Annotated in this window: 51 protein-coding genes and 1 other RNA gene (2 of these 52 only partly in view); 34 read left to right on the top strand and 18 right to left on the bottom strand. The window is 39.1% G+C overall.

All coding sequences use genetic code 11. From position 1 onward, the window contains the following. The 3 genes from ftsA to lpxC all read left to right on the top strand — a co-directional run. Positions 1-1,213: the 3' portion of a cell division protein FtsA gene (gene ftsA / locus AAZR93_RS07140; RefSeq protein WP_294102643.1), read on the top strand. It extends 44 nt beyond the left edge of the window; only the last 1,213 of its 1,257 coding nucleotides appear in the window; its start codon lies off the left edge, out of view; it ends in the stop codon at positions 1,211-1,213. 56 nt (positions 1,214-1,269) lie between these two features. Continuing rightward, positions 1,270-2,427 carry a cell division protein FtsZ gene (ftsZ, locus tag AAZR93_RS07135; RefSeq protein ID WP_042845111.1) on the top strand — a complete coding sequence of 386 codons (1,158 nt, stop codon included), beginning with the start codon at positions 1,270-1,272 and terminating at the stop codon, positions 2,425-2,427. Positions 2,428-2,527: 100 nt separating this feature from the next. Continuing rightward, complete coding sequence (gene lpxC, locus AAZR93_RS07130; protein ID WP_294102701.1) at positions 2,528-3,445, top strand: UDP-3-O-acyl-N-acetylglucosamine deacetylase; 918 nt, start codon at positions 2,528-2,530, stop codon at positions 3,443-3,445. A 42-nt stretch (positions 3,446-3,487) separates the two neighbouring features. Here lpxC and AAZR93_RS07125 read toward each other — a convergent pair whose 3' ends face one another. Then, the gene (locus AAZR93_RS07125; protein ID WP_294102704.1) at positions 3,488-4,021 is read right to left on the bottom strand and encodes a DUF721 domain-containing protein; all 534 of its coding nucleotides are present in this window, start codon (positions 4,019-4,021) and stop codon (positions 3,488-3,490) included. A gap of 84 nt (positions 4,022-4,105) precedes the next feature. On the opposite strand from AAZR93_RS07125, the gene secM reads away from it, so the two are divergent. From secM to mutT, 3 genes are all read left to right on the top strand, one after another. After that, positions 4,106-4,633 carry a secA translation cis-regulator SecM gene (gene secM / locus AAZR93_RS07120; RefSeq protein WP_294102711.1) on the top strand — a complete coding sequence of 176 codons (528 nt, stop codon included), beginning with the start codon at positions 4,106-4,108 and terminating at the stop codon, positions 4,631-4,633. A gap of 94 nt (positions 4,634-4,727) precedes the next feature. Next, the gene (gene secA / locus AAZR93_RS07115; RefSeq protein WP_434719364.1) at positions 4,728-7,439 is read left to right on the top strand and encodes a preprotein translocase subunit SecA; all 2,712 of its coding nucleotides are present in this window, start codon (positions 4,728-4,730) and stop codon (positions 7,437-7,439) included. A gap of 98 nt (positions 7,440-7,537) precedes the next feature. Further along, a complete protein-coding gene (gene mutT, locus AAZR93_RS07110; RefSeq protein WP_434719363.1) occupies positions 7,538-7,930 on the top strand; it encodes an 8-oxo-dGTP diphosphatase MutT in 393 nt (130 codons plus the stop codon). Positions 7,931-8,035: 105 nt separating this feature from the next. Here mutT and yacG read toward each other — a convergent pair whose 3' ends face one another. The 7 genes from yacG to ampD form a co-directional block, all read right to left on the bottom strand. After that, positions 8,036-8,239, bottom strand: a complete 204-nt coding sequence (gene yacG / locus AAZR93_RS07105) for a DNA gyrase inhibitor YacG (RefSeq protein ID WP_294102718.1) — start codon at positions 8,237-8,239, stop codon at positions 8,036-8,038. A gap of 32 nt (positions 8,240-8,271) precedes the next feature. Then, positions 8,272-9,030 (bottom strand): cell division protein ZapD, encoded by a 759-nt coding sequence (gene zapD / locus AAZR93_RS07100; protein ID WP_434719362.1) that lies wholly within the window; start codon positions 9,028-9,030, stop codon positions 8,272-8,274. Between the two features lie 8 nt (positions 9,031-9,038). Next, a complete protein-coding gene (coaE, locus tag AAZR93_RS07095) occupies positions 9,039-9,644 on the bottom strand; it encodes a dephospho-CoA kinase (protein WP_434719361.1) in 606 nt (201 codons plus the stop codon). A gap of 180 nt (positions 9,645-9,824) precedes the next feature. Then, the gene (locus tag AAZR93_RS07090; RefSeq protein ID WP_434719360.1) at positions 9,825-11,012 is read right to left on the bottom strand and encodes a type II secretion system F family protein; all 1,188 of its coding nucleotides are present in this window, start codon (positions 11,010-11,012) and stop codon (positions 9,825-9,827) included. 2 nt (positions 11,013-11,014) lie between these two features. Then, positions 11,015-12,412, bottom strand: coding sequence for an ATPase, T2SS/T4P/T4SS family (locus AAZR93_RS07085; protein WP_434719359.1), 1,398 nt, complete (start codon positions 12,410-12,412; stop codon positions 11,015-11,017). A 12-nt stretch (positions 12,413-12,424) separates the two neighbouring features. Then, a complete protein-coding gene (gene ppdD, locus AAZR93_RS07080) occupies positions 12,425-12,850 on the bottom strand; it encodes a prepilin peptidase-dependent pilin (protein WP_294102732.1) in 426 nt (141 codons plus the stop codon). 259 nt (positions 12,851-13,109) lie between these two features. Further along, on the bottom strand, positions 13,110-13,658 hold the full coding sequence (ampD, locus tag AAZR93_RS07075) for a 1,6-anhydro-N-acetylmuramyl-L-alanine amidase AmpD (RefSeq protein ID WP_294102734.1): 549 nt from the start codon (positions 13,656-13,658) through the stop codon (positions 13,110-13,112). 106 nt (positions 13,659-13,764) lie between these two features. Between ampD and nadC the strand changes: the two genes are divergently transcribed. The 7 genes from nadC (at position 13,765) to AAZR93_RS07040 (ending at position 23,541) form a co-directional block, all read left to right on the top strand. Next, the gene (gene nadC, locus AAZR93_RS07070; RefSeq protein WP_294102737.1) at positions 13,765-14,664 is read left to right on the top strand and encodes a carboxylating nicotinate-nucleotide diphosphorylase; all 900 of its coding nucleotides are present in this window, start codon (positions 13,765-13,767) and stop codon (positions 14,662-14,664) included. Between the two features lie 553 nt (positions 14,665-15,217). Continuing rightward, positions 15,218-15,988, top strand: coding sequence for a pyruvate dehydrogenase complex transcriptional repressor PdhR (gene pdhR / locus AAZR93_RS07065; RefSeq protein ID WP_294102742.1), 771 nt, complete (start codon positions 15,218-15,220; stop codon positions 15,986-15,988). A gap of 173 nt (positions 15,989-16,161) precedes the next feature. After that, the gene (gene aceE, locus AAZR93_RS07060) at positions 16,162-18,828 is read left to right on the top strand and encodes a pyruvate dehydrogenase (acetyl-transferring), homodimeric type (RefSeq protein ID WP_434719358.1); all 2,667 of its coding nucleotides are present in this window, start codon (positions 16,162-16,164) and stop codon (positions 18,826-18,828) included. Between the two features lie 13 nt (positions 18,829-18,841). Further along, positions 18,842-20,704 (top strand): pyruvate dehydrogenase complex dihydrolipoyllysine-residue acetyltransferase, encoded by a 1,863-nt coding sequence (aceF, locus tag AAZR93_RS07055; protein WP_434719357.1) that lies wholly within the window; start codon positions 18,842-18,844, stop codon positions 20,702-20,704. 205 nt (positions 20,705-20,909) lie between these two features. Further along, positions 20,910-22,337: a dihydrolipoyl dehydrogenase gene (gene lpdA, locus AAZR93_RS07050; RefSeq protein ID WP_294102748.1), complete on the top strand. Its 1,428-nt coding sequence runs from the start codon at positions 20,910-20,912 to the stop codon at positions 22,335-22,337. Positions 22,338-22,614: 277 nt separating this feature from the next. Further along, positions 22,615-23,253, top strand: coding sequence for a hypothetical protein (locus tag AAZR93_RS07045; protein WP_434719356.1), 639 nt, complete (start codon positions 22,615-22,617; stop codon positions 23,251-23,253). A 3-nt stretch (positions 23,254-23,256) separates the two neighbouring features. After that, complete coding sequence (locus AAZR93_RS07040) at positions 23,257-23,541, top strand: hypothetical protein (RefSeq protein WP_434719355.1); 285 nt, start codon at positions 23,257-23,259, stop codon at positions 23,539-23,541. A 327-nt stretch (positions 23,542-23,868) separates the two neighbouring features. Here AAZR93_RS07040 and AAZR93_RS07035 read toward each other — a convergent pair whose 3' ends face one another. Genes AAZR93_RS07035 through AAZR93_RS07025 form a run of 3 tightly spaced genes read right to left on the bottom strand, consistent with a single transcriptional unit; the run spans position 23,869 to position 26,675 of the window. Then, positions 23,869-24,582, bottom strand: coding sequence for an MgtC/SapB family protein (locus AAZR93_RS07035; RefSeq protein ID WP_434719354.1), 714 nt, complete (start codon positions 24,580-24,582; stop codon positions 23,869-23,871). Positions 24,583-24,618: 36 nt separating this feature from the next. Further along, a complete protein-coding gene (locus tag AAZR93_RS07030; protein ID WP_294102759.1) occupies positions 24,619-25,842 on the bottom strand; it encodes an MFS transporter in 1,224 nt (407 codons plus the stop codon). A gap of 11 nt (positions 25,843-25,853) precedes the next feature. Further along, a complete protein-coding gene (locus AAZR93_RS07025) occupies positions 25,854-26,675 on the bottom strand; it encodes an MBL fold metallo-hydrolase (RefSeq protein WP_434719353.1) in 822 nt (273 codons plus the stop codon). Between the two features lie 468 nt (positions 26,676-27,143). Between AAZR93_RS07025 and AAZR93_RS07020 the strand changes: the two genes are divergently transcribed. From AAZR93_RS07020 to AAZR93_RS06990, 7 genes are all read left to right on the top strand, one after another. Continuing rightward, a complete protein-coding gene (locus AAZR93_RS07020; RefSeq protein WP_434719352.1) occupies positions 27,144-29,330 on the top strand; it encodes an extracellular solute-binding protein in 2,187 nt (728 codons plus the stop codon). Between the two features lie 105 nt (positions 29,331-29,435). Beyond that, positions 29,436-29,789, top strand: coding sequence for a glyoxalase/bleomycin resistance/dioxygenase family protein (locus tag AAZR93_RS07015; RefSeq protein WP_434719351.1), 354 nt, complete (start codon positions 29,436-29,438; stop codon positions 29,787-29,789). A 440-nt stretch (positions 29,790-30,229) separates the two neighbouring features. Then, on the top strand, positions 30,230-32,827 hold the full coding sequence (gene acnB, locus AAZR93_RS07010) for a bifunctional aconitate hydratase 2/2-methylisocitrate dehydratase (RefSeq protein WP_434719350.1): 2,598 nt from the start codon (positions 30,230-30,232) through the stop codon (positions 32,825-32,827). A gap of 240 nt (positions 32,828-33,067) precedes the next feature. Beyond that, on the top strand, positions 33,068-33,433 hold the full coding sequence (locus AAZR93_RS07005; RefSeq protein ID WP_294102774.1) for a YacL family protein: 366 nt from the start codon (positions 33,068-33,070) through the stop codon (positions 33,431-33,433). A 153-nt stretch (positions 33,434-33,586) separates the two neighbouring features. Beyond that, positions 33,587-34,459, top strand: coding sequence for a small-conductance mechanosensitive channel MscS (mscS, locus tag AAZR93_RS07000; protein WP_434719349.1), 873 nt, complete (start codon positions 33,587-33,589; stop codon positions 34,457-34,459). Positions 34,460-34,720: 261 nt separating this feature from the next. Then, on the top strand, positions 34,721-35,341 hold the full coding sequence (gene argO / locus AAZR93_RS06995; RefSeq protein ID WP_434719348.1) for an arginine exporter ArgO: 621 nt from the start codon (positions 34,721-34,723) through the stop codon (positions 35,339-35,341). 117 nt (positions 35,342-35,458) lie between these two features. Beyond that, the gene (locus AAZR93_RS06990) at positions 35,459-36,193 is read left to right on the top strand and encodes an oxidative stress defense protein (RefSeq protein ID WP_294102787.1); all 735 of its coding nucleotides are present in this window, start codon (positions 35,459-35,461) and stop codon (positions 36,191-36,193) included. Here AAZR93_RS06990 and AAZR93_RS06985 read toward each other — a convergent pair. After that, positions 36,190-37,104 carry a LysR family transcriptional regulator ArgP gene (locus AAZR93_RS06985; protein WP_434719347.1) on the bottom strand — a complete coding sequence of 305 codons (915 nt, stop codon included), beginning with the start codon at positions 37,102-37,104 and terminating at the stop codon, positions 36,190-36,192. The two genes, AAZR93_RS06990 and AAZR93_RS06985, sit on opposite strands and share 4 nt — an antisense overlap. Before the next feature lie 202 nt (positions 37,105-37,306). Between AAZR93_RS06985 and rpiA the strand changes: the two genes are divergently transcribed. Together rpiA and serA are read left to right on the top strand one after the other, a co-directional pair. After that, the gene (gene rpiA / locus AAZR93_RS06980) at positions 37,307-37,966 is read left to right on the top strand and encodes a ribose-5-phosphate isomerase RpiA (RefSeq protein WP_294102792.1); all 660 of its coding nucleotides are present in this window, start codon (positions 37,307-37,309) and stop codon (positions 37,964-37,966) included. A 379-nt stretch (positions 37,967-38,345) separates the two neighbouring features. Beyond that, a complete protein-coding gene (gene serA / locus AAZR93_RS06975) occupies positions 38,346-39,596 on the top strand; it encodes a phosphoglycerate dehydrogenase (RefSeq protein ID WP_294102795.1) in 1,251 nt (416 codons plus the stop codon). 55 nt (positions 39,597-39,651) lie between these two features. Here serA and AAZR93_RS06970 read toward each other — a convergent pair whose 3' ends face one another. The 3 genes from AAZR93_RS06970 to zapA all read right to left on the bottom strand — a co-directional run bounded on the left by AAZR93_RS06970 (position 39,652) and on the right by zapA (position 41,015). Further along, positions 39,652-40,242, bottom strand: a complete 591-nt coding sequence (locus AAZR93_RS06970; protein WP_434719346.1) for a 5-formyltetrahydrofolate cyclo-ligase — start codon at positions 40,240-40,242, stop codon at positions 39,652-39,654. Positions 40,243-40,391: 149 nt separating this feature from the next. Further along, a non-coding RNA gene (gene ssrS / locus AAZR93_RS06965) (6S RNA) lies at positions 40,392-40,573 on the bottom strand. A gap of 112 nt (positions 40,574-40,685) precedes the next feature. After that, positions 40,686-41,015, bottom strand: a complete 330-nt coding sequence (gene zapA / locus AAZR93_RS06960) for a cell division protein ZapA (RefSeq protein ID WP_294102801.1) — start codon at positions 41,013-41,015, stop codon at positions 40,686-40,688. A gap of 227 nt (positions 41,016-41,242) precedes the next feature. Between zapA and AAZR93_RS06955 the strand changes: the two genes are divergently transcribed. The 7 genes from AAZR93_RS06955 to gcvP all read left to right on the top strand — a co-directional run bounded on the left by AAZR93_RS06955 (position 41,243) and on the right by gcvP (position 51,237). After that, positions 41,243-41,821 carry a YecA family protein gene (locus AAZR93_RS06955; protein WP_294102804.1) on the top strand — a complete coding sequence of 193 codons (579 nt, stop codon included), beginning with the start codon at positions 41,243-41,245 and terminating at the stop codon, positions 41,819-41,821. 144 nt (positions 41,822-41,965) lie between these two features. Then, positions 41,966-43,282, top strand: a complete 1,317-nt coding sequence (gene pepP / locus AAZR93_RS06950; protein WP_434719345.1) for a Xaa-Pro aminopeptidase — start codon at positions 41,966-41,968, stop codon at positions 43,280-43,282. Between the two features lie 44 nt (positions 43,283-43,326). Further along, positions 43,327-44,505, top strand: coding sequence for a 2-octaprenyl-6-methoxyphenyl hydroxylase (gene ubiH, locus AAZR93_RS06945; RefSeq protein ID WP_294102812.1), 1,179 nt, complete (start codon positions 43,327-43,329; stop codon positions 44,503-44,505). Between the two features lie 26 nt (positions 44,506-44,531). Further along, on the top strand, positions 44,532-45,761 hold the full coding sequence (ubiI, locus tag AAZR93_RS06940; RefSeq protein WP_434719344.1) for an FAD-dependent 2-octaprenylphenol hydroxylase: 1,230 nt from the start codon (positions 44,532-44,534) through the stop codon (positions 45,759-45,761). A 526-nt stretch (positions 45,762-46,287) separates the two neighbouring features. Next, complete coding sequence (gene gcvT, locus AAZR93_RS06935; RefSeq protein WP_434719343.1) at positions 46,288-47,382, top strand: glycine cleavage system aminomethyltransferase GcvT; 1,095 nt, start codon at positions 46,288-46,290, stop codon at positions 47,380-47,382. A gap of 50 nt (positions 47,383-47,432) precedes the next feature. Then, positions 47,433-47,825, top strand: coding sequence for a glycine cleavage system protein GcvH (gcvH, locus tag AAZR93_RS06930; protein WP_294102823.1), 393 nt, complete (start codon positions 47,433-47,435; stop codon positions 47,823-47,825). A gap of 535 nt (positions 47,826-48,360) precedes the next feature. Next, complete coding sequence (gene gcvP / locus AAZR93_RS06925; RefSeq protein WP_434719342.1) at positions 48,361-51,237, top strand: aminomethyl-transferring glycine dehydrogenase; 2,877 nt, start codon at positions 48,361-48,363, stop codon at positions 51,235-51,237. Between the two features lie 62 nt (positions 51,238-51,299). Here the strand turns inward: gcvP and AAZR93_RS06920 are convergent, their stop codons facing one another. Both AAZR93_RS06920 and ygfZ read right to left on the bottom strand, forming a co-directional pair. Then, on the bottom strand, positions 51,300-51,920 hold the full coding sequence (locus AAZR93_RS06920; RefSeq protein ID WP_294102830.1) for an HD domain-containing protein: 621 nt from the start codon (positions 51,918-51,920) through the stop codon (positions 51,300-51,302). Positions 51,921-51,931: 11 nt separating this feature from the next. Then, entirely contained in the window at positions 51,932-52,918 is a 987-nt protein-coding gene (gene ygfZ / locus AAZR93_RS06915) for a tRNA-modifying protein YgfZ (RefSeq protein WP_434719341.1), read from the bottom strand. A 290-nt stretch (positions 52,919-53,208) separates the two neighbouring features. Between ygfZ and sdhE the strand changes: the two genes are divergently transcribed. Beyond that, positions 53,209-53,475 (top strand): FAD assembly factor SdhE, encoded by a 267-nt coding sequence (gene sdhE, locus AAZR93_RS06910; protein ID WP_294102836.1) that lies wholly within the window; start codon positions 53,209-53,211, stop codon positions 53,473-53,475. Continuing rightward, positions 53,456-53,866 (top strand): protein YgfX, encoded by a 411-nt coding sequence (locus AAZR93_RS06905; RefSeq protein ID WP_294102839.1) that lies wholly within the window; start codon positions 53,456-53,458, stop codon positions 53,864-53,866. The genes sdhE and AAZR93_RS06905 overlap by 20 nt, the downstream gene beginning before the upstream one ends. Positions 53,867-53,936: 70 nt before the next feature. Here the strand turns inward: AAZR93_RS06905 and fldB are convergent, their stop codons facing one another. After that, the gene (gene fldB / locus AAZR93_RS06900) at positions 53,937-54,455 is read right to left on the bottom strand and encodes a flavodoxin FldB (protein ID WP_434719340.1); all 519 of its coding nucleotides are present in this window, start codon (positions 54,453-54,455) and stop codon (positions 53,937-53,939) included. Positions 54,456-54,573: 118 nt separating this feature from the next. Between fldB and xerD the strand changes: the two genes are divergently transcribed. The 3 genes in view from xerD to recJ are tightly spaced (at most 20 nt apart) and all read left to right on the top strand, a layout consistent with a single transcriptional unit that may run on beyond the window. Continuing rightward, a complete protein-coding gene (xerD, locus tag AAZR93_RS06895; protein WP_434719339.1) occupies positions 54,574-55,476 on the top strand; it encodes a site-specific tyrosine recombinase XerD in 903 nt (300 codons plus the stop codon). A 20-nt stretch (positions 55,477-55,496) separates the two neighbouring features. After that, positions 55,497-56,198: a bifunctional protein-disulfide isomerase/oxidoreductase DsbC gene (gene dsbC / locus AAZR93_RS06890; protein WP_434719338.1), complete on the top strand. Its 702-nt coding sequence runs from the start codon at positions 55,497-55,499 to the stop codon at positions 56,196-56,198. Between the two features lie 8 nt (positions 56,199-56,206). Then, positions 56,207-57,671 carry the 5' portion of a single-stranded-DNA-specific exonuclease RecJ gene (gene recJ / locus AAZR93_RS06885; RefSeq protein ID WP_434719337.1) on the top strand. The gene runs 269 nt beyond the window's last position, so only the first 1,465 of its 1,734 coding nucleotides appear in the window; its start codon is at positions 56,207-56,209; its stop codon lies beyond the right edge, outside the window.

The following is a 57,671-nucleotide window of genomic DNA, read 5'->3' as shown; positions in this document are numbered from 1 at the left end:
TGGAACTTCCAAGGTATCGGCCCTTGTAGGCGAAATTCTGCCCGATGGTATGGTTAATATTATCGGGGTGGGAAGTTGCCCATCTCGTGGCATGGATAAAGGCGGCGTGAACGACCTTGAATCGGTTGTGAAATGCGTGCAAAGAGCAATTGATCAGGCTGAATTAATGGCCGATTGCCAAATATCCTCTGTCTACCTAGGGTTATCGGGTAAACATGTTAGCTGCCAGAATGAAATTGGAATGGTGCCAATTTCAGAAGAAGAAGTCACTCAAGAAGATGTTGATAGTGTCGTTCATACCGCAAAATCAGTTAGAGTACGCGATGAACATCGTATTTTGCATGTGATCCCGCAAGAGTTTGCGATTGACTATCAAGAAGGCATTAAAAATCCGGTTGGACTGTCCGGCGTTCGTATGCAAGCAAAAGTCCATTTAATCACCTGTCATAATGATATGGCAAAGAATATTGTTAAAGCGGTAGAGCGTTGTGGTTTAAAAGTTGATCAGCTTATATTTGCAGGTCTAGCCGCGAGTTACGCCGTTTTAACTGAAGATGAACGTGAATTAGGTGTTTGTGTTGTCGATATTGGTGGCGGCACAATGGATATGGCTGTTTATACTGGTGGTGCTTTACGTCATACTAAGGTTATTCCTTACGCAGGTAATGTGGTAACGAGTGACATCGCGTATGCTTTTGGTACACCACCGAGTGACGCAGAGGCCATCAAGGTTCGTCATGGTTGTGCGGTCGGCTCTATTGTGAGTAAAGATGAAACCGTTGAAGTACCGAGTGTGGGCGGACGTCCACCAAGAAGCTTACAGCGGCAAACCTTAGCGGAAGTTATTGAGCCGCGTTATACTGAGTTATTAAATCTAGTAAATGAAGAAATATTAAATTTACAGGAACAGTTACGCCAACAAGGTGTCAAACACCATCTGGCAGCGGGTATTGTTTTGACGGGCGGCGCGGCACAAATCGACGGATTAGTCGAATGTGCACAGAAAGTCTTCCATACACAAGTCAGAATTGGTGCTCCACTTAATATAACTGGATTAACAGATTATGCGCAGGAGCCATACTACTCAACAGCAGTAGGGCTTCTACATTACGGCAAAGAAAGCCATCTTGGCGATGATACCGAGACGGAAAAACGTGCTTCAGTTAGCAATTGGTTTAGTAAAATCACGAGCTGGTTGAGAAAAGAATTTTAATTTTTATTCAGAAGCATATTATTAGCTTCGAAGTAAGCACAAAACGGAGAGAAATTATGTTTGAACCAATGGAGCTAACCAATGATGCGGTGATTAAAGTCATCGGTGTTGGTGGCGGCGGCGGTAATGCCGTAGAACACATGGTGCGTGAGCGTATCGAAGGCGTTGAATTCTTCGCTGTGAACACTGACGCACAAGCCTTGCGCAAAACAGCAGTAGGGCAAACCATCCAGATAGGTACGGGTATTACTAAAGGTCTGGGCGCTGGCGCAAATCCTGAAGTTGGCCGCAATGCTGCTGAAGAAGACCGCGAAGCATTACGTAATGCCCTCGATGGTGCCGATATGGTATTCATCGCAGCTGGTATGGGTGGTGGTACTGGTACTGGTGCAGCGCCAGTGGTTGCTGAAGTTGCCAAAGAATTAGGTATTTTGACTGTTGCTGTCGTGACAAAGCCATTCAATTTTGAAGGCAAAAAACGTATGGCATTTGCAGAGGCTGGTATCACTGAGTTGTCAAAGCATGTTGACTCATTGATCACCATTCCTAATGATAAATTATTAAAAGTACTTGGTCGTGGTATCTCTTTACTTGATGCTTTCGGTGCGGCAAATGACGTACTTAAAGGTGCAGTTCAAGGTATCGCAGAACTAATTACTCGCCCAGGTTTAATGAACGTAGACTTTGCTGACGTGCGTACTGTTATGTCAGAAATGGGCTATGCGATGATGGGTTCCGGTGTCGCTCGTGGTGAAGATAGAGCTGAAGAAGCTGCTGAAATGGCAATTTCTAGCCCACTGCTAGAAGATATCGACTTGTCTGGTGCGCGTGGTGTGTTGGTTAACATTACGGCTGGTTTTGACCTGCGTTTGGATGAGTTTGAAACGGTAGGTAATACTATTCGTGCATTCGCATCTGATAATGCAACGGTTGTAATTGGTACTTCTCTAGACCCAGAAATGCACGAAGAGCTGCGTGTGACTGTTGTTGCTACAGGTATTGGCATGGACAAACGTCCAGAAATTACTTTAGTAAGCAATAAAATGTCTCAGCAAACATCAATGGAGCAACGCTATCAGCAAATGCAAAATAGCATGTCTTCATTAACAGAAGAGAAACCAGCGGCTAAAGCGGTCAATGACCAAAATACGCAAACAAATAAAGAACCGGATTATCTTGATATTCCTGCGTTCTTGCGTAAGCAAGCCGATTAATTTTTAATTATATTGGATTCTCCGCTTTTTGTGCTAAAATTTCCTACTGATTGTCCTGTATGATAATCAGTAGGACTTATAACATTGCGAGAAATATACGATGATCAAACAAAGGACACTTAAACGTATTATTAATGCGACTGGTGTTGGTTTACATACCGGCAAGAAAGTTACGCTTACTTTACGTCCAGCGCCGGCGAATACCGGGGTCATCTACCGTCGTACTGACCTTAATCCACCGGTTGATTTTCCGGCAGATGCGAAATCAGTTCGCGATACCATGTTATGTACTTGCTTAGTCAATGAAGATAACGTGCGTATCTCAACTGTTGAACATTTGAATGCTGCTTTAGCTGGATTAGGTATCGATAACATTGTTATTGAAGTCAATGCGCCTGAAATCCCTATCATGGATGGCAGTGCAGCACCTTTTGTTTTCTTGCTACTTGATGGTGGCATTGAAGAATTAAATTGTGCAAAGAAATTTTTGCGTATTAAAGAAACTGTACGTGTTGAAGATGGCGATAAATGGGCAGAAATGAAACCTTATAATGGTTTTAGCCTTGATTTTACTATCGACTTCCAACATCCGGCAATTGATAGCAGTACTCAAAGTTATTCGCTTGATTTTTCAGCTGAATCATTTGTTAATCAAATTAGCCGTGCACGTACTTTTGGTTTTATGCGTGATATCGAATATCTGCAATCGAAGGGCTTATGCTTAGGCGGTAGTTTTGACTGCGCCATTGTTGTTGATGACTATAAAGTCCTCAATGAAGATGGTTTACGTTTTGAAGATGAATTTGTTCGCCACAAAATGCTTGATGCAATTGGTGACCTATTTATGTGTGGCCATAATATTATTGGTGCATTTACTGCATTCAAATCAGGTCACGCATTGAATAACAAACTTCTACAAGCTGTTCTTGCAAAAGAATCGGCTTGGGATCTGGTCACTTTTGAAGATGAAGCTGAATTGCCAGTGGCATTCAAAGCACCTTCAGCTGTATACGCATAAATTAAGCTTATACCGCAGTGCTATTGCTATCTCTGAAATGATTTAATCAGAGTTAGTCTTTCCTCTGTTGGCTGCACTAGTACTCTCTCCGGCTAGTGCAGCCAACCGCTCAAATTTCTCTTTCAATCCCTTAGGGCTTCTTTTTGCCAGTTTTAATAGCTGATCAGCGGTCTCTAAACTTATTTTTCTTTCATTCTTTTTTTGCTTAAATGGTGCTGTTTGCTTATTGAATGAGCTATTTTGCCTTGTTTTTCGCATTAGATCTGGGTTGATTCTGATGTCGATTGAAGATAAAGATGGTAGAATAGAAGTTCTTAATGCAGAAAGTAGATTTATTTTTTCGTAATTAAGTCGGGTCATCCAACTGGCATTAGCTACTTCGATAACCATAATATTATTACGATAGTTAGCAACTCGGCACATGGGTTTAAGTTCAGTCGGTAGTAAATCACCCACAATGCGATTCAGTTTGATAATGGCTTTTGCATTTTGCTGAATAATTTGTAAGGGGCTCGACGTTTTCGCTAATGAGCCTTCGAGAACATCAAAAAGTGCTTGTGGTTGACTATCTCTCATTGTTAGCTCCGACTTCCGAGTGATGATGATTAAAATCTATGTGCGAATCATGCTACTGTAACAGATAAATTATATAAGAGTTCGATGGGTATTTTAAATTTTTGGCGACAATTAGGAAGAAGATACTTTTGGTCCCACCTTTTACTTGGTGTGGTGGCTACAGGTGTCGGCTTGCCTACGATTTTAAATGCGCTATCTGAATCACAACATACTCAAATCAACTCTTCGCCTGTTAATCGTCAAAGCCAAGCGGTTAATGCTTTCGATAATCTATTTGCACAACAGAATTCCCAGCGTTCTTCCTCATCTTCTTCTTATTCTGTTAATTACTGGCAGCAGCATGCAGTCAGAAATGTGATTAGACAGCTTACATTTGCTTTCTCCACTCAAGAAGATGACGATTCAAATAAACAAGAAGCTCAAAAAGAACCATTACTTGCGCCTCAGTTAATGTTAGATACGCTATATGCCATGTTGGGGCAGCGTTCACTTCAATTGCATGAAAATGTAGCTCAAACAAGCAGTTATGTTTATCCTCTCTTTATTACATATCAACCCGCGATATGGATTGCTCAGGTTCATGGCATCAGGGCTGGCCCTGTTATTGCCTAGTTACTATTAACGCGATTACATCACTTGTTCGTGTGGTATATCGTCGTTCAAATTTATTATTAAATAACTAATTGATTTTCCTGAGATATAAAATATGTTAACAAAATTATTAACGAAAGTTTTTGGTAGCCGTAACGATCGTACGCTGCGTCGTTTACGTAAAGAAGTTGAAAAAATTAATCGCCTTGAGCCTGAATATGAAAAACTCACTGACGAAGAATTAAAAGCAAAAACGGCTGAGTTTCGTGAGCGTTTAAGCAAAAATGAAAGTTTAGACAGTCTTATTCCAGAGGCGTTTGCAACAGTACGTGAAGCTAGCCGACGTGTTTTTGGTATGCGTCACTTCGATGTTCAGTTAATCGGTGGTATGGTTTTGAATGAACGCTGTATCGCAGAAATGCGTACAGGTGAAGGTAAAACGCTGACGGCAACTTTGCCCGCTTACCTCAATGCATTGACTGGTAAGGGCGTTCACGTAGTAACCGTGAATGACTATTTGGCTAAGCGAGATGCGGAAAATAACCGTCCATTATTTGAATTTCTCGGTTTAACTATTGGTATTAACTTATCAGGTATGGCTCCTCCTGCTAAGCGTCAAGCTTATGCAGAAGACATTACTTACGGTACCAATAACGAATTCGGTTTTGACTATTTACGCGACAACATGGCATTCAGTCCTGAAGAGCGCGTTCAACGCAAACTACACTATGCATTGGTGGATGAAGTTGACTCAATCTTAATCGATGAGGCGCGTACACCACTTATCATTTCAGGGCCTGCGGAAGATAGCTCTGAACTGTATCAAAAAGTTGATAAATTAATACCAAAGCTTATTCGCCAAGAGAAAGAAGATTCAGATACTTTCCACGGTGAAGGTCACTTTTCTGTTGATGAAAAAGCGCGTCAAGTTACGATTACAGAGCGTGGTTTAGTATTGGTTGAAGAGTTATTGGCCCAAGAGGGCCTGATGACTGAGGGTGAGTCACTGTATTCGCCTGCGAACATTATGTTAATGCATCATGTTATGGCCGGTCTGCGGGCTCATGCATTGTTTACCCTTGATGTTGACTACATCGTTAAAGATGGCCAAGTTGTTATTGTCGATGAGCATACAGGTCGTACAATGGAAGGCCGTCGTTGGTCTGATGGTCTGCATCAAGCAGTAGAAGCGAAAGAAGGTGTTGAAATTCAAAATGAAAACCAAACACTGGCTTCGATAACATTCCAGAACTATTTCCGTTTATATGAAAAATTAGCGGGTATGACAGGTACTGCTGATACAGAAGCATTCGAGTTTAGCTCAATCTATAAGCTTGATACCATTGTTATTCCAACTAACCGCCCTATGGTACGTAAAGATTTACCTGACTTAGTTTATATGAACGAAGCAGATAAATTTGAGGCTATCATTGAAGATATTCGTGAAAGAACGGCTAATGGTCAACCGGTTCTGGTTGGTACAATTTCAATCGAAAAATCAGAGCTTATTTCTAATGCACTGAAAAAAGCTAAAATTGCGCATAACGTTTTGAATGCAAAATTCCACGCAATGGAAGCGGAAATTATTGCAAACGCAGGTCAATCTGCTGCGGTAACAATTGCAACTAACATGGCTGGTCGTGGTACCGATATCGTGCTTGGCGGTAGCTGGCAGACAGAAGTCGCCGCATTAGAAGAACCGACTCAAGAACAAATTGATGAAATTAAAGCGCAATGGAAAATTCGCCATGATGCAGTATTAGCATCGGGTGGTTTACATATTATTGGTACAGAGCGCCATGAATCTCGTCGTATTGATAACCAGCTACGTGGTCGTGCTGGTCGTCAAGGGGATGCGGGTTCATCTCGTTTCTATCTTTCAATGGAAGATGCATTAATGCGTATTTTCGCATCAGACCGTGTTACTGGGATGATGAAAAAATTAGGTATGAAACCAGGGGAAGCGATTGAACATCCTTGGGTTACCAAAGCAATTGCTAATGCTCAGCGTAAAGTTGAAAGCCGTAACTTTGATATTCGTAAGCAGCTACTTGAGTACGATGATGTTGCGAGTGACCAGCGTCGTGCAATCTATTCACAGCGTAATGAATTACTTGATGGCGGTGATATTAAAGAAACCGTTGATAGTATTCGTGAAGATGTCTTTACTACGACAATGGATGCCTATATTCCACCACAATCGTTAGAAGAAATGTGGGATATCGACGGATTGCATCAGCGTCTTGTTAACGATTTCGATTTAGATTTACCAATGAAAGAGTGGCTTGATAAAGAGCCAGAGCTGCATGAAGAAACACTTCGTGAGCGCATTATGGAAAAAGCAGTTGAAATTTATCAACGTAAAGAAGAAATTGTTGGCGTTGAAGCTATGCGTAATTTCGAAAAAGGTATCATGCTACAAACTTTAGATACCTTATGGAAAGAACATTTAGCATCAATGGACTACCTGCGCCAAGGTATCCATTTACGTGGTTATGCGCAAAAAGATCCTAAGCAAGAGTACAAACGCGAATCGTTTAGCATGTTTGCTAATATGCTTGAAACTTTAAAATATGAAGTGATAAGTACGTTATCTAAAGTTCAAGTTCGCTTACCTGAAGAAGTTGAAGCATTAGAGCAACAGCGCAGAGAAGAAGCTGAACGTTTAGCGAAAAAACAACAGCTAAGTCATGATTCTAGTGCTGAATCTTTAATGACAGAAACGGAAGCTAAGATTGCAACACAAGGTCATAAAATAGGTCGTAATGATCCATGTCCTTGCGGTTCAGGTAAGAAATATAAACAGTGTCATGGCCGATTGAATTAATGTTCAATCTACTGATTAAGTTGAACGATTAAATCGTAAAACGATCAATTATAAAAAATAAGAAAGGCGGGACTTCCCGCCTTTTTAACGAAGAAATTATGGAAAAAAAACATCTGCATATCGCTGCAGGTATTATTCGTAATACAAAGCAGCAAATATTCATAACTGAGCGCCCAGAAGGTACTCATATGGCCGGATTTTGGGAGTTTCCCGGAGGAAAGTTAGAGCAAGGTGAACAGCCTGAAGATGCACTAGTTAGGGAGCTTGAGGAAGAAGTTGGTATTATAGTTACAGAAAGCCAATTATTTCACCGGGTTGAGCATGAACTAGACGATAGGTTTATAACACTTTACTTTTTTATCGTATCGGCCTGGCATAATGAGCCTTATGGAAAAGAAGGGCAAAAATCACGTTGGGTAGAGCAGCAAGATTTGATTGCAAGTGAATTTCCGCCTGCTAATCGCATTATTGTGGAAATGCTGACTCAATAATTTCAGCTACCAATGATATTGAAAAGTTTTAATAAATATTGGTAAGTGGAAAGCATATCGTATCAATTTATGCTTCCCACTTTAAATTTAAAGATAAGTCGATAATTAACCATTATTCTCTGGTAGTTCACTCCAATTATCGCTGTCTGATATCTCGCCTTGGCTTTCAATATATTTTTCTTCGCTTGCCCATTCTCCAAGATCAATTAATTGACAGCGTTTACTGCAAAATGGACGAAAGGGACTATCTTCATTCCAAACAACTGTTTTTTGGCAGGTTGGACAATTTACTTCAATATATTCATTCATAAAAATTTTTCACTCGTAAATGTTTGCTTTCATCAGCAGCAAGATAGTTCAAAGGTGATGACTTCGGGTAGTATACCATTCTCACTATCGATGTGGAGAAAACGAAGAGCAAAACGTGTTTTATGACCTGAAATTTGAGGATAAATAAGATGTTCTGCAGATAACTTAATTCGAAGGAGTTCTTTTCCTTCCACGCTATCTTGATAAAATCCATTATGTGATGCTTTAGTTTCGAAAGTTCCGGATTGGCGAATTAAGGTTAGAATGGTTTGCAATATGTCTTTTAATGGTTCAATGCTATCAAGCCAGCCTTTAATTGTGTTATCTCTTTGAGATTGAGGGATATTTAACCATAGCTGTAATGTTGGTAAATCGAAGCTACAGCATCCCCCTGGAATACTTAGGCGTTGACGAACCATACTGATGATTTTATCAGATCTTAGCTGATGCCCAGATCGAGATGCTGACATTAATCGGCTGATTTTTTCCGATAGCTCGTTAAGTAAAGAGTTAATTAATTGATTATCAGCATTTGGTGACTCAGCCCAAGTTAATAAACGAGATCGTTGTTTTTCGAGTTCTTTTACAAGCTCAGAGCGGACTTCACCTCTATCAAGTATTTCAATTAATTCAGAAATAGCACGAAAAAAAGCAATACCTGAAGAATAGGAGGTAATATGACTAAGTTCATAAACTTGCGCTAAAAGGGTTTCAAGGCGCAACCAAGAGCGGATTTTTTCATTCATTGGATATTCATAGGTGATGAAGTTTGTTGAAGTTAGTTCGCCCATTAAAATTCCTATTTTTTAGTTTTTGCTTGTGTTAAATATTGTTTGTGAAGTGCTGCAACCTTATTGGTAATGCTGGGATCATTTGTATGATTTGTAACTATATCATCTGCATAAGATAAGCGCTTTTCTCTACTGACTTGTGCATTTAATATATTAATAGCTTGTTCACGGCTAATGTTATCTCTTTCAATAGTTCTTAATATTTGCTCTTCTTCAGTTACATCAACTACAAGTACTCGATCTGCTAAGTGAGAAATATTATTTTCTATTAGTAAGGGAACAACCCATATGACATATGGATAATTAACTTGCTGTAATTGTTTTTTTGTTTCTTTCTGAATTAGTGGATGAAGTAATGCATTTAACCATTTCTTTTGTTCAATATTAGAAAAAATAATTTCTCGTAGATAGTTTCTATTCAGGGAGCCGTCAACATTAAGGATTGCCTTTCCAAAATGCAATGCAATAGCATCTAAGGCTGGAGTACCGGGTTCCACAACTTGTCGTGCAATGATATCAGCATCGACAACAGGCACGCCAAGCGCCGCAAATTCATTTGCAACGGTTGTTTTACCACTTCCAATACCACCTGTTAAAGCGACTATATAGGACATAATATTTATTCATTTATATATTGTTAATAAAAATAGATTACACTGAAATTTCGAATTTGTCTGCTCTCACTGTAACATATATGACATACAATTTATAACATATAACAAGAGTGGGGGACATATACAAATTACATTCTATTTATAACATAAAGGTAAAATTTTTATCCCTAGAATAGGTTATTAAACACCGGTAATTACATTACCTAGATTAAATATTGGCAAATACATCGCTAACATTATCACACCGATAAGACTTGAAATTAAAACAAGTAAAATCGGTTCAAGATTTTTAAGTCTTTGCTTTGTTATATCTGCATATTGTTTAGAATAATATTTGAATAAATACTGTGTAAAGTATTGAAGCTTATCTGTTTCTTCGGCGATAGATATAAGTTGAATTGCTAAATTCGGAAAAAAAGGGGCTTGGTTCATCGCACTGGATAATGACTCGCCTTTAATTACAGTACTATGGATGAACTGACAATCTTTATGATAGTGATTATTAGTGATAGTTCCGATTGCACAATTTAAGCATTCAGGCAATGGTAAACCTGCTTTTAATGTTGATGATAATGTTAAAAAATAGATAGATAAATTGTGAAATTGTATTAATTGTCCAAAATAGGGAATGATTGTTGAAAGCTGATGGAGGTATTTCTTAAATTCTGTTCTAAATTTGATTACACATAATATAAAGAGTGAGATTAATATAAAGAATAGATAAAACTCATCTCTAATTCGGTTAGATATAACTATCATAATTTGTGTTAAGAATGGAAGTTCATGTTGAAATGTCGAATAAATATTTTCAAATTGAGGAATAACATACAGTAACATAATTGATAAAAGAATAATTGAAAATATTATGAGTGTAATTGGGTATCTCAAGGCTTTCTTAATGATTTGCGTTGTTTCAATGTTATGCTCTAACATAGACGTTATAATAGTAAAACTATTTTCATACTGTCCTGTTTTTTCAGCAATTATTATTAGGCTTAAAGTGGTGCTGTCAAAGATAGTCGGATGTTGTTTTAGGTTTTTAGCGAAACTTTCACCTTTTTTCAAGTTATTGATTGAACATGAAATAATATAGTTCCAAAGTGGTAGTTGACAGTTGGATTTTAAAATACTCAAACATTGAAGTAAGTTTATTCCTGAAGATGTCAATATACTTAATTGATGAAAGAAATGAATTCGATAATTCAAATTTAATTTATTTAAATTGAAAATGGCTTTTAGCTTTATTTTTAAAGGTATTAGATTATTTTCAATAATAATTAATAACGCCTGCTTTTTATTTTTAGCAATTAATGTGTCTTTTATTAAATCATTATGGCTATTGATTGCCGTATAGGAGTATATAAACATAATTAATAGTCCCCTTTGCCTACTATGGCGTAAACTTCTTGTAAGCTCGTATTTCCAGACTCTATGAGCTTAATACCGGATTGAAATAAATTGATAAAATTACTCGAACAAATCTTTTGATTGGCAAAGACATTTTTCAAATTATCATGATGAAGGTATTCATAGATTGCAGTTCTTCCCATAAAGCCGGCAAAACATTGGTCACATCCTGATGATATCGATTCATTAACATAGGTATTTTCATCGATTTCCGTTTGTTTTGTTGTTGGTTGTTTGCAATTAGAGCAGAGTTTTCTAACAAGTCGTTGAGCAATAACCATTTTTAAGCAAGACCTCAATTGTGCTTTATTGACACCTAATTGCTCCATACGCTCTATTGCACTCACAGTGCAATTTGTATGTAGTGTTGAAAGCACTAAATGACCGGTTTGTGCTGCTCTGGTTGCAATTTGAGCTGTTTCTTCATCTCGTATTTCACCAACCATAATAATATCCGGATCCTGCCTTAATAAGGCTCTAAGTGTAAATGCAAAACTTAATCCATATTTTTCGTTAACTTGAATTTGATTTATCCCTTGAAGAGGGATTTCTATAGGATCTTCAATGGTTGAAATATTTCTTGAGGATTGATTTAAATACTCTAGAGCGCTATATAGGGTGACTGTTTTGCCACTCCCCGTTGGGCCTGTGACTAATATTAATCCTTGAGGTTTATGTAAGTTTTCTTTTAATACGTTTAATAGGGTAGAGCACATCCCGATGTGCTCTATGGAATATTTAAGTTGAGTATTGAGTAGTCTTAAAACCAGTTTTTCGCCATATAAGGTGGGAATACTTGATAAGCGTATACTGAAATTGTATCCATCAAAATACCAATTCAATTGTCCATCTTGAGGAAGCCTTTTTTCTGCAATATTCATTTTTGCTAGTATTTTAATCCGAGCAATAATCTCATTATTAATTTCATAAGGAGGAGATGGCATAAAATGTAGTTTCCCATCCACCCTAATACGTATTTTAATGCCTTGCTTAGTTGGTTCTATATGTATGTCTGATGAACGCTTACGAACTGCGGACTTAAGTAATTCCTCAACAAAGTCAATTGCTGGCGAGGATGTATTTAATGATTCGGTTTCTTTTGATTGATAGGTTTTTTCTTCTTCCTGAACTTCGTGAATATCATGATTAAAATAGTGGTCTATTTTTTCTTTTGGCCAAATGTCATAACAGACTGGTACACTAGCAATAAATCTTAGTGTTGAAATAACGTTATCATTAGGTTTTTGCGATACGGCAATTGATAATCTTTTATGGTTGTAATCAATTATTATTATATAATTTTTATCGCATACATTTTTAAGTTCTTTAAAAATATATTGCCTTTCCCTGGTGTAATTCATTTTAGCCCTTATTTAAAAATTGAGTGTTTTTTCACAGAGTGATTTTAAATTATCATCACTGTCGCTTTCACAAACAATTGTCCATTGAAAAGGCATATTATTATTTGTATTTAAAGGTGTTAATGTAGCAGAAAGGCCTGAGAGTGCTTTATCAGCAGTAAAAGTAATGACACCAGCTTTTACATCTATTGCACTAAGGTACTTACCTTTAACATTATTAGGAATATTGTCTTTTCCGCTAGCACATTGAGTTAAACCGCCTTGATTGAAACTACATAATTCAACGCTATTTTTATAAGGAAGTATAGTTTGTAGTACATCGGTCATTGCAGCTTTTTGCATATATCCTTGATAGCCTGGAATGGCTATTGCACTAAGTATAGAAATTATTGCTATAACAACCATTATTTCAATTAACGAAAATCCTTTTTGATTCATGATTAAATCCTTCTATGTTTAGGTGAGTGAATATCATGAACGAGTTTTTACGTTACATTTAGTCATTGCATTATTATATGCGAGCGGTTTTGAAAAATATTTATGATAATAAGTGGGGTTTCATTTTTATTTGGAGCGTACTCGAAAAAATATAAATTTATTTTCATATAATCTTGAGAGAATATGATTTTTTTGGCTTAATTTAAAATACTCGTAATTATATTTTAAAGTTTAATTACGAGGGTTAATAAATGTTGAATTATTTAAATGTTTTTAATTTTTCTTTGTAATGTGACCAATTGAAATAAGGGCCAGGATCTGTTTTTCGATTAGGTGCAATATCACTGTGGCCGGTAATATTGTGTGCAATAAGCGGATATTGAGCGATAAGTAATTTTGTGATTTGAGCTAGTGCTAAATATTGATCTTCTGTAAAAGGTTCGAAATCGGTTCCTTCGAGTTCAATACCAATTGAAAAGTCATTACATTTTTCTCGGCCTTGATAACTTGATTGTCCCGCATGCCAAGCACGCATATTAAAAGGAACATATTGTATTATTTCACCATCACGGCGTATTAGACAATGGGCAGAAACTCGAAGGTGTTTTATCTCGTCAAAAAATGGATGCTCATCAGGATTTAATGTCCCTGTAAAAAGCTGATTAATATACGGGCCACCAAATTGTCCAGGAGGAAGGCTGATATTGTGTATAACTAAAAGCGAAGGAACCGTAGTTTCAGGTCTTTCATCATAATGGGGAGAAGGGATATGAGTCACATTTTTTAGCCAACCATTATGTATTTTCATACCGGTATCCATAGTATTCTCTTTTCTTTTTTAAGCTCTCGTTATCTATAGCTAGAAAGATTAGCATAGATGATATGACACGGGTGGATATTTTTGGAGTTTACTAATGGCTATACGACGTTACGATGAGAAACAAAGACGTGAAGTTCTTCTTGAAAGATTGTCTGTAGATATTCCCTTCATGGTCAGTGTTGCACTGAAAGAAGATTTAGGCCAGTTGGTTGATTATAAACAAGATATTACTGGGCAATTGCTCAATGAAAATACGCTTGCAACAGCTCGAATTATTACAAGAGAACAGGGTGTTTTTTGTGGGCAACAATGGCTTGATGAAGTTTTTCATCAATTAGGTGGCCAGGTTAAAGTTCATTGGCAAGTACGCGACGGCGATACCGTTGCACCAAATCAAATTCTCTGTGAAATGTCTGGGCCATCTCAGGTACTTTTAACCGGAGAACGGACAGCACTTAATTTTATTCAAACATTGTCGTCTGTCTCGACAGTGACAGCTCTATATGTGGAACAGCTCAAAGGGACAAGAGCTAAGCTTCTGGACACAAGAAAAACCATTCCTGGACTAAGAACGGCATTAAAATATGCCGTTTTGATGGGCGGAGGGTTTAATCATCGCCTTGGTTTATCTGATGCCTATCTTATTAAAGAAAATCATATTATTTCAGCGGGTTCCGTAGAACAAGCCGTCAACCTTGCTCGTAAAGCTCACTCTGAAGTCCCTATAGAGGTTGAAGTTGAAAATTTGGATGAACTACTTCAAGCAATAAAGGCTGATGCAGATATCATCATGTTAGATAATTTTACGACTAAAATGATGAAAGATGCTGTGGTACTAACAGCCGAGAAGGCCGCTTTAGAGGTATCAGGAAACGTAACCTTAAGTACAATCAAAGAGTTTGCTGAAACTGGAATTGATTTTATCTCAGTCGGTGCATTGACTAAACATATTAAAGCAATGGATTTATCCATGCGATTTGTGAATGAGAAATAACGGAAGCTTCGCTAGTTATTACGATTAAACAGCAGAGATTGTAAAGTGAAGGACATAATTTGAACAATCTCTGCTGGTTTTTAAATTGACGTCAAATGCTGATGAGGCTATCTGGTTTAGTTCAGTGCTATTTTTTAAATCGAAATTTGATTTAAGTTTGACTTAATGGATATTTTAACGATTTTTTTATGTTAAAGATGGCGTTTTGTATTTCAGTAATCGCTTAGATACATTTATTGAATAATTATGCATTATAATTGACTTTGATTTACCTTAGTTTGTAACTGTAACGCTTCAGTTATCGTTATTTTGGCATAAAAAATCGATTTAAATGTTAAATATCAATATGCGTATAAATGTGTTTAGTTATCAAATTATGCTAAATATTAAAATTTTTTGTTAAAATTTGCAGGATTTTATGATTTAGCACAAGGTCTTTATGGACAGATAGTGAATACTTTGTTACTTTATTAACCCATAAATAAATTGGTATTACCAATTAACACTGGGTAATACGTAATCAATAATTACTCACTAATGAACATGGCAGATTATGACTTACGGTAAAATTCGCCAACCAAAGTTATCTGATGTTATAGAGCAACGACTCGAACATCTTATTTTCGAGGGGACTTTACGCCCCGGCGAAAAGCTGCCTCCTGAACGCGAACTGGCTAAACAGTTTGACGTGTCCAGACCATCAGTACGTGAAGCAATTCAAACTTTAGAAACCAAAGGTCTTTTATCTCGCCGTCAAGGTGGTGGAACCTTTGTTCAAAAAAAAATGTGGCAAAGTTTTAGCGACCCACTTGCTGAATTACTTGCTGGTAACCCTGAATCTCAATTTGATCTCCTTGAAACGCGTCATGCACTCGAAGGTATTGCCGCTTATTATGCTGCTCTTCGTGGTACTGAAGAAGATTTAGTGAGAATTCGTCAAAGTTATGAACTAATTGAAGTTGCACAGCAAAATGGCGGGCTTGAAGCTGAATCAGACGCGGTATTACAATATCAACTGATTGTAACAGAAGCTGCTCATAACGTTGTTTTATTGCACCTGTTGCGCTGCATGGTTCCTATGTTGGAACAAAATATTAAGCAAAATTTTGAGTTTTTATACACGCGTAAAGATATGTATAAAGCAGTTAGTGAACATAGAGCTCAAATTTTCTCCGCTATAATGGCAAGAGAACCTGAAAAAGCTCGAGAAGCTTCTCATCGCCACTTAGCCTTTATTGAAGACTTGCTTTTGGATATTGGCCGAGAGCAGACAAGACGAGAACGTTCGTTACGTAGGTTACAGCAACATCCTGATTTAAAGTAGTAATATAGAATCTGACTGCTGCATCTATATTACTGTGAATGCTCTATTTGAGCGCTAAACGCAGCAACTACATTAGGGCCTATCTTCCCGTTATTTTTAATGAAATGGGAAAATAACGGGAAGATAGGCTCCACATAAACATCATAAAATAGATAACAGATAAGGAATACACCATGTCAGATATGTTAAAAAATGACGTGGATCCGATTGAAACTCGCGACTGGTTACAGGCGATTGAATCGGTGATCCGTGAAGAAGGTGTTGATCGTGCACAGTTCATTATCGAACAGGTATTGAGCGAAGCACGTAAAGGCGGTGTTAACATTGCTGCTGGTGCATCCGGTCATTTTGATTACATCAACACAATTGCTGTTGAAGATGAACCTGCATACCCTGGTAACATGGATTTAGAGCGCCGTATTCGCTCTGCAATTCGTTGGAACGCAGTTATGACTGTTCTGCGTGCTTCTAAAAAGGATTTAGAGTTGGGTGGCCATATGGCCTCATTCCAATCTGCTGCAACCTTATATGAAGTTTGTTTTAACCACTTCTTCCGCGCTCATAATAATAATGATGGCGGCGACTTGGTATTTTTCCAAGGCCATATTTCCCCGGGTATCTATGCTCGTGCTTTCTTAGAAGGCCGCTTAACTGAAGAGCAGATGAATAATTTCCGTCAAGAAATTGGTGGTAAAGGTTTATCTTCTTACCCACACCCTAAATTAATGCCTGATTTCTGGCAGTTCCCAACTGTTTCAATGGGTCTGGGACCAATCAATGCTATCTACCAAGCTAAATTCTTAAAATATTTGGATAACCGTGGTCTGAAAAATACCTCTGCACAGACGGTATATGCTTTCTTAGGCGATGGTGAGATGGATGAGCCAGAATCTAAAGGTGCGATTACTATCGCAACTCGCGATAAGTTAGATAACTTAGTTTTCGTTATTAACTGTAACTTACAGCGTTTAGATGGCCCAGTAACTGGTAATGGTAAAATTGTTAACGAGCTAGAAGGCATCTTTAGTGGCGCTGGCTGGCAAGTTATCAAAGTTATGTGGGGCGATCGTTGGGATGAATTGCTGCGCAAAGATACTAGCGGCAAATTAGTTCAACTGATGAACGAAACACTGGATGGCGACTATCAAACATTTAAGTCACGTGATGGTGCTTATGTTCGCGAACATTTCTTTAATCGCTACCCAGAAACTGCTGCATTAGTTAAAGACATGACTGATGATGAAATTTGGGCGTTGAACCGTGGTGGTCACGATCCGAAGAAAGTCTATGCAGCATTTAAAAAAGCAGAAGAAACGAAAGGCAAACCAACTGTCATTTTAGCTCAAACCATCAAAGGTTATGGTATGGGTGAAACGGCGGAAGGTAAAAACATCGCTCACCAAGTGAAGAAAATGAACATGGATGGCGTACGTTACTTCCGTGATCAATTCAATGTGCCAGTTGCCGACGACCAAATTGAAAAACTGCCGTACATTACATTTGAAAAAGATTCAGAGGAGTACAAATATCTACATGAGCGTCGTCAAGCGCTTGGTGGTTATTTGCCAGCTCGTCGTGCTAAGTTTGAAGAGAAACTGGAAATTCCAGCACTGTCAGACTTTAGCCAATTACTTGAAGAGCAATCTAAAGAAATTTCAACCACAATTGCATTCGTTCGTGTTCTGAATGTTATGTTGAAAAACAGCTCTATTAAAGAACGTTTAGTCCCAATTATCGCTGATGAAGCACGTACCTTTGGTATGGAAGGTCTGTTCCGTCAAATCGGTATTTACAGTGCGAAAGGGCAGCAATATACCCCTCAGGATCGTGAGCAAGTTGCTTACTATAAAGAAGATTCTAAAGGTCAAATTTTGCAAGAAGGTATCAATGAGTTAGGTGCGGGCTCTTCATGGTTAGCTGCGGCGACATCATATAGCACCAATAACCTACCAATGATCCCATTCTATATCTACTACTCAATGTTTGGTTTCCAACGTATTGGTGACTTGATGTGGGCAGCGGGTGACCAACAAGCACGTGGCTTCCTGATTGGTGGTACTTCAGGTCGTACAACACTTAATGGTGAAGGCTTACAGCATGAAGATGGTCATAGCCATATCCAGTCACTGACTATTCCTAACTGTATTTCTTATGACCCAGCTTACGCTTATGAAGTTGCTGTCATTATGCACGACGGTTTAGAGCGCATGTATGGCGAGAAACAAGAGAACGTGTATTACTACATCACGACTCTTAATGAAAACTACCATATGCATGCAATGCCAGAAGGCGTTGAAGAAGGTATCCGTAAAGGTATCTACAAGCTGGCTTCTGTTGAAGGTAGCAAAGGTAAAGTTCAGTTATTAGGTTCTGGCTCAATGATGCGCCACGTACGTGAAGCTGCAAATGTGCTGTCAACTGAATATGGAATTGGTTCTGATGTTTATAGCGTAACCTCATTCACTGAATTGGCTCGTGATGGTCAAGACTGTGAGCGTTGGAATATGCTACATCCATCTGCTACGCCACGTGTTCCATATGTTGCTCAAGTCATGAATGACGCACCAGCTGTTGCATCAACTGACTACATGAAACTGTTCGCAGAGCAAATTCGTACCTATGTACCTGCTAGTGAGTATCGTGTACTAGGAACCGATGGTTTCGGTCGTTCAGATAGCCGTGAAAACCTGCGTCACCACTTTGAAGTGGACACAACTTATGTGATAGTTGCAGCGCTAGGTGAATTGGCTAAACGTGGTGAAATTGATGTTCAAATCGTTGAAGAAGCGATTAAAAAATACAACATCAACCCAGATAAAGTTAACCCACGTTTGGCATAAGAGGTAAGAATCAATGTCTATTGAAATCCAAGTGCCTGATATCGGTGCTGATGAAGTTGAAGTCACCGAAGTGATGGTTAAAGTTGGTGATAAAGTAGAAGCAGAACAATCAATTATCACAGTTGAAGGTGATAAAGCTTCTATGGAAGTCCCATCTCCACAAGCGGGTGTGGTTAAAGAAATTAAAATTGCAGTGGGTGACAAAGTCACTACTGGCAAATTAATTATGATTTTTGAAGCAGCAGAAGGCGCAGCAGCGCCAACTGCAGCAGCTTCTGCTCCTGCGGCTACCGCAGCACCAGCTACAGCTGAAGCAAAAGAAGTTGCTGTACCTGATATTGGTGGCGATGAAGTTGAAGTTACTGAAATCATGGTTAAAGTTGGCGATAAAGTCGAAGCTGAACAATCGATCATTACTGTTGAAGGTGATAAAGCCTCAATGGAAGTACCTGCACCATTTGCTGGTACAGTTAAAGAAATTAAGATTGCAACTGGTGATAAAGTTCAAACTGGTTCTTTGATTATGGTATTTGAAGTTGCAGGTTCTGCGGCTCCTACAGCGGCACCGGCGGCAGTTTCTGCGGCACCAGTTGCTGCGACAGCTTCTGCAATCAAAGATGTTAACGTTCCAGATATCGGCGGTGATGAAGTTGAAGTTACCGAGGTTATGGTTAAAGTTGGCGATAAAGTTGCAGCTGAACAGTCAATCATTACTGTTGAAGGCGATAAAGCTTCAATGGAAGTGCCTGCACCATTTGCTGGTACAGTTAAAGAAATTAAAATCGCGACTGGCGACAAAGTTAAAACCGGTTCACTGGTGATGACTTTTGAAGTTGCAGGCTCAGCACCAGCAGCGGCTCCTGTAGTTGCGGCTTCTGCACCAGCACCATCGGCTGCACCTGTTGCATCAGCACCAGTGAAAGCGGCTGATAGCAAAAACGACTTCGTTGAAAATGACGCTTATATTCATGCAACGCCGGTTATTCGTCGTTTAGCGCGTGAGTTTGGTGTTAATTTAGCGAAAGTTAAAGGTACGGGTCGTAAAGGTCGTATTCTTCGTGAAGACGTCCAAGCTTATGTTAAAGATGCTGTGAAACGTGCAGAATCTCCAGCAGCAGCGGGTGGCGGCTTACCGGGTATGTTGCCATGGCCGAAAATTGATTACAGCAAGTTCGGTGAAGTTGAAGAAGTTGAACTGGGCCGTATTCAAAAAATCTCTGGTGCTAACCTAAGCCGTAACTGGGTCATGATCCCACACGTTACACTGATGGAAGATGTTGATACCACTGAAGTTGAAGAGTTCCGTAAACAACAGAATAAAGAAGCTGAGAAGAAACAGCTTGGTGTGAAAATCACACCACTGGTGTTTATCATGAAAGCGGTAGCTCGTGCTCTTGAAGAGATGCCACGTTTCAACAGCTCTATTTCTGAAGATGCACAGCGTTTGTTCCTGAAGAAATATATTAACATCGGTATCGCTGTTGATACCCCTAATGGCCTAGTTGTTCCTGTTTTCAAAGATGTGAACAAAAAAGGCATTATGGAGTTATCTCGCGAGTTAGGTGAAGTGTCTAAGAAGGCTCGTGCAGGTAAATTGACTGCCGCTGATATGCAAGGTGGTTGCTTCACTATTTCGAGTCTTGGTGGTATTGGTACAACCGGTTTTGCTCCGATTGTAAATGCACCAGAAGTTGCCATTATGGGTCTATCACGTTCAGCAATGAAACCAGTGTGGAATGGTAGCGAGTTTATTCCTCGCCTGATCCTGCCTATGTCACTTTCATTTGACCACCGTGTAATTGATGGCGCTGATGGCGCTCGATTCATCACTTTGGTTGGACAATTGATGAGCGATATTCGCCGTCTAGTGATGTAAATAATAAGACCGGCTTATAGGCCGGTCTGTTTTATTTAGGCTGGGGCAGAGTTTTTTGCTGTTGCTGCCACAGGTTGGGAGTTACATCACGTAATGAGCCTTTTCAGGGTGTTAACAATTCTGTAAACTGCTTTCGGTGTGTACTTTTCCAGTGGAAAATTCGTTTATTCGGCAGCCCCGCTGGACAAAACAAAATGAGGTCATGATGAGTACTGAAATTAAAGCCCAAGTAGTCGTACTTGGTGCAGGCCCTGCAGGATATTCTGCGGCTTTCCGTTGCGCTGACTTAGGTTTAGAAACTGTTTTGGTTGAGCGTTATTCAACTCTAGGTGGAGTTTGTTTAAACGTGGGTTGTATCCCATCTAAAGCTTTGTTGCATGTTGCAAAAGTGATCGAAGAAGCTAAAGCTTTAGCTGAACATGGTATCGTTTTTGGTGAGCCAAAAACTGACATTACCAAAGTTCGTATGTGGAAAGAAAAAGTTATCAATCAGTTAACTGGCGGCTTAGCAGGTATGGCTAAAGGTCGTAAAGTTACCGTGGTTAATGGTTTTGGTAAATTTACAGGTGCAAACACGCTGGTAGTTGACGGTGAAAACGGCAGCACAACAATTAATTTTGATAATGCTATTATTGCTGCGGGCTCACGTCCTATTCAGTTGCCATTCATTCCTCATGAAGATTCACGCATTTGGGACTCAACCGATGCGTTAGAACTGAAAGAAGTTCCAGAGCGTCTGCTAGTTATGGGTGGTGGTATCATCGGTCTAGAAATGGGTACTGTGTACCATGCTCTAGGTTCTCAAATCGATGTTGTTGAAATGTTTGATCAAGTCATCCCTGCGGCTGACAAAGACGTAGTTAAAGTCTTCACCAAGCAAATCAGCAAGAAATTCAATCTGCTATTAGAAACTAAAGTAACAGCTGTTGAAGCAAAAGAAGACGGCATTTATGTTTCTATGGAAGGCAAAAAAGCCTCCGCAGAACCACAACGTTATGATGCTGTATTAGTCGCTATCGGTCGTGTACCTAATGGTAAAAACTTAGATGCAGGCCAAGCAGGCGTTGAAGTTGACGATCGTGGATTTATCCATGTTGATAAACAAATGCGCACTAACGTACCTCATATCTTTGCTATCGGCGATATCGTCGGTCAACCAATGTTGGCTCACAAAGGTGTTCATGAAGGTCACGTTGCAGCAGAAGTTATTTCTGGTCTGAAACATTATTTCGACCCTAAAGTTATTCCATCAATTGCTTACACTGAGCCAGAAGTCGCTTGGGTTGGTTTGACTGAAAAAGAAGCGAAAGAAAAGAATATCAGCTATGAAGTTGCAACATTCCCATGGGCTGCATCTGGCCGTGCGATAGCATCAGATTGTGCTGAAGGTATGACTAAGTTAATTTTCGACAAACAAACTAACCGTGTTATCGGTGGTGCTGTTGTTGGCGTTAATGGTGGTGAATTACTAGGTGAAATCGGCCTAGCAATTGAAATGGGTTGTGATGCAGAAGACCTCGCATTGACTATCCATGCACACCCAACATTATATGAGTCAATTGGTATGGCTGCTGAAATTTATGAAGGTAGCATTACTGATTTACCAAACGCTAAAGCGAAAAAGAAAAAGTAATTTTCTTTATTAGCGAATAGTAAACAGCATCTCTAGTGTGTTGTTTATTTATAAAGTGAATAGAAGCCAATGTGGAAACACATTGGCTTTTTTGTATTTATAGCAATAAAAAAATAAATTCATCTTTATAATTTTATTTAAATTAATCAATTGAAAATAATTGTTTAATTTTTAAGTTTATAACTATTATGAAAATAACGGTTAGTTGACTATAAAAATATTAAATTCTAATTTGCTTATTCTGCTTTTTATTTATAACTAATAAGGAAATTAGTTTATGGGAATAATGGAACATGTAGATTCGATGACGGTAGTTGGAAGTAATTCTCGGCCTAGTAATGACTATTCATATTTTAATAATTTTTCTGATGATATTCATGATGAAACATATTTGACTGATCAGTATGATAATTTGAAAAATATTTTACATGATAATTATGCTGAAAAAGAATCAGTATCGAGTGATGAACGTATTTACTACCATAAGGCCGAACCTTCACAAGTTGGGGTAAACTTATATAAAAACACGCGAAGGTCAAACCAAGAATTACTTGAAGATAAGATTGAAACATTGAAAGGGACAGTTCGTAGTATTGAAAGCTCACATGAATGGAAGGTTTTAACAGATCCTCAAAAACACCCCTGTACATATCAACGGAAATTTCATTCGTCGGCAATGAATATGACAGCTACATTGAAGCTCAATACTACAGAAGATAGAGATAGACTAATCTCTGATAAATTTGATACTAACTATAAGCGTAATCCAGATGTTTTCGACAATCAAGGCTACTTAAAAAATGCACCTAATGATGCAATTAGGCAAAGAATTATCGATGGTAGAATTAAGTATTTAGAACAAGAAATTAAAACATTTCGAAAGAATATAAATGAAATTAAAAATGGTAAAGGTTAAAACATGAAAATAGAACTTAGTTTACTGGAAGAGGCTGTAGTAACCATTTTCAAAGAAATGAAAGAGCAGGGAGTAGATGATATTGACCTAGATTCAGATTTTTATTGGAACGTACCTTCAGAGTTTATTTATGATGTTTATAATGAGCCTCCTCGATTAGACATTGGGCAGTTGGAAGATGATTATGAAACTTTATGCAAAGCTAAAGAAAAAGAGCTCCTAGTAAAGTATAACTTAAAAAATATATCTACAATCTTTCGGTATTTAGCTGAGAAAGATTCAGCATAATCTGAATTGATAACCTTAAGTGTGTAAGCCATGACAATTTAGGTCATTATTTACACACTGATTAACTGGTTTTTAATTGCTAACTAAGCTGATCTCTATCGCTATTTTAATTTATGTTTCCAATTTTGTTGAAGGGTTAGCTTTGCATCACGTATGCAGTGGCTGAATCTCTACCTGACTAGGGTGTAGATTATTAAATTAATAGAAATGTTTAAATTTAAACATAGATATACAAAAAGTATAAATATTGTTTTTTTGACTTTAACTATCTTAGTTATAATTTAGGAATATTTTTAATGATTTCAATTAACCTCACCTTTAAAATAATTAGTGCTCAATAGAAACAGAATGCACGTGAGCAAGATTTTTTAGTGAAAGGTAAAATTCAGGTAGAGTGATTCGTTGTCTGATAGTCAGTTTTAAACTCACTTCAACACGCTGTTTTTTAACATCACGAATATTAAGATTATCAATTATATCTCGAGTGAGTTTTAGATGGTCTATTAATATAGGGACACCTTCATCACTGTCAAATAGCATTCTTACCTTTAATTTCCCTAATCGTTGCCTTTTAAATTGAAATAACACAATTTGTGGCCTTATCATGATGGCAATAAAAAATAATACGGTGACAATTATCGCTTGTAGATAAAACCCATTACCACAAGCAATTCCTATCCCCGCTGAAGCCCAGACGATTGCGGCGGTTGTTAGTCCTGAAATAGCATCATCACTTCTGTGCATGATGACGCCGGCGCCTAAAAAGCCGATTCCACTGACAATTTGTGCAGCTAAACGCATTGGGTCACTGCGTATATTGTCAGAAATTCCGGCGTAGTACTCCGCAGATTGGATAGAAACAATAGTTAAAAGACAGCTTGCAACAGAAATGATGACACAGGTCGTGAATCCTACTGGTTTACCTTTAGATTCTCTTTCTAAGCCAAGTAATCCGCCCAATATAAATGAGGCAACGAGTTTTATGATAATGGAGACAGAAACTAAATTAGTACCATTTAAATAGTTCATCATTGTTATCATATTAAATATCTCGTTGCCTCTAGGAATAAATATGGGTTATATGTTTTTGACTTCTTTTAATTTCTTGCTGACATCATCTTTAAAGAAAATAAAGAAGAAAACGGCAACTACAGCGGCAATACCTGCCGGTATGTACCAGAATGACTGCCATTGCGGTAATGCAGCAGAACCTGTTTCAGTGACTGTATTATTGAAAATTGCACCGCAAACAGTAGAGGCAAACAACAAACCAATTCCGTTGGAAACAATAAACCTTAACCCTTGAGCTTGTGCGCGAATTTCTGGTTTAGCTTTGCGGTCCACATAAATATCGCCTGCTGTGAAGAAGAAATCCCAACATAAACCTTGCAGTACCAAACCAATCACAATATAGACTAAGCTGGCATCAACAGCGGCATGAGCAAAGAATAGTGAGCGTATAATCCAAGAGACTGCACCGAGCAATAAGGTAAATTTAAAGCCAAATTTTAATAAGAAAAATGATAAAACAAACATAAACATGACTTCAAATGCAACACCGATTTGCATAATAGAAGCTGCATTGTTAAAGCCAAGAGCTTTGATAAAAACGGGGATATACGCCGAATATGCAGTTTTAGGGATCATTAACACAAAGATACTTAACATCAGAATAGTAAAATATTTATCTTTAAATAATGAGAGTGCATCAAGGAACAGTAAATCACGTATAGAGAACGGTTTGCCTTTTGCTTTTGGTGGTGTATTTGGCAGTGTAAAACAGTAAAGACCTAAGATCACAGCGGCACCGGAGGCAATATACCAAGTCATTGTGCTGCCTGAAAAACCCATTTCGCCTAAAATAAAGCCAATTGTCATAAACCCAAATGTGCCAAATACACGGATAATAGGGAAGTATTTGACGCCATTTATATGGGTGAAGCTGATGCTATTTGATAATGCAGTTGTTGGATAAAATAGTAGGCCGACAATAAAGATCATAAAGAGGGTCATTGTCGTATTTTGCGCTTCAACAAATTGAGGGACGCAGAGGATCACGGCAGCGTTAATTAAGTGAAGAATTGCCATGACTTTTTGTGAAGCAAAGAAACGGTCGGCAATCATACCTATCAATAATGGCGAGATAAGTGTTGCGACACCTAAAAGTGCATAGGCATCACCAATGATTGCAGCCATTCCATAGGTGCTAAGAACTAAGCCCATCGTCATATTCCATGCACCTTGCATAAAATATTGGACGAACATCATGATAAGTAATCTAGGTGTTGTTTTAAAGTCCATGCTTTCGCCCTCTATTGTGACGTCATTGTATATCCGTCGTATGCAACGCGGATATTTTTTGGAGTACAAAACTCTTCCATTGCACTATGAGATAAATTACTCGTATGTGAAATATGGGAAAGTGCGAGTTGGGTATCTTGATTGATACAACCCATATCGATGAGGCGTTGTTGAGCATCAAAGATAGTTTCAAAACTCATATGGTTATCTGAGCGGGAATTACCGTTAAAGCCGTAAGTGCATTCCAATACGATCAAATCTAATTGTTTACCTGATAGCCATTGCCAAGTCAGTTCTGGAAACCATCCAGAATCATGGCCATAAAACAAACTGCGACCCTCTTTTTCAATATGATAAACGTAGCAATGCTCCCACTTGGCATGGTTTGCAAGCAATGGTGTGATGTTATAGCCCTGGTGTTGAACAGTTACAAAAGGCACTAAGCAATGAAAAGCGAAGCGCTCTGACGTGTAGCCAGGTAATAATGAAATGCACCCGCTAATCGCTTTATCATTACCAAAAATATGCAGAGGATGATTAGCGGTATGGCTAAAGCCTTCCATGCGACTGTATAACTCACCTGCATTGAAGTGATCTGCATGTGTGTGAGTGAATAATAAACTTTCAATACTTGTTGCATCCATTTGTTGCATAAGTAATTGAAGGGTAAATGTAGGCGACAAATCAATTAACATGACATCGTCAATGATTGCTGACGAGTGTGTTCGTATCTCTTTTCCACCAACACTTCTTGCCATTTGACAATGTTCACATCGACAAAATGGGTTTGGAACACTTTCGGATGCTGCCGTCCCTAAGAATTTTATTTTCATATTTTATAATCATCTCTTTTTTGAATCTGGAAATAGCACAATTTTGGTAAATTGAATCGTTCCAATTTAATCTTGTTGTTTAATAATCCCAAGAGAATCATTTTAAAAGAGTGATGATGATCATGATCTTATTTAATGAAAATTATAACTAACTGTAATATATGAATTATTTTTGTAATTGTTTTTATGTGATTATAAGTGATATTTTTTTCATTTAAAATGAATCGTTCCAATTTTTATTTGTTTGATTTTTAAATGCTATTTTTTAGGCGGTGTGATGGTGGGGGTGTCTATTTAATTGATTGTTTTATAAGGCTAAAGTAAGTTTTTAATGCTTATGGTGATTTTAATAAAAGATTTGAAAAAATGTCATTGTGAATTGAGATTGGATCGAATCATTCATTATTATTGATGAATCTATAATATTCGGTATTCTGTTGCAGACGACTTCATGAGGTGGATGTATCGATGGCAAATATAAAAGATATCGCTAAGCTTGCTGGTGTTGCCCATGGCACAGTTTCTAATGTGTTAAATAACAAAGGAAATGTGAGTGTTAAAAAGATGGAAGCAGTTTTGGCTGCGGCAAAGCAGATGGGGTATCAATTAAGCGTAAAAGGGCAGCAGTTACGATCGTCAAATGATCATAAAATTGCTGTTATATTGCCACAGTTAGTGTCTGAAAAATATACCGTGCTTTTTAATGCTATCAGACAAACGCTACTTAATTATCCAGATATCACCTATGATTTATTCATCACCGATGGCTTAGAATTTAACGAGTTAAAAGTATTAGAGCGTGTACAGGCGGGAGAATATAAGCAAGTTATTACTGTGACCTGCTTGGATAATGCCAATATTTATTTCGATGCATTACAGGTATCGCCTGATGATATTATTTTTGTTTACCGAAAGCCGATTGATGCACAACGTTTTTTTACCTTAAATTATGACCAACCTATCGACTCTATTGTTGAGTATCTTTTTGATAAACGACTAACAAATATAGGTGTTATTGCAGAAGAAAATCATTGGGTAGGAAATCAAAGCTTTGCTACTAAGTTAGAAGAGAAAATTAGAAAGCAAATATCGAATGCTAAAATTACGATGCAATATTCTTCAGATAATGAAGTGTATAAAGAGGCGTTCAATTTTTTCACCGATTCAACAGCATTGGATGTCATTATTGCTCAGGATACTGAGAGAGCAAAATGCATCACACAAGCAAGTTTTTATGGCGGGTTAAACTCTTGCCCAGAGGTCGTTTATTTGTCTGATAGCGCATCATTTATTGCGAATGGAATACTCGATTATCCTGTTAATTATGCGCAATTAGGTAAAGAGGTTGTCGAACAATTACTTTCTTCTTCGACAGACGGCAAAACAGAAATCGTCGAAATTTCTAACCTGAATGTTTCTGTTGAACGTCATTCACTGATTACCTTTGATAGAAATACTAATCAGACTCTGAATTTATTAACATTGCCAAGTCCTTCGACCAATGCCTTAATTAAGTTACTGCCTCATTTTTATAAGCAAACGGGTATTACGCTTAATGTTAGTATTCGGCCCTATGAGGAAGTTTTAGACATTCTCAATAATATAGAACAATACAGTTATTTCGATTTAGTGCGTATTGATATAGCGAGTTTTCCATGGCTGGCGGAAAAAATACTCACGCCATTAGACCAAATTGGTAACGGAATCGATGACTTACTTAATTATTTTTCAGATGCGGTCAAATTAAAATTTAGTTATGTCAATAATCTTGCCTATGCCACACCGTTTGATACCAGCATTCAACTATTATTTTATCGAAAAGATATTTTCGATTCGCCAATCTTAAAAAGAATGTTTTATGAGAAAAATAATAAAGAGCTTAGTGTTCCTAAAACCTTTGATGAATTTGATTTAATTGCTCGATTTTTTAATGAAATTCATCGTACAGATGATCCGCAAAGACCGGAAGGTGCGTCTTCTTCAATCGGCGGTGCTCGGTTAATTGCCACTGAATTTCTACAGCGCTATTACGCAAATGGTGGGCGATTATTATCAACAAAATCAACTCCACAATTAAATGATGAAATAGCGGTAGCGTCATTGCAAGCTTATATTAACCAACTGCGATTTAATAAAAATTTTCAGGGTATGTGGTGGGATGAACCCGTTAAAAGCTTTGAAAATAGTGAACTGGCTATGTTGATAACCTATATGAATTTATTTAATGATGTAGCCCATAGCAAACTGTCACCCAATATCGGTTTCGCATCCGTGCCAGGTGAAATTCCACAAATTGGGGGCGGGGTCATTGGTTTATCTAAACAAAGTCAAAAAGGCAATATTGCCGAACAATTCTATCGATGGCTATATTCTCCTGATGTAATGGATCATTTAGTGATGTTAGGTGGAAATAGTGTTTATCAAGATTTAAAAGATAACCAACCTATTTGTTATCGCTATCCTTGGTTGTCTCTTGCTTATAATGAGTTAAGTAAAGGTATTAGAGAAAATGTGACCGTGGCAGGAGAAACGGTTGATTTGCGAAAAGTGGAACATATTATCGGACAAGGCATTATGAATGCCGTGTATAAAATTATGTCTATTGATGAGGCGATTGAAAATATTAATAAAATGTTGAGGCTGCAATTTAGCTAGTACTTGGTGTATTTACTTAAGACATTCTTGTGGAATGTAATCATTTATGAGTGCTCATCCCGATTTGAATGTTTTAATAATTAAATTGAATCAATTGAAAATATTATGTTAATAAAACCTACCGCGATTTTAATTCATGTTCCCAATGTTGCTGAAGGGGTGGTGTGGTATCAGCAAGCCTTTCCACAAGCTAGGGCAGAGTATTTGCCTGAATTCGATTTTACCTTATTACATGTCGGAGACTTCACGATTGAAGTTGTTCAAGCTGATGAAAAAGTGAGTGAAGGTAAAAAAGGTACCGTTTTATATTGGCAAGTGAAATCGCTAGATGCTGCTCTTGAGTATTTAACATCAATTGGGGCAAAATTGTACCGTGGGCCAATGTTAATCGATGGTAACAATAGAATGTGCCAGCTTGTGGATCCATTCGGTAATTTAATCGGCCTAAAAGGCCAATAAAATCAATTAAATTCATTAAAAAAATTAAAACCAATCGCAATGATTTGCTTTATCAATTAGCAATATAAATATAATTACGATAATAAATATAATTTGTGAGATCAGAGGAAAAAAGCGACAAAATAGGGTGATTTAAATGTCAAAATGCATTATAAAAAGTATGGTCTTTTAGGCTTTTTATGATTATTTATAGTACCTTAAGCTAAAAAATGACCTGTAATTAAGTGTTAAGGCTTGAAGTTAGTAGATGAATGTTGCTTTCTTGTGAATGAATTAACATTTTATTTAAATTCTGCTATGCTGTGAGCCCGAAGCTGGACATAATTTTAACGCCATTGAGATTATGCGAGCAAATTCCTCTGACCTGGCACCGGATGATTATTTTTCAGCATGGTGCGGACAGCCGGGTATATAAATTACAATGAAGCGAGGAGAACGTCGTGCTAGAAGAATACCGTAAGCACGTAGCCGAGCGTGCCGCACAAGGGATTGTCCCTAAGCCATTAGATGCGTCACAAGTAGCTGCACTAGTCGAGTTACTAAAAAACCCACCCAAAGGTGAAGAAGATTTCTTGTTAGATCTGCTAACCAACCGCGTCCCTCCAGGTGTTGATGAAGCAGCGTACGTAAAAGCTGGATTTTTAGCTGCAATTGCAAAAGGCGAAACTGCCTCCCCTTTAATCTCCCCTGAAAAAGCAATCGAACTACTCGGTACTATGCAGGGTGGATATAATATTCATGCATTGATTGATGCTTTGGATGATACCAAATTAGCCCCAATCGCTGCGAAAGCACTTTCCCATACCTTATTAATGTTCGATAACTTCTATGATGTAGAAGAAAAAGCGAAAGCTGGGAATGTGCATGCAAAACAAGTTATTGAATCATGGGCAAACGCTGAGTGGTTCACTCAACGTCCCGCGCTAGCAGAGAAAATAACTGTCACTGTATTTAAAGTGACAGGGGAAACCAATACCGATGATTTATCGCCTGCACCTGATGCATGGTCGCGCCCAGATATTCCTCTGCATGCATTAGCAATGCTGAAGAATGAGCGTGAAGGTATTGTGCCTGATGAGGCCGGTAATGTTGGCCCAATTAAACAGATTGAAGCATTAAATAAAAAAGGTTTCCCATTAGCTTACGTTGGTGACGTAGTGGGTACCGGTTCTTCACGTAAATCTGCAACTAACTCCGTTTTATGGTTTATGGGTGATGATATTCCATTCGTACCAAATAAACGCGGCGGTGGTGTCGTTCTCGGTAGTAAAATCGCACCAATCTTCTTTAATACTATGGAAGATGCAGGCGCGTTACCGATTGAAGTGGAAGTATCGAAACTAAATATGGGTGATGTAATTGATATCTATCCATTTAAAGGTGAAGTCCGTAACCACGAAACTGGCGAGTTACTTGAGAAATTTGAACTGAAAACGGATGTTCTGATTGATGAAGTTCGTGCAGGCGGTCGTATTCCTCTGATTATCGGTCGTGGACTAACGGCAAAAGCACGTGAGTCATTAGGTTTAGCGATTTCTGATATTTTCCGTCATGCTAAAACAGTTGCACAAAGTAATCGTGGCTATTCATTGGCTCAAAAAATGGTTGGTCGTGCTTGTGGCCATGCGGGTATTCGCCCTGGTGAATATTGTGAACCTAAGATGACGTCTGTGGGTTCTCAAGATACTACGGGTCCGATGACTCGTGATGAGCTAAAAGATTTGGCTTGTCTTGGGTTTTCTGCCGATTTAGTGATGCAGTCTTTCTGCCATACTGCTGCTTATCCAAAACCTGTTGATGTTACAACTCACCATACTTTGCCTGATTTCATTATGAATCGCGGTGGTGTTTCTCTGCGTCCGGGAGATGGTATTATTCACTCTTGGTTAAACCGTATGCTGTTGCCTGACACTGTAGGTACTGGTGGCGATTCACATACTCGCTTCCCTATTGGTATCTCTTTCCCTGCAGGCTCCGGGTTAGTCGCATTTGCTGCGGCAACGGGCGTTATGCCATTAGATATGCCTGAATCGGTATTGGTCCGCTTTAAGGGCGAAATGCAACCAGGTATTACTTTACGTGACCTTGTTCATGCCATTCCATTGTATGCAATTAAAGATGGTTTACTGACTGTTGAGAAAAAAGGTAAGAAAAACATTTTCTCAGGTCGCATCTTGGAAATTGAAGGTTTACCTGAGCTCAAAGTTGAGCAAGCATTTGAATTAGCGGATGCTTCTGCTGAGCGTTCTGCTGCTGGCTGTACTATTAAGTTAGATAAAGCGCCGATTACTGAATATCTACAATCAAACATTGTTCTTTTGAAATGGATGATATCGGAAGGTTATGGCGATCGCCGTACCATAGAGCGTCGAATTAAAGGCATGGAAAGCTGGTTAGCTGACCCGCAACTGCTCGAAGGTGACGCCGATGCAGAATATGCGGCTGTGATTGAAATCGATTTGAATGATATCAAACAACCTATTTTGTGTGCGCCTAATGATCCAGATGATGCGCGCTTACTGTCTGATGTACAAAATGCGAAAATCGATGAAGTGTTTATTGGTTCTTGTATGACCAACATCGGTCACTTCCGTGCCGCTGGTAAGTTATTAGATTCACATAAAGGCCAATTACCAACACGTTTATGGGTTGCTCCTCCAACGAAGATGGATGCAGCGCAGTTAACTGAAGAAGGCTATTATAGCGTCTTTGGTAAGAGCGGAGCACGTATTGAAGTGCCTGGCTGTTCACTGTGTATGGGTAACCAAGCGCGTGTTGCCGATGGTGCAACGGTTGTTTCGACTTCAACTCGTAACTTCCCTAACCGCTTAGGTACGGGGGCGAATGTTTACCTCGCTTCTGCTGAGCTAGCTGCTGTGGCTTCTCTATTGGGTCGTCTACCGACGCCTGAAGAGTATTTACAGTATATGAATAAAGTGGATGAAACGGCGGAAGATACCTACCGTTATTTGAACTTTGATCAATTAGCTCAGTACACTGAAAAAGCAGATGCTGTTATTTTCCAAACAGCGGTTTAATCAGTAGTTAAAAGCAATTATTAAGGCTCCTTTTTAGGAGCCTTTTTTATTTGTTATTTATTGAATTCAAGATATTAAAAATTACTGAATATTTATCTAATGGGGTGTGGGGTAGTTAATTTTTTAGCTGTTCATACACTTTGATTGGTTTTATATATATTGAGATGTAATACCTCTCAACAATATTGCTTTTCTCACGTTATAATTAATTATAACGAAGTAACGCGTAGGAGAGAGTATATGGACTACCAATTTTCGCATGATATGGCAGGAAGTGTCAGTGCAAGCTTTTCAATGGATCATGAAGCTGTTGGATATTGGCTCAATGAAGAGGTTAAAGGTGATTTAAGTTTGCTCGATACTATCGAAGAAAATTATGAGCGCCTAAAAGGAAGTGAAAAACAGTGGGAACTGATTGGTCATGAATATACTTTACTATTAGATGATGAAGAAGTGATGATCCGAGCAAATTTATTATCATTTGAAACGGAAGGCCTAGAAGAAGGTATGAGCTATTATGATAATGAAAGTATTGCGTTTTGTGGTGTTGATGATTTCATTTTAATGCTCAAAGATTATCGAGAATTTGTGATTGAAAATAAATAAGATAACTTTTTTTCATTGATTTATTTTATGTTTTAATACATTTTCGTTATTCTTTGACTAAGATAACTCAAATGCTTACTCATTATCACTGAGTAATGTGTTTAAAATTGAAATTTATACCCATAAAATAATTTAATTCGAAGGAACAAATATATGAATACTGATGATGTTACAGGCGCGTTGAATGATGCAACGAATTGGTTTGCGGCCAACCAAGATCTGTTAGTCCAGTATGTCGTGAATATAGTTTCAGCGCTTCTTATTTTGATCGTCGGTATGCTGATCGCAAAAGCGGTTGGGCGCGGTCTGCATCGTATAATGACGATGAAAGGTATCGACACAACTGTTAGTGATTTTCTTTCCGCTATCGTACGCTATACCATTGTCGCATTTACCTTAATTGCTGTGCTCGGAAAGATTGGTGTTCAAACTGCATCTGTTATTGCAGTGATGGGTGCGGCAGGATTGGCCGTTGGTCTTGCATTACAAAATTCATTGGGTAACTTTGCTGCGGGCGTGTTATTGGTGATTTTTAGACCATTAAAAGCGGGTGAATACGTCACTATTGGTGCGGTAGAAGGGACGGTTCAAAACGTACAAATTTTCTCTACCACGTTAAAAACTGGGGATGATCGTATTATTGTTATCCCAAATGGTAAAATCATTGCTGATAATATCATTAACGTTTCTCGTGAACCGAATCGCCGTACTGACATCACTGTTGGTGTCGATTACAATTCCGATATTGATGTTGTGAAAAAAGTGTTGGGTGACATTGTTGCCGCTGATAACCGTATTCAACATGATAAAGGTGTAACTATTCGCTTACATGAAATGGCACCATCTTCATTAAATTATTTAGTCCGTTTTTGGACAACCAATGGCGATGCATGGCCAGTTTATTGGGATTTAATGGAAGAATTTAAGCGTGCTTTAGATAAACATAATATTGGTATCCCATTTCCACAAATGGATGTTCATGTCCATAAGCAAAATTCAGAAACATCAAAGATCTCAGCAGAGTAAATTTTATTACTGCTGATTATGACTAAAAAAATTGGTGTTATCTTTGGGTAATGCCAATTTTTAATAGCTTTATGATTGTAACCTAGTTTAATCGCTTAAATTGTACCCCTTTCTCTGTTGTCTCGTTATCTTCCTAATAACTATTTCCCTTGAAATGAATAAGTATTGCTTATGAGCTATTAGATTTAATAATTTTAACTAATGGCCTTTTGTCGATAATATTCATTTCATACTAATTGAATAATTATTTGGAAATAGTGCATGTTTACGATTTATTTACAGGGTGTTTTACTCGGCGCTGCAATGATATTACCGTTAGGGCCGCAAAATGCATTTGTTTTACAACAGGGCAGTCGAAAGCAGTTTCATTTGATGAGTGCATTACTATGCGCTTTAAGTGATACGTTATTAATTATTGCCGGCGTGTTTGGTGGTAGTGCGTTATTGAGCCAATCTGAAATTCTCATGCAGTTGATTACTTGGGCTGGTGTGGTTTTTTTGCTTTGGTACGGTTATGGCGCATTTCGTACTGCAATGACCCCAGATGATGTTGTTCTTCAATCTGAAAAGAAAAATCTGACTCGCTGGAAAGTGATCATCACATTATTTGCCGTAACATGGTTAAATCCACATGTTTATCTCGACACTTTTGTTGTGCTAGGTAGCGTAGGAAGTCAGCTAGAAAGCCAATTTCGCCCATGGTTTACGGCGGGAGCATTGACGGCATCTTTTGTTTGGTTTTTTGCGCTAGCGGCTTTGGCCGCATGGTTTTCGCCGGTGTTAAATAAACCTCGTTCACAACGCATTATTAATGTATTTGTGGGAACGGTCATGTGGTTTATTGCCTTTCAACTGGCAAAGCAGGGAATAGAATATTTGTAATTTAGCCTTATTCTGAATCGCACTTTCCAGTGAATGTGGTAATGTAAAATAAGTATAAGGGAGAGTTTATGGTGAATTCTCTCTTTTTAGAGTGTAAAAATCCAATTGGGAGGTTCTGTGAAATTAAAATCTTTAGTTCTTGCTGCCATGATGGCAGGTATTGCGGTTCCTACCTTGTCCCTTGCTGATGCACTTCCATCAGGGGCTCATATTACAACATCAGGCAATGCAATTATTAAAGCGTCTCCTGATATGGCAACACTTAATATTAACGTTGAAGTGACCGAAAAAGATGCTGCCGCGGCTAAAGCTGGCGTAGATAAGCGTGTTGCTGAATATTTTGAGTTCTTAAAGAAAAATGGTATTGAAAAGAAAGATATCAATGCTGCTAATGTGCGAACTCAACCTAAATATGAATATAATAATGAAACGCAAAAATCGACTATTGTCGGTTATACCGCAGTGCGTAGCGTTGAAGTTAAAGTGAATAAATTAGATCAACTTAATACATTGCTTGATGGTGCACTTGCATCAGGGCTGAATGAAATTAGTTCGGTTCAATTTGGTGTTATTAACCCGCAGCAATATCGTGATGAAGCGCGCACTAAAGCGATGCAAAATGCAATAGAGCAAGCGAATGCGTTAGCAAAAGGGTTCAATGTGCAATTAGGACCTGTTTATAGCATTAACTATAATGCACCAAACGCAGTGCCGTTCCCTATATCACCAAGAAATCTTAGTGCTAAAATGAATGCAGCAGGTGCTCAAGATCTCAATGTTAATGAGACCTATGAGCAAGAAAGCATTGATTTTAATGATCAAGTTGACGTTGTATTTGAACTGAAACGTTAGTTTTCAATAGCCACATCATCATCTTGTTTTAACATCTGGCGCCCGGTTTTGAGTAGGGCGTCAGTCACTTTCTTCATTGTTCTGCTTTCAGGGGCAAAACGATGCCAATACAGCATACGTCTTTGACATAAGCCTGGCGTTAAATCGACCAATTCACCATTTTTTAATTCATTCGCAATTTGTAGGTGTGGGATCATACAGCAAGTTGAACCTTGTTTGGCTAGCTGCACAAATGCCTCTGATGAATTAACAATATGGCATGGAACACTACCTGGAGATAAACCAAAGTTTTGCTGTACGAAGGCCTGATGCATATCATCTAAATGGTCAAAAGCTACTGCCGGCGCTTTAAGTAGGGAAGCGCGAGTTACACCCTCGGGGAAATATTGCGCAGCAAAACCTGGGGAGGCCACAAAGATATAATCTAATGCGCCGAGCTTATCAACTAAGCATCCTGGCAGCGCTTGTGGTTGGATACTGATAGCGCCAACAACTTCACCACGTCTTAATCGTTCCTGAGTGCGAGTTTCATCTTCCACTTGGATATTCAATCGTACAGGGCTATTGATTAATACAGGATTCAGTGCAGGTAAAAACCAAGTTGCTAAACTATCGGCGTTGACTGCAAGTGAAAGAAGTAATGGAGTTGAGCCACCGTTTTCATCTCCGAGCCATTGTTCTTCTAATAATTCAACTTGATGAAGTAGCGCTAATAGCTTTTGCCCTTGCTCCGTTGGATGCGGCGGTACTGTTCGAACAAGCAGTGGCTGCCCAAATAGGTTCTCTAACTGTTTGATCCGTTGTGAAACAGCAGATTGAGTGATACAAAGTTTTTGGGCTGCACGTTCAAAACCTCGTTCACGAATGACGGCATCCAGTGCTTGCAACGCGCGGTAATCAGGGCGCTTCATCGAGAAATCTCCTTTTGTTATTCTATTGCGCACTATGCCATAGTTTTACATATAACACCTGAAATTATTATCCACACTCGATAAAACACAAGAACTAGAGCACAAACATCACTAACAAAACTGCAACTGACAACATGTCCGGTATATACTATTGTTTGATAGAACTTAATGACGACTTAATTAAATAGCAAAAGGTACTAGCATGACTCAGGAAGAATTGAAAAAAGCGGTAGGCTGGGCAGCATTGGAATATGTCAAACCGGGCACTATTGTTGGTGTTGGTACAGGTTCAACGGCATCTCATTTCATTGATGCGTTGGCAACAATGAAAGATAAAATTGAAGGCGCAGTATCCAGTTCTGAGGCATCGACACAGAAATTAAAATCACTGGGCATTCCTGTGTTTGATTGCAATGAAGTGGATTCATTGGATGTATACGTTGATGGCGCAGATGAAGTTGACCATCATATGAATATGATCAAAGGCGGTGGCGCGGCATTGACTCGTGAGAAAATTGTTTCTGCTATCGCAAAAACGTTTGTGTGTATTGTTGATCAATCCAAATTAGTTGATGTGCTAGGTAAATTTCCATTACCTATTGAAGTGATACCGATGGCACGTAGTTATGTTGCGCGTGAACTCGTTAAAATGGGCGGAACACCTGAATATCGCCAGAACGTAATAACTGATAACGGCAATGTTATTTTAGATGTTTACAATTTAAATATTGTTAATCCTGTTGCGTTAGAAAATAAAATTAACGGTATTGCAGGGGTGGTAACAGTAGGTTTATTTGCAAATCGTGGTGCTGATGTTGTTTTAATGGGTACTTCAGAAGGCGTGAAAACTATTAAATTATAATTTCAGATTATTGAAATAAAATTATATAAATCAACTAATAATATGTAGGCCAGCTAATGAATTTATTAGTTGGCTTATTTTTTTATCATTTGAAAATCAAGCTACTAATTAGTTTTATCGATATGACCTAGTTAAAATTTATTTTAATTTTTTTTATAACAACCTATTTTGGTGAGATATGTCACAGTAATGGGCATTACTTAGGCAAAATCCTTATATTGTGTTACCCCTCCTGATTTTCTGTGGTTTAACTTCTTTTTCCTCGCACTTTTTAGAGAGTACAAGGCAAACGATTGTATTGATACTGCGCCGTTTTTTGTTATGTTGGTACACGGAAGATTCATCTGTTATAAATTTTAAGCACGATAGGGTAGGGGAAATGGTTAAGGTATCTTTGCATAAAGACAAAATTAAATTTTTACTGCTAGAAGGTGTTCATCAAAGCGCAGTTGATAATCTAAAGGCAGCAGGCTACACCAACATTGAATATCATAAAGGCGCATTGTCAGACGAAGAATTAAAAGAAGCGATCAAAGATGCGCGTTTTGTTGGTATTCGTTCTCGTACTCACCTAACAGAAGAAATTTTTGCTGCAGCTGAAAAATTAGTCGCAGTGGGTTGTTTCTGTATTGGAACAAACCAAGTTGAATTAGATGCGGCGGCTAAACGCGGTATTCCTGTTTTCAACGCACCGTTTTCAAATACACGTTCTGTAGCTGAAATGGTGTTGGGGCAATTACTGCTCTTGTTACGTCGTATTCCAGAAGCGAATATGCAAGCTCATCGCGGTATTTGGGACAAGCAAGCAAAAGGCTGTTTTGAAGCCCGTGGCAAGCGCTTAGGTATTATCGGTTATGGTCATATTGGTACTCAATTGGGGATATTGGCCGAAGGTATTGGGATGGATGTCTATTTTTATGATATCGAAAACAAGTTACCTTTAGGCAATGCCACTCAAGTGCGCTCATTAACTGAGTTACTCAATATGAGTGATGTAGTTAGTTTGCATGTGCCAGAAACACAAAGCACTAAAAATATGATTGGTAAAGAGCAGTTTGATCGAATGAAGCCGGGCGCAATTTTTATTAATGCGGCTCGCGGTACGGTCGTTGATATCCCTGCTCTCGCCGCTGCTTTAGAAAGTAAACATTTATCAGGTGCCGCTGTGGATGTTTTCCCAACAGAACCTGCGACTAATAAAGATCCTAATGACCCATTCTTGTCTGAACTGATTAAGTTCGACAATGTGATTCTGACGCCACATATCGGTGGTTCAACGGAAGAAGCTCAAGAAAATATTGGATTAGAAGTTGCTAGCAAATTAGCAAAATACTCTGACAACGGCTCAACGCTTTCAGCGGTTAATTTCCCTGAAGTATCGCTGCCAGTACACACTGATGATACTAACCGTTTACTGCATATTCATGAAAACCGTCCTGGTATGATGAATAGCATAAACCAAGTGTTTACGGATAATAATATTAATGTTGTCGGACAATACTTGCGCACAACAGGTAACGTCGGCTATGTCGTCATTGATGTTCTAACTCAGAAACCGAATCAAGCTGATGATGTATTAATTAGATTAAAAGAACTGCCGGGTACTATTCGTGCACGTTTGTTGTTCTAGTATCGGCAATAGTATTAATAAATATTGATGAGTTTGAAATAAATATGGCGCTAAATTACCAGCGCCATATTTTTTGGGGTGTGATAATTTCCGGCAACGGTATATCCCAGTGTGCTACGGGAAGCGTTTCAACTTGCTGGCAATCGTGAGCAAGTCCTATGGGGATAAAACCTTTCTTCTGCCAATTCACCAGCGTTCTGTCGTAAAACCCGCCTCCCATTCCCAATCTTTGACCTTTATTATCAAAAGCAACCAACGGGATCATCATAATATCGAGCTGCTCAAGAGGTAAAACATAGCGAACATCTAAAGGGGGTTCTTCAATATTAAAACGATTTTTAACGAGAGGCGTCTCAGGGGCATATTGTAAAAAGAGTAAATTATGCGCATTGAAAGGGTGTAATACAGGAAGATAGACATTTTTCTGTTGCCGCCACAAGGCATTGATGAGTGGTCTTGTATCAATTTCACCATCAAAAGAGAGAAATAAAGCAATGTTTTTTGCTTGAATGATTTCGGGTTGCTGTAGTGCATTATGCATGACTTGCTGCGCAGCAATGTGTTGCTCATCATGACTGAGTTGTTTTCGGGCGGAACGAACTGATTTTCGTATCTGTTGGCGCATGATGGAAAGTTTATCTTGCATAGCAAAACCTGTCATAAGCTCAATATGAAAATATTAGTTATAGATGATTATTATAGGATGCTTATGTATACGATGTATATCGTAATTTAAGTAGGATAAAAGCGGTAGGGTAAAAATAGATAATAAGATAATTTCATTAAATGAAATTGGGGATCTCCGAGATGCCGCTGTAGGCTGTAACCCTTGAACCCTTGGTTCAAGGTGAACGCAGCTTAGCTAACCTTTAGGCTTCCTGACGAATCAGGCATGCTCACCAGCGCAACAACCGCATTCTATTTAGTCGAAATATCGGCTCAGGGGACTCGCCCACTTGCAAACATCTCAGAGAAATTTGGTTTGAGTACTTATCGTGACTCAGTGATTTCATTGTACGAAACTGAATTTAAAATGCAACCCTAAAAAATTATTTATTTTTTTCTCTAGTGTATGATTAATAAGCTAATTTACTCTATAGGCAATACGACTCTCTCAGTGATTTTCACCTGATCATGTAATGCTTGCTCTATTGTCTGCTGCAACATTTTTATTTTTTCTTCCATATTATATGCATAATCGCGCGTCTTTGTCTTTTCTTGTGCTAATTCGTGACAAACGTTTAATGCAACAATAAAAATAAGCTGTTCAGTATTCGTTACACCGCTTTTATCTTTTAGATTTCTCAAGCGTTGTTCAAGCTCTTTAGCGGATTCTAACAGTGCTTCTCTTTGTTCTGTTGGGCAGTTAACTCGCATTGAGCGCCCAAAAATCTGAATATCGACAGGTTGTGCGGACATGATACCTCCATACTGAATAGATCTCGCCATAAAATAAATTATGTTTGGCGCAAAGTTATTAATTTTTGCTTCGCTTATGCTATTAGGGGCGATATTGGCGTTAACTTAATCATTATGATAGTTAAGTTAAAAAGCACTATTGATAGCTAAGATAAAAAGCATACTGGTCTAGCGGCTAGACTTGATGGTAGCATATCATGAATCAAAAGCTAACATGACGAATTCAGATGTCTATACAAAAAACTTTACCAAATTATGACGCGTTGGACAAACTGCTCCAACAGCACTCAATAGCACTTACCGCAGCCGAGATCCATGGTCTAATTACAGGGTTGATTTGCGGTGGAAGTCGCGACCAAGGCTGGCAAGCGCTAGTACATGACCTTGCTAACGACGGGTTAGCATTCCCTCAAGCAGTTGCTCAACCATTGCGTGAGCTGTTTGATACAACTTTTGAAGCACTTGATGATACCGAGTTTAATTTTGCTATGCTGTCTCCTGATGAAAATGCATCTATTTTTGATCATGCGGACGCTTTAGCGGGTTGGGTTAACCATTTTTTACTTGGTATAGGTGTTACTCAGCCAAAACTTGCTGATAAAAAAGAAATTACTGAGGTTATTACTGATTTACGAAATATTGGCATGCTTGGCTACGATGAAGATGAAGATCAGGAAGAACTCGAGCAAGCACTTGAGGAAGTTATTGAATACGTTAGAGTCGCTGTTCAGTTGTGCTATATAGCATTAGTTGAGCCGAAAAATGGGCCTACTGCGGTTGAGGTTACTAAGCCTATTCTTCACTAGTCAAATCTTTATTAACCAATGTTATTTTAAAAATTACTATCATGACTTTGCTGTATTTTGTTGCGTGAATTCAGTTTGATTAAAATAATATGCAATGAAATGTGTAATTAACCTATTTAGCTCAGATAATAAGGCAAAAACGGTATGAATAAACAGGAATTTGTTTCTCGTCGTAACGCACTATTGGCTCAAATGAAGCCAGCAAGTGCCGCTGTTATTTTTTCTGCGCCACCAGCACAGCGTAATGCTGACTGTGAATACCCATATCGTCAGAATAGTGATTTTCTTTATCTGACTGGATTTAGTGAACCAGAAGCTGTATTAGTGTTAATTAAAAGTGATGAAAAACATAGTCATACTGTTATTTTTAACCGTATTCGTGATTTAACTGCTGAAATTTGGTTTGGTCGTCGTCTTGGTCAAGAAGCCGCTCCTGAGGCATTAGGTATCAATAAAGCACTTCCTTTTGACGAAATAGAGGATCAGCTTTATCAACTGTTTAATGGACTTGATGTGATTTATCATGCGCAAGGTGAATTTCCTTATGCGGATAAATTAGTCTTTGATGCATTGGATATTTTACGTCGTGGTAGTCGTCGTAATCTACGCGCCCCACAAACAATCATTGATTGGCGTCCTATTGTTCATGAGATGCGACTGTTTAAATCAGATGCTGAGATTACCGCTATGCGAAAAGCGGGAGAAATTTCAGCACTCGCGCATATCCGAGCAATGAAAACTTGCCAGCCGAATATGTATGAATACCAGCTATGTGGTGAAGTTGAGTATGAATTTACACGTCACGGTGCACGCTTCCCTTCTTATAACTCGATTGTCGGTAGTGGTGAAAACGCTTGTATTTTGCATTACACCGAGAATGAGAGCCAAATGAAAGATGGCGAATTGGTATTAATTGATGCAGGTGCCGAATTTGAAGGCTACGCGGGTGATATCACTCGAACTTTTCCTGTAAATGGTAAGTTTAGTCCTGCTCAACGTGAGATTTATGACATTGTATTAAAGTCATTAAATACCGCATTAGAGTTATACCGTCCCGGAACAAGTATTCATGAAGTGACCCGCCAAATTTTACGAATTAAAGTTGAAGGGCTTGTCGCATTAGGAATTTTGCAAGGAGATATCGATCAGTTGATCGAAGACAAAGCATATCATCCATTCTTTATGCATGGTTTAAGTCATTGGTTGGGATTAGATGTGCATGATGTCGGAGCTTATGGTATAGAACGAGACCGAATTTTAGAAGTCGGAATGGTTTTAACTATAGAACCAGGGCTTTATATCGCACCGGATGCGGATGTGCCGCAACAATATCGTGGTATTGGTATTCGTATTGAAGATGACATTGTGATCACAGAAAACGGCAATGAAAACCTGACGGCTCTAGTGGTTAAAGATGCCGACGAAATTGAATCACTGATGGCTGAAGCGAAAAAGGCTTAGTAAGTCAATCGTGAAATGCCATCTCAAAAGGTAATAGATAGCGCATGAATGTGATTATTGTTGGTGGTGGAATGGCGGGAGCGACATTAGCTTTAGCCATATCATCGCTTAGCCAAGGAAAATTATCGGTTTCGCTCATTGAAGCGGCTTTGCCGGAAGGAAAACATCCGGGTTTTGATGCACGGGCAATCGCATTGGCACAGGGTACTTGCCAATATTTGTCTTCTATCAATATTTGGCCTGCGTTCGCCGATTGTGTCACACCGATTAATCACGTTCATGTCTCTGACCGAGGCCATGCAGGTTTCGTTAACATTGATGCCAGTGATTATAATATTCCTGAATTAGGTAATGTTATCGAGCTACATAATGCAGGTAGTCGTTTGTTCTCATTACTGCGTAAGGCGCCGGGTGTGAGTCTGCATTGTCCAGCTAAAGTGGTAAATGTTCATCGCTTTCAAGAAGGTGTCACTGTTACATTAGATAATGGTGAACTCATCACGGGTGACTTGTTGGTTGCCGCTGATGGTAGCCATTCAGCAATCGGTCAAGCCTGTAATATGCAATGGCAGCAAGATGATTATGGTCAAGTAGCTATTATTGCCAATGTAAAAACAGCAATTGATCCGAAAGGCCAAGCTTTTGAGCGTTTTACCGAGTTCGGACCATTAGCTTTATTGCCAATGTCTCAAGGTCGTAGTTCATTAGTTTGGTGTCATCAACAAGAACACGTAGATGTTATTAATCAATGGAATGATGAGACTTTTATTCAAAAATTACAGCAGGCGTTTGGTTGGCGATTAGGCCAAATCTTACTTACTGGTAAACGTAATTGTTACCCCTTAGTGTTAAGGAAAGCATTGAATCCAGTCAGTCACCGTGTGGTGCTGGTGGGTAATGCGGCTCAAACCTTACACCCTATCGCTGGACAAGGTTTTAATCTTGGTATCCGCGATGTGATGCAATTAGCTGAGATTGTGGTTAATGCTCATGCTAACAAACAAGATATTGGTAGTTACTCATTATTGAGTCAGTATCAGCAAGCTCGTGCAATTGATAGAGATAAAACGGTCACCATGACGGATGGTTTGGTTCGCCTATTTGCTAACCGTTGTTTACCGCTAGTTGTCAGCCGAAATTTGGGCTTAATGGCAATGGAAATATTGCCACCAGTACGTGATATTTTAGCTCGCCAGACATTGGGTTGGGTTGCACACCAATAACCACGAAACAAAGAGGAATAAAAAATATGCAATCGTTTGATGTGGTTATCGCCGGTGGTGGTATGGTGGGACTTGCACTTGCTTGTGGCCTTGAAGGTAGTGGTTTGCGCGTTGCAGTGATTGAAAATCACCCTCCTAAAATGCCATTTTCAGTCAGTGAACCTTATTCATTGAGAGTCTCTGCAATTAATGCGGCGAGTGAAAAACTATTAACCCATTTAGGTGTTTGGTCTGCTATCAAGTCTATGCGAGCGTCTGCCTATAATGGAATGGAAGTGTGGGATAACGCTAGTTTCGGGCGCATTTCTTTTTCAGCAAAAGAGCGAAATCTTACTCATTTAGGCCATATTATTGAAAATAATGTGGTACGAGATGCCTTATGGCAAAAGGCTTCTGAGCTACGCGATGTCACTTTATTGTCGCCTGCCACCATTAAAAAGGTGGTATGGGGTGAAAATGATGTGTTTGTCACTCTTGATGATGAGAATATGCTAACGGCTCGCTTGATTGTGGGTGCTGATGGGGCTAATTCATGGTTACGAAATCATGCAGATATCCCATTAACTTTTTGGGATTATGAACATACAGCCTTGGTTGCCACCATTAGGACTGAATTTCCGCACGATGGTATTGCTCGTCAGGCATTTAATGGCGAAGGTATTTTAGCGTTCTTACCATTAAGCGATCCGCACCTTTGTTCTATTGTTTGGTCTCAGCCCGCAATTGAAGCTGCAAGGCGTCAGGCACTTGATAAAGCCAGTTTTGAAAAAGAATTAGCGGTAGCATTGGATATGAGCTTAGGCCTATGCCAACTTGAAAGTGATAGGCTCACGATTGCGCTGACAGGTCGCTATGCACGGCAATTCGCAGCGCAACGTCTGGCTTTACTGGGCGATGCAGCTCACACCATTCATCCATTAGCAGGTCAAGGCGTCAATCTTGGCTTCATGGATGTGGCAATGTTGCTAGGCGAAATCAAAAGGTTACATCGTGAAGGTAAAGATTTTGGTCAATACCTTTATCTACGTGATTTTGAACGCAGTCGCAAGCATAGTGCAGCAGTGATGCTGGCGGGTATGCAGGGGTTCCGTGAATTGTTTGAAGGTAATAATCCAGCTAAGAAATTATTACGTGATATTGGATTAGTGCTTGCAGATAGTTTACCGGGCGTTAAACCTCAGCTATTGAACCATGCTATGGGGCTTTTGGATATGCCTAAATGGCTAGAGCAGTTGCCAAGCGACATCAAAGAATAGTGTTTTAAATTAAGATTCTAAGGCATGGTTATTCCACTTTCCATGCCTTTTATTTTTTGTTTTTATTCCCTCCTCTTGAATCATATCATTTTGCATTACTTATTTTTATTTGATGAATTTATGCATGTGCAGATCTTAACTATTCCTAAATTAATGATTGAGAAAAACTAATCATAGTCATTATTTCGCATTAGATTTACTAATTTAACTTGTTTTGTCATATTTTAAGTGTTTCCGCTACAGAATATATTTTTGATGATATTTATGACGTATTTAGACTAAATATGTCGGTATTGAGTGATCGCTCTCAATTATTTAACAAAAATCACTGGATAATTTATGGTGCAATCAGTAATACAGAAGATAGGTCGCCCTATTTTTTTTTATAGTATTGGACTACCGACAGTGGTAGTTTTTAATCCAATGTTATCGTTTGCGTTTTGTTGAAAAGTTCGGTTATAAATAATTTACTGTACAGTAAGCAACGCAATCACCCTGTCATATGAATAATGTAAAGAGGGTATTCATGGTAAAGCAAACAACACTATATGAAGAACATATAGCCTGTGGCGCAAAGATGGTGGATTTTCATGGATGGATGATGCCACTGCATTATGGTTCACAAATTAATGAACATAATTTCGTGAGAACCGATGCAGGGATGTTTGATGTTTCCCATATGACAATTGTTGATTTTCATGGGGAAGGTTGTCGTGATTTTCTTCGTTACCTACTCGCCAATGATATCGCAAAATTAACAGATAAAGGTAAAGCCTTGTATACAGGGATGCTTAATGCATCTGGTGGTGTTATTGATGACTTAATTGTTTATTACCTCGAAGATGATTTTTATCGTTTAGTGGTTAACTCGGCAACTCGCGATAAAGATATAGCTTGGATGGAACAACACGTCAAAGGCTATGCTGTCGATATTCAAGTTCGTGATGACCTGGCGTTACTTGCCGTGCAAGGCCCACAAGCGACACAAAAAGTACATTCACTGCTAAGTGATGAACAATGTTTGGCTATCAAAGATATGAAGCCATTCTATGGTGTCCAAACGGGAGATTTGTTTATTGCGACTACAGGTTACACGGGTGAAAAAGGTTATGAAATTGCAATGCCAAAAACGCAGGTGGTTGATTTTTGGCACAAGTTACTAAAAGCGGGTGTTCATCCAGCCGGACTTGGTGCGAGGGATACTTTGCGCCTAGAAGCGGGCATGAATCTCTATGGACAAGATATGGATGAGACTATCTCTCCTCTTGCCGCTAATATGGGGTGGACGATTGCTTGGAAACCCGAAGATCGTCAATTTATTGGACGCGAAGCGTTAGAAAAACTGCGTGAGCAAGGAACCGAAAAACTCGTCGGTATTGTGATGCGCGATAAAGGTATACTGCGTGCTGAGCAAGTTATTCGTTTTACTGATGAGTTGGGAAAACTACAAGAAGGGGTCATTACAAGTGGTTCATTCTCGCCAACCTTAGGTTTCAGTATTGCACTAGCTCGAGTACCTAATAGCATACAAGTCAAAGCAATCGTTGAAATTCGCCATCGCGAAATGCCAGTGGAAGTCGTAAAACCCGGTTTTGTTCGTGAAGGTCAACGTTTGGTTTAATTTCGATTTAATTATATTAATAAATATTCAAAATAATAGAGAGGCTAATGATGAGTAATACACCAGCAGAATTAAAATATACCCGTGAACATGAATGGGTGCGTGACGAAGGTAATGGCGAATATACTGTGGGTATTACAGAGCATGCACAAGAAACATTAGGTGATATGGTTTTTGTTGATTTGCCTGACGTCGGTAACGTGGTAGATGCGGGTGATGATTGTGCGGTTGTTGAATCAGTGAAAGCTGCATCGGATATTTATGCACCGTTAAGTGGTGAAATTATTGCAGTAAATGAAGATCTTAATGATTCACCAGAACTAGTAAACGAACAGCCATATCAAGATGGTTGGATTTTCCGCATTAAGATTTCGGATGAAGCGGAGCTGGCGGATTTGATTGATGCTGATGCTTATATTGCGTTGATTACTGAAGAAGACTAAATATTCGTTATATTGCGAGCCGCAGCGTTGTTGGCTGCGTTCGCTAACCCTAGTCACGTACTCATGTATGCTCCTAGGGCTTAGCTTTATATATCCGTCATATTTCGAGCCGCAGCGTTGTTGGCTGCGTTCGCTAACCCTAGTTACATAGTCATGTATGCTTCTAGGGCTGAGCTTCACATATCCGTCATATTTCGAGCCGCAGCGTTGTTGGCTGCGTTCGCTAACCCTAGTCACATAGTCATGTATGCTTCTAGGGCTTAGCTTCACATATCCGTCATATTTCGAGCCGCAGCGTTGTTGGCCGCGTTCGCTAACCCTAGTCACATAGTTATCTATGCTCCTAGGGCTTAGCTTTACTTGCCGCCTAGCCGCAACTCGAACTATTTAGGATGTAAGAAGAGTATTTTTAAAGTGAAATTTTAAAATACCTACGCAAATAGATATTAAATACAGTTACCAGTTATAAAACTCAGTATTACCGCTTAAATGCCCTACAACTTACGCATAGCAGACAAAGGATGGGAACACAGATATGTCGATGTCACTTAGTCAATTAGAAAATCGTTCAGAATTTATCTCACGCCACATTGGTTCATCAGAACAACAAATAAAAACCATGTTGAATACCGTTGGCGCAACATCACTCGATAGTTTGATGGATAAAATTGTACCCAAAGCAATTTTATTACCGGAGCCACCAAGAGTGGGTGGGGGCGCAACAGAACAAGAAGCTTTGGCTGAGTTAAAAGCTATCGCTTCATTGAATAAACGTTATAAAAGTTATATCGGTATGGGCTATGCACCGACAGTGCTTCCTCCTGTTATTTTGCGTAACTTATTAGAAAATCCAGGTTGGTATACCGCTTACACGCCTTATCAACCTGAAGTATCTCAAGGTCGCCTTGAATCTTTGTTGAATTTTCAACAGCTCACAATTGATTTAACTGGATTAGACTTAGCCTCTGCTTCACTACTTGATGAAGCAACAGCTGCCGCAGAAGCGATGGCGATGGCAAAACGGATTAGTAAGCTCAAAGATGCAGAACGCTTTTTTGTCGCTGATGATATTCACCCTCAAACACTGGATGTTGTGCGCACGCGCGCGGGAACATTTGGATTTGAAGTGATTGTCGATAAAGCCGATAAAGTACTCGAACATGAAGGGGTATTTGGTGCGTTATTGCAGCAAGTGGGTACAACTGGAGAGATCCACGATTATACGGCCCTCTTAACAAAACTAAAAGAACGCAAAATCGTCAGTTGTGTTGCTGCGGAAATGATGGCTTTGGTTTTGTTGGCCGCGCCCGGTAAACAAGGCGCTGATATTGTTTTTGGCTCAGCGCAACGTTTTGGTGTACCAATGGGATATGGTGGGCCTCATGCGGCATTCTTTGCTTGCCGTGATGAGTTCAAACGTGCAATGCCGGGGCGCATTATTGGTGTTTCACGTGATGCGGCAGGTAATACGGCATTACGTATGGCGATGCAAACTCGAGAGCAGCATATTCGTCGTGAAAAAGCTAACTCAAATATTTGTACCTCACAAGTTCTTCTGGCCAATATTGCAGCAATGTACGCGGTATATCACGGTCCTCAAGGCTTAAAAATAATTGCTGAGCGTATTCATCGTTTTAGTTCTATTTTTGCGGCGGCATTAATTGAAGCTGGCGTTTCTGTGCGCCATAAAACGTGGTTTGATACTTTGACAATTGAGGTAACCGATAAAATTGCGGTACTTGCTCGTGCAGATAAAGCCAAAATTAATTTGCGTACGGATATTCGAGGTGCAGTGGGCGTGACGTTTAATGAAACCACAACACGTCAAGATCTGAATGACTTGTTTGCTGTTATCACAGGTAATGATACAAAATTAGATTTTGAAAAACTCGATAAACAAGTTTCAGCTTCAGCAAGTGCGATTGCGTTATCAATGCAACGAGATGATGAAATTTTGGCACACCCTAATTTTCATCGTTACCACAGTGAAACGGAAATGATGCGTTACATGCATAGTTTGGAGCGAAAAGATTTAGCCCTGAATCAAGCAATGATACCGCTAGGCTCATGTACCATGAAGCTCAATGCGGCAGCGGAAATGATCCCGATTACATGGCCTGAATTTGGTGAGTTACATCCATTTTGTCCACCAGAGCAAGCTCAGGGTTATCATCAGATGATTGAACAGCTCTCTCATTGGTTGGTGCAATTAACTGGCTATGATGCGGTTTGTATGCAGCCAAACTCAGGCGCTCAGGGTGAGTACGCCGGGTTACTGGCAATTCGTCGTTATCATGAAAGCCGTGATGATGGCGTCCGAAATATTTGTTTAATTCCGGCATCAGCTCATGGTACCAATCCAGCTTCTGCCCATATGGCGGGAATGGACGTCGTCGTCGTGCGTTGTGATGATGAAGGTAATATTGATTTAGTTGATCTGCGTGAAAAAGCACAAGAGCACAGCGAAGCGCTATCTTGTGTGATGGTGACTTACCCATCGACTCATGGTGTGTATGAAGAAAGTATTCGTGAAGTTTGTGAAATTATTCATCAGTATGGCGGTCAGGTGTATCTTGATGGTGCAAATATGAATGCACAGGTGGGGCTAACGACTCCGGGCTTTATTGGTGCGGATGTTTCACATTTGAATTTACATAAAACCTTCTGTATTCCTCATGGCGGTGGCGGCCCAGGTATGGGGCCGATAGGTGTTAAAAAGCATTTAGCACCGTTTGTACCGGGGCATTCAGTAGTTGAACAGGAAATGATCACTGATCAAGGCGCGGTTTCCGCCGCACCATTTGGTAGCGCATCTATCTTACCAATTAGCTGGATGTATATTCGGATGATGGGCTCTTATGGTCTTCGAAAAGCGAGCCAAGTAGCAATCTTGAATGCAAATTACATTGCTAAGCGTTTATCTGGTCACTATGACATTTTATATACCGGTCAAGAAGGTTATGTGGCGCATGAGTGTATCGTTGATTTGCGCCCTATCAAGAAAGATACTGGTATTAGTGAATTAGATATCGCAAAAAGACTGATTGATTATGGATTTCATGCACCAACTATGTCATTCCCTGTCGCGGGAACGTTGATGATTGAACCAACTGAATCGGAAAGTATTGTCGAAATTGATCGCTTTATTGATGCGATGCTGGCTATTCGTGGTGAGATAGACCAAGTCGTCAAAGGTGAATGGCCACTTGAAGATAATCCATTGGTTAATTCGCCTCATGTCCAAACGGAATTAGCCGATGAATGGGCTCATAGTTATAGCCGCGAACTCGCAGCCTTTCCAACTCACGCGACTCGAGTTAATAAATATTGGCCTGCGGTGAAACGCTTGGATGATGTATATGGCGATCGCCATTTACATTGTTCTTGTGTGCCGATTGCCGACTATATGTAATTTATTAGGTTGAGATATAAAAGCCCGTTTATTGATAAGCGGGCTTTTATTTTAAGGGGAGTCTACAGCAACCAGCCTTTTTGGTGAGCGAGTTCTAATTGAGGTTTAAGTTGTAGCCAAAATTCAGGGAGAATCTGTTCAATGTAGTCACATTTGCTTAGAACTTGGTCAAGGCGAATATTATTTTCAACCCAGCTTTGTCCCTGATTATGTAAGTTCATTAGCATTGGCATCGCTCTATCAATCGCATTCGCAAATTTAGAGTCTTGTGTCTCTAATGCGTCATATTCATTCCACAGAGCTAAAAATGACTCACTTTGTGGACTAGGAAGTAGGGCGAAAATACGTTTTGCTGCTTTGATTTCTTCATCACGAATGGCTTCGCGTGCTGCATTATCAAATACAATCACATCTCCGGCATCAATCTCGACAATGTCGTGAACAAGTGCAAGCTTAATGGCATGTTCTGGATTGACGCCTTCAACATATGGGGCAAAACTCATTGCCGCGACAGCAAATTGCCAGCTATGTTCGGCCGTGTTTTCATGACGTTCACGATTAAGTAGCTTATTTTTACGATAAACACTTTTTAGCTTATCGAGTTCCATTAAAAATTGGACGACTTCGGTAAAAGCCCCAAAATTCATAATATCGAGTGGCTTAGTACCTGTTACTGATGACATAAAAACCTCAATTATTTTTCTTCTTCTAATAAATATGGCAGTGGTGCAATGGTGAGGTGACTTTGTTCATCACCAATAACACGAAAGACACTATCGGCTTCCATATCATTATTCATAATGATTTGTACATTTAACTCATCATTACCTAAACGAACCGCAGCAAGAACAGTGCCTGTACGGCGCCATTTATCACCTAATTGCCACTCTAGCCCATCACCTGCTGCGGGGACTGATGAACCTGTCCCTTTTAGCCAGTACATTGCTCGCTTATTTGCGCCACGGAATTTTGCACGGGCTACCATTTCTTGGCCTGTATAACAGCCTTTTTTAAAACTAATACCATAAGGAAGTGCTTGCAAGTTAGTCGCTTGAGGCAAATGTTGCGCACTATTTTCTTGGTCAATAATGGCATAGCCCGCTTCAATTTCTAATGATAACCACTGGTCATCGTTAACTTGAATTGCATTCAGGGAACTGGTGACCTGTTGCGCGGTTTGTTCATCTGTAATTAGCAGAAAACGTTCAGCTGGCAGGGCAAAATGTAATAAGGTTGTTGTTCCTTGAGTGACGATTTGGTTTTCGTTATCAGGTAGAACATCAAAAAGAGAGGCTAATGCGGCTTTTGCGCCGAGGCCTGCGATAGCAAGTAGTTTTAGGTCTGATTTTTTTTCAAAAGTGACTTTAGAAAAAACGGCATATTTTTTTAGTTCAGTAAGCTCTGCATCAGCGACACTTTTTCTAATTAAATAGGAAAAACCGTCTAAATGATGAAAGAGGCGAAGGTCACTCCACATTTTACCTTTCGGGTCACAATGTGCTGTTAATGTATGAACCTGCTGGAGTGTACTTATATCCGCTGTGACCTGCCCTTGTAGATATTTTTCAGCATCAATGCCATGAATATGAATAAGTTCCCAGTTTTCTAGCGAAATCAAAACGAGAGGTAAAGACTGAGAATCAAGAGGGAATTGCGATAAGTTGTCAACATGGGTAGTCATGATTTCACCTGTTGTTCTTTGATAGATAAAGGTGCCTAATGGTAAAATAGCTAGGTAACATTGCAAGCAGTTATTATGCCATTTTATTGAGATAGCCCCTAGCAATCAAAAACGTCTTTAGCATTTTTAGTCTTTTTAATTTTTTTGCATAAGGGGACGTGAAAAATGGTATTTTACTGCTTAAAATGATAACAATGTCGAGTCTGACATGTTTTATTGGCCGCTAATCTGTTAGAATATTTAAAATAATCAATCTTATCAGTTAACTGCAACAGAAAGGTCGTAGTGAAATGGATATAGAAAATAAAGCACGGATTCATTGGGCTTGTAGACGTGGTATGCGTGAGCTAGATATTTCAATCATGCCTTTTTTTGAATACGAATATGATAGCTTGTCAGATGAAGATAAACACACGTTTGTTCGTTTGTTAGAGTGTGCAGATCCAGATTTATTTAATTGGCTGATGAACCATGGTCGTCCAGACGACGAAAAGTTATTTGCTATGATAAAACTTATTCAGGAAAAAAATAAAAATCGTGGTCCTGTGGAAATCTAATCTCTCCATTTCATGGAAAACTCAATTTTTTTCTACCTGTGTTCATGGGGCGGTTGGCGCTTTTTTGCTGATTGCACCGTGGGCACCGGAGAATTCAATGATATGGCTACCATTATTGGTCGTTGTGGTTGCTAGCTGGGCTAAAAGCCAAAAAAACATCAGTAAAACGAAAGGTGTCGCTGTTCTTGTTAATGGCAATAAAGTCCAGTGGAAGAAAAACGAATGGAGTATCGATAAAACGCCTTGGCGTAGCCGTTTTGGCATACTGCTCACTATGAGTGCGCTTCAGGGCAAACCACGAAAAATTCATCTCTGGGTAGCAAGGGATGCAGTATCGGATGAAAATTGGCGAAATCTAAATCAATTATTACTGCAATATCCAGATATTTAATGCTATAGCTAAGATAGCACCGAATAATTTATATTTTTGATACAGTTCTGTTAATTGCAGTAATTTCAAGTCAGAGCGATTCTTCAATTTCTTGTAAGATTTGTATGCACCATTGTGCTATGCGCGCATCGGTTTGTTCAAACTGATGAACTTCATCTATCGCCAAACCCACAAACATATCGCCGTTATCATTTAAGGGTTTCGGGCTTTCAAATTCATATCCTTCTGTAGGCCAAAAACCAATAAAATGAGCGCCAGTAGGTTTAAGTTGATGATAGAGCAAACCTAATGCATCCAGAAACCATTCGCTATAATCGATTTGATCGCCAAGACCGAACAACGCGACAATCTTTCCTTCAAGATTAAGCTTGGGAAGCTGTTCCCAAATTTCTAGCCAATCTTCCTGTATTTCACCGAAATCCCACGTAGGTATTCCTAAAATGAGAACATCATACTGTTCCATCAATTCGGGTGGAGTATCATTGATATTATGCAGTGTGACGAAATCATCGCCGAGAATATCACGTATTTTTTCTGCAACCATTTCGGTATAACAGGTACTAGAACCGTAAAAAAGACCTATTTTCATATATATTGTTACTATGTCCAGCTATGGTTTTTCATCACAAGAGATATATTGTAACAGATGGAGCCATATTCGGGCATAATAGAATCGTGCGGTTTTACTTAAAGGAACGGAATTTGTCGTGGAAACAAAACAACTTAATCCATTAATTGAACAATTTCTTGATACAATTTGGCTAGAACAATCACTTGCTGATAATACATTAGCGTCATATCGTCTTGATTTGCAGTCATTGGATAGGTGGTTAGATGCGCAGCAATTGCATTTGGAAAGTGTTCAATCTTTAGATTTACAGTCTTTTTTAGCTGAACGTATTGATAGCGGTTATAAGGCGGCAAGTTCAGCTCGTTTATTGAGTTCAATTCGTCGGCTTTTCCAGTATTTTTATCGTGAAAAAATACGACTTGATGATCCTTCTGCGGTAATTGCGGCGCCTAAAATACCAAGACGCTTACCCAAAGATTTGAGTGAAAAACAGGTCGAAGATTTACTTAATGCGCCAGCAACAGAAGACGCTCTTGAGTTAAGAGACAAAGCCATGCTTGAAGTTTTATATGCATGTGGTTTACGTGTCTCCGAACTTATTGGGTTAACATTCCCAGATATCAGTTTACGACAGGGTGTTATACGGGTTGTCGGTAAAGGTGATAAAGAGCGATTGATTCCTTTGGGAGAAGAGGCAATATATTGGCTAGAAAAATATATTGATGAGAGCCGCCCTGAATTATTAAACGGTAAAGCGAGTGACGTTTTATTTCCAAGTAAGCGTGGAACAAAAATGACTCGACAAACATTTTGGTACCGCATTAAATATTATGCAGTTTTGGCGAATATAGACGCTGAATTATTATCGCCACATGTACTGAGGCATGCATTTGCTACGCATTTGCTTAATCATGGTGCAGACTTACGAGTGGTGCAGATGTTGTTGGGGCATAGCGACCTTTCAACAACACAAATTTATACGCATGTTGCTACTGAACGGTTACGTGTATTACATGATCAACATCATCCAAGGGGATGATGTGCTATTTAAGGATAAATATGAAACGCAAATTGTTATTATTGGTGGCGTGTATTGCGTCTTTTACGGCTTCGGTTTATGGAGCGACAGAAGAAAAAGTAATTAAAGAGACTCTTGCAAAATACGACATGACGGTTGAGTCAATTAAGCCTTCGCCAATTGTGGGGCTAAATGTAGTTGAAACCTCAACAGGTATTGTTTATATCACTGATGACGGTAAGTATTTATTGCAAGGTCCTATCTATGATATGAGCGGCAAAAATCCGGTCAATATCAGCAACCAGCCGTTGATGAAAAAAATTGAAGCGCTAAAAGATGAAATGATTGTTTTTAAAGCGCCAAAAGAGAAATACGTTGTGACGGTCTTTACGGATATTAGCTGTGGCTATTGTAAAAAACTACATGAAACCGTGGGTGAATTAAACAGTAAAGGCGTAACTGTACGTTATCTGGCTTATCCTCGCCAAGGTTTGGACAGTGACGTGGCTAAAAAAATGGCATCAATATGGTGTAATGCGATGCCACAAAATGCATTAACAAAAGCATTCAAAGGCGATGAAATTGCCATGATTGATGAATGTAAAATTGATTTTAGTAAGCATATGCAAGTAGGTAACTTATTTAAAGTTACAGGAACCCCGGCTATTATTTTACCAAATGGACAAATGTTGCCAGGCTTTTTAACGCCAGATGCTCTTATTCAGTTACTTGAACAAAAATAGTCGCCATTGTGAATATTGAAACTTTTTTACGTCAGCGGGCATTAAGCGATGAAGTGATTCAATTGCCTGATGTTCCAGAGCTTTTACAGCGTATTTATGCGTATCGTGGCATTACCAATACGACCCAATTAGAGCGTAAAGCGTCTAACCTTTTGGATTATCGTTCGTTATTCGGTATTGAAAATGCGTTAGCGTTACTTTATAGCGCATTAATTGAGCATGATTCAATCACCATTGTCGGTGATTTTGACGCTGATGGCGCAACAAGTACGGCTTTGGCTATTCGTGCATTAAAGGCGATGGGATATGCAAATATTAATTATATTGTGCCAAATCGTTTTGAAAATGGGTATGGATTAACGCCATTGGTGGTGGAAGAAGCACGTAAGCGCGGTGCTAATCTTATTATTACTGTTGATAATGGTATTTCCTCTCATGAGGGGGTTGCTACAGCAAATGATTACGGTATTAAAGTGATTATTACCGATCACCATTTGCCCGGTGAAACCTTGCCAGATGCAGATGCTATTATTAATCCAAACCTTAACCAATGCCACTTTGCATCTAAATCGCTAGCCGGTGTCGGAGTGACATTTTATTTAATGTCAGCACTTCGTGCTCATTTACGTCAAGAAGGGTGGTTTACCCAACAAGGTCTTAGTGAACCTAATTTGGCTGAATATCTCGATTTAGTCGCTTTAGGTACTGTGGCAGACGTTGTTCCGCTCGATACCAATAATCGAATTTTGGTACATCAAGGCTTACATCGCGTCAGAGCAGGGCGTTGCTGTGCAGGTATTAAGGCATTAATCGAGGTGTCTAAACGAGAAGCCCCTCGGCTTGTTGCTAATGATTTTGGATTTGCACTAGGGCCAAGATTAAATGCGGCGGGTAGGCTTGATGATATGTCCGTCAGTATCGAACTATTGTTGACTGATGATATGGCTTACGCGCGGGAACTTGCTAATGAACTGGATGGATTAAACCAAACTCGGCGTGATATTGAAGCGGGTATGCAGCAAGAAGCGTTAGTGTTATTTAACCAAATAGATTATAGCGATAACCAATTACCCCATGGTTTAGCACTGTATCATCCAGAATGGCATCAGGGGGTCGTTGGTATTCTTGCATCGAGAATTAAAGAACAATATCATCGACCTGTTATTGCATTTGCACCTGCGGGCGATGGTATTTTAAAGGGCTCAGGGCGTTCTGTTCAGGGCGTTCATATGAGAGATGCTTTAGAGCGCTTAAATACTTTACAGCCTGGGTTGATGCAAAAATTTGGTGGTCATGCGATGGCGGCAGGATTGACTCTTGAAGAAGGTAACTTTGAAGCATTTAAACATCACTTTGAGTTGTTAATGGGCGAAATTATTCAACCTGAGCAATTATCAGGGGTAATTTGGAGTGATGGCGAACTGGCTCGCAATGAATTTTCTTTAGAAACTGCTGAACTTATTCGTGAAAGTG

This window comes from Providencia sp. Je.9.19 (assembly GCF_051129765.1).
Lineage (GTDB): Bacteria > Pseudomonadota > Gammaproteobacteria > Enterobacterales > Enterobacteriaceae > Providencia.
This window is presented reverse-complemented; position numbering and strand designations above follow the sequence as displayed.

What these genes read in the sequence shown, in the direction of transcription:
- ftsZ (WP_042845111.1), top strand. Translation starts at nt 1,270, where the DNA reads ATGTTTGAACCAATGGAGCTAACCAATGATGCGGTGATTAAAGTCATC.
- lpxC (WP_294102701.1), top strand. Translation starts at nt 2,528, where the DNA reads ATGATCAAACAAAGGACACTTAAACGTATTATTAATGCGACTGGTGTT.
- AAZR93_RS07125 (WP_294102704.1), bottom strand. Translation starts at nt 4,021, where the DNA reads ATGAGAGATAGTCAACCACAAGCACTTTTTGATGTTCTCGAAGGCTCA.
- secM (WP_294102711.1), top strand. Translation starts at nt 4,106, where the DNA reads ATGGGTATTTTAAATTTTTGGCGACAATTAGGAAGAAGATACTTTTGG.
- secA (WP_434719364.1), top strand. Translation starts at nt 4,728, where the DNA reads ATGTTAACAAAATTATTAACGAAAGTTTTTGGTAGCCGTAACGATCGT.
- mutT (WP_434719363.1), top strand. Translation starts at nt 7,538, where the DNA reads ATGGAAAAAAAACATCTGCATATCGCTGCAGGTATTATTCGTAATACA.
- yacG (WP_294102718.1), bottom strand. Translation starts at nt 8,239, where the DNA reads ATGAATGAATATATTGAAGTAAATTGTCCAACCTGCCAAAAAACAGTT.
- zapD (WP_434719362.1), bottom strand. Translation starts at nt 9,030, where the DNA reads ATGGGCGAACTAACTTCAACAAACTTCATCACCTATGAATATCCAATG.
- coaE (WP_434719361.1), bottom strand. Translation starts at nt 9,644, where the DNA reads ATGTCCTATATAGTCGCTTTAACAGGTGGTATTGGAAGTGGTAAAACA.
- AAZR93_RS07090 (WP_434719360.1), bottom strand. Translation starts at nt 11,012, where the DNA reads ATGTTTATATACTCCTATACGGCAATCAATAGCCATAATGATTTAATA.
- AAZR93_RS07085 (WP_434719359.1), bottom strand. Translation starts at nt 12,412, where the DNA reads ATGAATTACACCAGGGAAAGGCAATATATTTTTAAAGAACTTAAAAAT.
- ppdD (WP_294102732.1), bottom strand. Translation starts at nt 12,850, where the DNA reads ATGAATCAAAAAGGATTTTCGTTAATTGAAATAATGGTTGTTATAGCA.
- ampD (WP_294102734.1), bottom strand. Translation starts at nt 13,658, where the DNA reads ATGAAAATACATAATGGTTGGCTAAAAAATGTGACTCATATCCCTTCT.
- nadC (WP_294102737.1), top strand. Translation starts at nt 13,765, where the DNA reads ATGGCTATACGACGTTACGATGAGAAACAAAGACGTGAAGTTCTTCTT.
- pdhR (WP_294102742.1), top strand. Translation starts at nt 15,218, where the DNA reads ATGACTTACGGTAAAATTCGCCAACCAAAGTTATCTGATGTTATAGAG.
- aceE (WP_434719358.1), top strand. Translation starts at nt 16,162, where the DNA reads ATGTCAGATATGTTAAAAAATGACGTGGATCCGATTGAAACTCGCGAC.
- aceF (WP_434719357.1), top strand. Translation starts at nt 18,842, where the DNA reads ATGTCTATTGAAATCCAAGTGCCTGATATCGGTGCTGATGAAGTTGAA.
- lpdA (WP_294102748.1), top strand. Translation starts at nt 20,910, where the DNA reads ATGAGTACTGAAATTAAAGCCCAAGTAGTCGTACTTGGTGCAGGCCCT.
- AAZR93_RS07045 (WP_434719356.1), top strand. Translation starts at nt 22,615, where the DNA reads ATGGGAATAATGGAACATGTAGATTCGATGACGGTAGTTGGAAGTAAT.
- AAZR93_RS07040 (WP_434719355.1), top strand. Translation starts at nt 23,257, where the DNA reads ATGAAAATAGAACTTAGTTTACTGGAAGAGGCTGTAGTAACCATTTTC.
- AAZR93_RS07035 (WP_434719354.1), bottom strand. Translation starts at nt 24,582, where the DNA reads ATGATAACAATGATGAACTATTTAAATGGTACTAATTTAGTTTCTGTC.
- AAZR93_RS07030 (WP_294102759.1), bottom strand. Translation starts at nt 25,842, where the DNA reads ATGGACTTTAAAACAACACCTAGATTACTTATCATGATGTTCGTCCAA.
- AAZR93_RS07025 (WP_434719353.1), bottom strand. Translation starts at nt 26,675, where the DNA reads ATGAAAATAAAATTCTTAGGGACGGCAGCATCCGAAAGTGTTCCAAAC.
- AAZR93_RS07020 (WP_434719352.1), top strand. Translation starts at nt 27,144, where the DNA reads ATGGCAAATATAAAAGATATCGCTAAGCTTGCTGGTGTTGCCCATGGC.
- AAZR93_RS07015 (WP_434719351.1), top strand. Translation starts at nt 29,436, where the DNA reads ATGTTAATAAAACCTACCGCGATTTTAATTCATGTTCCCAATGTTGCT.
- AAZR93_RS07005 (WP_294102774.1), top strand. Translation starts at nt 33,068, where the DNA reads ATGGACTACCAATTTTCGCATGATATGGCAGGAAGTGTCAGTGCAAGC.
- mscS (WP_434719349.1), top strand. Translation starts at nt 33,587, where the DNA reads ATGAATACTGATGATGTTACAGGCGCGTTGAATGATGCAACGAATTGG.
- argO (WP_434719348.1), top strand. Translation starts at nt 34,721, where the DNA reads ATGTTTACGATTTATTTACAGGGTGTTTTACTCGGCGCTGCAATGATA.
- AAZR93_RS06985 (WP_434719347.1), bottom strand. Translation starts at nt 37,104, where the DNA reads ATGAAGCGCCCTGATTACCGCGCGTTGCAAGCACTGGATGCCGTCATT.
- rpiA (WP_294102792.1), top strand. Translation starts at nt 37,307, where the DNA reads ATGACTCAGGAAGAATTGAAAAAAGCGGTAGGCTGGGCAGCATTGGAA.
- serA (WP_294102795.1), top strand. Translation starts at nt 38,346, where the DNA reads ATGGTTAAGGTATCTTTGCATAAAGACAAAATTAAATTTTTACTGCTA.
- AAZR93_RS06970 (WP_434719346.1), bottom strand. Translation starts at nt 40,242, where the DNA reads ATGCAAGATAAACTTTCCATCATGCGCCAACAGATACGAAAATCAGTT.
- zapA (WP_294102801.1), bottom strand. Translation starts at nt 41,015, where the DNA reads ATGTCCGCACAACCTGTCGATATTCAGATTTTTGGGCGCTCAATGCGA.
- AAZR93_RS06955 (WP_294102804.1), top strand. Translation starts at nt 41,243, where the DNA reads ATGTCTATACAAAAAACTTTACCAAATTATGACGCGTTGGACAAACTG.
- pepP (WP_434719345.1), top strand. Translation starts at nt 41,966, where the DNA reads ATGAATAAACAGGAATTTGTTTCTCGTCGTAACGCACTATTGGCTCAA.
- ubiH (WP_294102812.1), top strand. Translation starts at nt 43,327, where the DNA reads ATGAATGTGATTATTGTTGGTGGTGGAATGGCGGGAGCGACATTAGCT.
- ubiI (WP_434719344.1), top strand. Translation starts at nt 44,532, where the DNA reads ATGCAATCGTTTGATGTGGTTATCGCCGGTGGTGGTATGGTGGGACTT.
- gcvT (WP_434719343.1), top strand. Translation starts at nt 46,288, where the DNA reads ATGGTAAAGCAAACAACACTATATGAAGAACATATAGCCTGTGGCGCA.
- gcvH (WP_294102823.1), top strand. Translation starts at nt 47,433, where the DNA reads ATGAGTAATACACCAGCAGAATTAAAATATACCCGTGAACATGAATGG.
- gcvP (WP_434719342.1), top strand. Translation starts at nt 48,361, where the DNA reads ATGTCGATGTCACTTAGTCAATTAGAAAATCGTTCAGAATTTATCTCA.
- AAZR93_RS06920 (WP_294102830.1), bottom strand. Translation starts at nt 51,920, where the DNA reads ATGTCATCAGTAACAGGTACTAAGCCACTCGATATTATGAATTTTGGG.
- ygfZ (WP_434719341.1), bottom strand. Translation starts at nt 52,918, where the DNA reads ATGACTACCCATGTTGACAACTTATCGCAATTCCCTCTTGATTCTCAG.
- sdhE (WP_294102836.1), top strand. Translation starts at nt 53,209, where the DNA reads ATGGATATAGAAAATAAAGCACGGATTCATTGGGCTTGTAGACGTGGT.
- fldB (WP_434719340.1), bottom strand. Translation starts at nt 54,455, where the DNA reads ATGAAAATAGGTCTTTTTTACGGTTCTAGTACCTGTTATACCGAAATG.
- dsbC (WP_434719338.1), top strand. Translation starts at nt 55,497, where the DNA reads ATGAAACGCAAATTGTTATTATTGGTGGCGTGTATTGCGTCTTTTACG.